This window comes from Ruegeria profundi (genome assembly GCF_049800715.1).
GTDB classification, from domain to species: Bacteria; Pseudomonadota; Alphaproteobacteria; order Rhodobacterales; family Rhodobacteraceae; genus Ruegeria; species Ruegeria profundi_A.
Map to the genome: position 1 here is coordinate 1 of NZ_JBNAFO010000012.1, position 57,671 is coordinate 57,671.

Here is a 57,671-nt window from a genome sequence, read left to right on the forward strand (position 1 = left end):
TTTGGCTCGATCACGTCCGAGCTGGGCCGTCAGCGCGACGAGATCGAGCTGATCGCGTCGGAAAACATTGTCTCTGCCGCCGTGATGGAGGCGCAGGGCTCGGTGATGACCAATAAATACGCCGAAGGCTATCCCGGCCGTCGCTACTATGGCGGCTGCCAGTTCGTCGACATTGCCGAAAACCTGGCCATCGACCGCGCGAAAGAGCTGTTTGGTTGCGGCTTTGCCAACGTGCAGCCGAACTCGGGCAGCCAGGCGAACCAGGGCGTGTTCCAGGCGCTGATCCAGCCCGGCGACACCATTCTGGGCATGAGCCTGGATGCCGGTGGTCACCTGACCCACGGTGCCCGCCCGAACCAGTCGGGCAAGTGGTTCAACGCCGTGCAATACGGTGTCCGCAAAGAAGACAACATGCTCGACTACGATCAGGTCGAGGCGCTGGCGAAAGAGCATAACCCCAAGCTGATCATCGCAGGTGGCTCGGCCATCCCGCGTCAGATCGACTTTGCCCGCATGCGCGAGATCGCCGACATGGTCGGCGCCTATTTGCACGTGGACATGGCGCATTTCGCCGGTCTGGTGGCCGCAGGCGAGCATCCAAGCCCCTTCCCGCACGCGCATGTGGCGACCACGACAACCCACAAGACCCTGCGTGGACCTCGTGGTGGTATGATCCTGACCAATGATGAAGATATCGCAAAGAAAGTGAATTCGGCGATCTTCCCCGGCATTCAGGGTGGTCCTCTGATGCATGTCATCGCAGGCAAGGCGGTTGCCTTCGGCGAGGCTCTGCGCCCCGAGTTCAAGACCTATATCCAGCAGGTCATTACCAACGCGCAGGCGCTGTCGGATCAGCTGATCAAGGGCGGTCTGGACACGGTGACCCACGGCACCGACACCCATGTTGTGCTGGTCGACCTGCGCCCCAAAGGTGTGAAGGGCAACGCGACCGAGAAGGCTTTGGGCCGGGCGCATATTACCTGCAACAAGAACGGCGTGCCGTTTGATCCGGAAAAGCCGACCATCACCTCGGGCATCCGTCTGGGTTCTCCAGCTGGCACCACGCGCGGCTTCGGCGAGGTCGAATTCCGCCAGATCGCGGACTGGATCATCGAAGTGGTCGACGGTCTGGCCGCCAATGGCGAAGACGGCAATGCCGAGGTCGAGGCCAAGGTCAAAGCAGAAGTCGCCGACCTCTGCGCCAGATTCCCTATCTATCCGAACCTTTAAAACCAAGGACCCTAAACCATGAGCTTTCACCCAATCGAACAGGCTCCGGCCCGTCTCAACCGCAGCGAGCTGGCTGTTCCGGGCAGCCAGCCTGGCATGTTTGAAAAAGCGGCCAAGTCGGATGTGGATGTGATCTTCCTGGATCTGGAAGACGCCGTCGCGCCCAACGAAAAGGAACAGGCCAGAGCGAACATCATCGAGGCCCTGAATGACATCGACTGGGGCAACAAGACCATGTCGGTTCGGATCAACGGGCTGGATACTCATTACATGTATCGTGACGTGGTGGATGTGGTCGAACAGGCCGGTCAGCGTCTGGACCTGATCATGATCCCCAAGGTCGGCACCGCCGCCGATGTCTATGCTGTCGACATGCTGGTCACCCAGATCGAGGACGCCAAGGGTTACAAAAAGCGGATCGGGTTCGAACATATCATCGAAACCGCGCTTGGCATGCAGAATGTTAGCGAGATTGCTGCCGCGTCGAAACGCAACGAAAGTCTGCATTTCGGGGTTGCCGACTATGCGGCCTCGACCCGTGCGCGGACAACCATCATTGGCGGTGTGAACCCGGATTACTCGGTGCTGACCGATGCCGACCCTGAGGGCGGCCGCATGACCCATTGGGGTGATATGTGGCACTACGCACTGGCGCGTATGGTTGTTGCGGCGCGCGCAAACGGCCTGCGCCCGATCGACGGCCCGTTCGGCGATTTTCAAGACCCCGCTGGCTATCGTGCGGCGGCAAAGCGCGCAGCGGTTCTGGGCTGTGAAGGCAAGTGGGCCATTCACCCCAGCCAGATCACGCTGGCCAATGAGGTCATGTCGCCTTCGGATGCCGAGGTGGACAAGGCCAAGCGGATTCTCGTCGCGATGGCCGATGCAGAGGCGGCAGGCAAGGGCGCTGTCTCGCTGGACGGTCGCCTGATCGACTATGCCTCGATCCGGCAGGCGGAGGTGCTGGTTGAAAAGGCAGGTCAGATCGCTGCCGCGTGATCTGCCAAGCGTTAGACGGAGCGGGCTGTCCCATCGGACGGCCCGTTTCGGTTTTGCGGACGAAAGGCGCTGATCGGGCGGCCGAATTCACGGGTGAACGACCGCCCCAAGGCCGACGCACAGGAAAACCCGCATCTTAGGGCAATCTGTTCGACACTCAGTCGCGTTTCCTGCGCCAGATAGCGCGCATGTTGCAGACGATAGAGCTTGTAGTATTTGCCAGTCGTCATCCCCAGCTCATCTGCAAATGCGCGGCTGAGGCTGCGCTCGGAGAGCGAGACGCGTTCGGCAAGTTCAAAGGTTGTCAGCGGAGTCTCGACGTTTTCGGCAATGACATTCAGCGCGTCCAGCAGTTTCGGCGACCCACGATCCTGCAATTGTTGAGAACCGCGCTTCAGCTCGGATTGGCGGGCAGGGTCGTAGATGAACATGTTCGATGCATCAAATGCGGCGGCGGGGCCGAACAGGTTCTGGATCAGGTCGAGGGTCAGTTCCAGCGCCGTGCTGGCCCCTCCGCAGGTCAGAAAGGGTCCGGAATGGACAAACCGGGCGCTGGACACGTTCACTTTGGGAAAGCTTTCGCGAAAGGCATCAAACTCTTGCCAGTGGATCGTGGCTTGGTGCCCGTCCAGAACCCCGGCTTCGGCTAAAATCCAAGCCGCGGTATCCAGGGCCAGAACGCGCTTGGCAGTCCGAACAGCCTGTCGGATCGCAACTAGAAGCTCTCTATTGATTTGCTGCCGGACGCGGTAACCGGCCACAATGACCAGCGTTCCGGTCGATTTTGCTGGGTCGAAGACCCGATTGGGAGAAACTTGTATTTCGCTGGAGCTTTCCACGGGTTCGCCGTTCAGGCTGGTGATCTCCCAACCCGGGCTGGCGTAGAGCGCGCGCATCTTGACGTCCCGCAACGGCTCCAGCGCGCTGGCCAGAACCATGTTGGAAAACCCGCCCAGCAACAGGAACTCGAAATGCTCATGAGGGGATGACGACAAAAGTATTCCTCCTGACGAGAAATGTATCGTTTGTTCTGGGATTTTGAAAGTAGCGTTGCCGCATTCAGTCGCCTTCCAAGGCGCGATTCCTGCTGATCGAAGGACAAAGATATGCCCCTTGCCATGAACCGTGAAGTTTTCATCACCTGTGCCATCACCGGATCGGGTGGGACGCAGGACAAGTCTCCGCATGTACCGCGCTCGCCAGAGCAGATTGCCAACTCGGCCATTGATGCGGCCAAAGCAGGGGCCGCTGTTGTGCATTGCCACGTGCGCGACCCGGAAACCGGCGTGCCCTCGCGCGATCTGGGCCTGTACCGCGAGGTGACAGACCGCATTCGCGATGCTGAGGTCGACGTGGTGCTGAACCTGACGGCCGGTATGGGCGGTGATATTGTGTTCGGCCCGACCGAGAGCCCGTTTCCGGTCAATGAAGAGGCCACTGACATGATCGGCGCGACGGAGCGGATGGCCCATATCGCCGAATGCTTGCCCGAGATCTGTACGCTCGATTGTGGCACCATGAACTTTGCCGAGGCGGACTATGTGATGACCAACACCCCCGGCATGCTGCGGGCGATGGGTCAGATGATGACCGATCTTGGCGTGAAACCAGAGATCGAGGCCTTCGACACTGGCCATCTATGGTTCGCCAAGCAATTGGTGAAAGAGGGTATTCTGGAGCCCAACGCTCTGGTCCAACTGTGTATGGGTGTCCCGTGGGGTGCCCCCAACGACATCAACACCTTCATGGCGATGGTCAATGCGGTGCCGTCTGATTGGACATGGTCGGCCTTCTCGCTGGGTCGCGATCAGATGCCCTACGTTGCGCAATCGGTGCTGGCTGGTGGCAATGTCCGCGTCGGGCTTGAGGACAACCTGTTTCTGGAAAAAGGCGTTCTGGCCACTAACGCACAACTGGTCGAACGTGCCGTTACAGTGATCGAGAACATGGGCGCCAAGATCATCGGCCCGGATGCCGTGCGTGAGAAACTGGGCCTGACCAAGCGCGCTCCCGTCGCGAAATGAGCAGGCGCGTTCTTGTAACTGCAGGTGCGGCTGGCATCGGCCGCGTCATTGCGGAGCAATTCCTTCAAGATGGATCGCGGGTCGCGGTTTGCGATGCGGATCCCGCAGCGGTTCAGAGCTTTGCCGACGCGCATCCTGGCAGTATCGCCGTGGTGGCCGATGTCACCTCGGAAGCCGCAATGGACGCCTTCCTAAGTTCGGTTGAGGCCGAATGGGGCGGCATTGATGTGGTTTGCGCCAATGCCGGTACCGGCGGCCCCGCCGGGCCGATCGAAGACCTTGCCTATGACGCGTGGCAGCAATGCCTCGCCACCAACGTGCATGGCGCCTATCTGACCTGCCGCTGGGCGGCGCGGGTTATGAAGGCACAAAAAAGCGGCCTGATCGTCATGACCTCATCCACTGCTGGGATCATGGGTTATCCCATGCGGTCGCCCTATGCGGCGGCGAAATGGGCCCTGATCGGTCTGACCAAAACCCTCGCGATGGAGCTTGGCCCCTTTGGCATCCGCGTCAACGCGATCTGCCCCGGTGCTGTTGAAGGCGACCGGATGGAGCGTGTGCTGGCCAACGAAGCCGCAGCCCATGGTCAGAGCATTGAGACCATGCGCGCAGCCTATGTGACTGGCGTGTCCATGAAAACATGGGTCACGGCGCAGGACGTGGCGAACAGCATACTTTTCCTTGCCTCGGAGGCGGGGACCAAAATCTCGGGGCAGGTTCTGTCCATCGATGGCCATACGGAGACACTTGCGCCATGACACAAAAAGCAACCATCGTCGGCGGCGGCGTGATCGGCGGGGGCTGGGTTGCCCGCTTTCTGCTGAACGGCTGGAACGTATCGGTCTTTGACCCGGACCCTGAAGCCGAGCGTAAAATCGGCGAAGTGCTGGCCAATGCCCGCCGCGCCTTGCCCGCCCTATATGACAAGGCGCTGCCGGCCGAGGGCACTCTGACCTTTCATGATGATATGGGCGAGGCCTTGGCTGATGCCACGTGGGTTCAGGAAAGCGTGCCCGAGCGTTTGGACCTCAAGCACAAAATCCACGCGCAGATCGACGAACTGTCGCCTGCCGATGCGGTGATCGGGTCTTCGACCTCGGGGTTCAAACCTTCAGAGCTGAACGAACACGGCGGTCGCGTTGTCGTCGCGCACCCGTTCAACCCCGTCTACCTGCTGCCGCTGGTCGAGCTGGTGGGGGACGCGGACACCTGTGCCAAGGTGTCGGATATCCTGCGGTCCATTGGGATGTATCCGCTGACTGTGCGCAAAGAGATTGATGCGCATATCGCCGACCGTTTCCTCGAGGCCGTCTGGCGCGAGGCGCTTTGGCTGGTCAAGGATGGCGTCGCCACGACTGAAGAAATCGACGAAGCGATCCGTATGGGGTTTGGTATCCGCTGGGCGCAGATGGGCCTGTTCGAAACCTACCGCGTCGCGGGTGGCGAGGCAGGGATGAAACACTTCATGGCGCAATTCGGCCCGGCCCTGCAATGGTCCTGGACCAAGTTGATGGATGTGCCGGAATTTACCGATGAACTGGTCGACCTGATCGCGGGTCAGTCGGATGCGCAATCCGGCCATATGTCGATCCGCGAATTGGAGCGTCTGCGCGATGACAACCTGATCGGGATGATGCGCGCGCTGAAGAAAACCGGCAGCGGTGCGGGCGGCGTTCTGAACGCGCACGAAGCGATGTTGCCTGACCCCGAAGGTGATGATCTGCCGATCACCGTGGATCGTGTCATCCCGCAAAGCTGGACAGACTATAACGGCCACATGAATGAGGCTCACTATATCGAGGTCTCGGCCCAGGCGACGGACAATTTTATGCTGATGATCGACGCGAATGCAGACTATATCGCGGCGGGCAACAGCTATTTCACGGTTGAGAACTTCGTGCAGTACCATGCGGAATTGCATGCAGGGGATCGGCTGACCGTCACCACGCAGGTTCTGCGCGGTGAAGGCAAGAAAATGCATCTGTTCCACCGTCTGCACGGACCGGATGGAGAGGTCGCGGCCACTGTCGAAACCCTGCTGCTGCATATGGATCTGAACGCGCGCAAGACCTCTCTGCCGACCGAGGGTGTGGCCGCGAAACTGACCGCTTTTGCCGAAGATCACGCCAAGCTGCCAGCCCCTCAGGGGGCGGGCCGCCATGTGGGGCAACGGGGCTGATACCAACGCGTGCCGCCTCTGGGTTCATGAATCCAGGGGCGGCATCTACTGGCGGGTCGATCTGCAAAGATCCTGATCCGCCTTTTTTCCGCATGCGCGGCGGCGTTGTGCTATAATTTCCTCCAATTGTTGTTGTGTTTTGGAGGTAAATTATGATTTTTCGTTTAGTGGCAGCACTTTGTTTAACCTTCGCTTTGTCGACCGCGAATCCCCAGATTGCCAGGGCAGACGCGGGTGACTTTATCGGCGGCGCGGTCGTCGGAGGCGTAGTTGGCTACGCGATCGGCAAAGATCAGCAAAAGAAGAAAGCGCAGCGCTCGACCACCCGGACATATCGGTCGGGCATCCCATCTACCTCGCAAGGGGCGCAGACGCAAACGGCGCTCAACTATTTTGGCTACAATGCAGGGCGGGTTGATGGTCAGGTGGGTGCCGGCACGCGAGCTGCAATCCAACGGTATCAGGCGTCCATGGGATACCCGGTCAACGGGTATGATTTCCAACCCTATCAGCGCGATTTCCTGATGCAGGCCTATTACTGGGGTACAAGTGGCGGGCAGGCCAGCACTCAGCTCTCCGGTCAGCCTTTGTTGATGGCCTATCGTCGGCAAGTCCAAACGGGCACGGCTGTGGCCGCTGCTCCGCAACCCGCGCCGCAACCTGTAGCGCCTGTGACTGCGACGGCGGCACCTGCTGAACCGGCGCCCGAGCCTGAAGTGACCGAAACGGTCACTGCAGCCCTGCCGAGCCTGTTTGCAGGCGGTACCGGTGGCCCGTCGCTGGCCAACCGTTGTAGCGCGGTGATGCTGCAAACCTCGACCAATGGCGGCTATACCACGCTGGCGAACATGTCGGACCCCGATTTCGCCCTCAGCGAGCAGTTCTGTCTTGCGCGGAGCTACGCCATGGCACGGGGTGAAGATTTGATGCAGGACATTCAAGGCCTGACACCGGATCAAGTGACCGCGCAATGCGAAGCCTATGGTGAGATGCTTGCACCTCAGGTCGTCTCCCTGTCGTTGACGTCTAAAACCGAGGCCGAAACGCAGATGCGCAAGCTGGCGTTGGATTCTGGCCTAAGCCCCGAGGACATTGCAGCGACAAGCAAGGTCTGTCTGGCGATGGGCTACCGTCAGGACAATATGGACAGCGCAGTAGGCTCGGCATTGATGCTGGTTGCCATGGGTGAACCTGCCTATGGAGAGTTGATCGGTCACCACCTGCGCGAAGGCTTCGGCGTGCAAGAGCGTCGCGATCTGGCAATGCAGTGGTATGATGCAAGCCTGTCCGCGCTGGATGCAGGATCTCAGGCCGTGTTCCTGCCGTCACAATCGGATCGCCCGGAATTGCTACGGGCAGCGATGACAGAAGCACAGTAGGTCTGGCTGACCCATTCCGCGGGCGCATGGATCGCCCGCGGTTTTTCCATCGCCTCAATAACAGGAACCCTGATCGGGTGCCGAGCAGACCGGTGGACTGCGTGACCTGTTCGAAGTCTTAGATTTCGTAGGGGCTAGTGGCAAACCCCTTTGGTGCGGGCAATTCCTACCGCCAAGGGTGTGTCAGTGATCCGCAATCAACCCCTTTTCCCGCGATGCTTGTCTATGGTTGGTCCACGTTCAAAATCCGGGGGGCATGTACATGAGTTCGGACGAGTAAGGCCGCAGCTACGCCTGCGATTGCGCCGAACAGATGCGCCTCCCACGAGATGCCGAGCTGGCCGGGCAGAACGCCCCAAAGGATTGATCCGTAAAGCAGCCCGACCACCATGGCCACGGCAAGGGTCACGGGCGACCGATCGACCACGCCGCGCGCGACCAGAAAGCCGAACCACCCAAATACCAGCCCAGATGCGCCGATATGGATGGCTGTGTTTCCGAACAGCCAGACCAGCGCTCCGCCCAAAGCGATGATGACGGCGTTCACGACCAATAGCGCCCGCGTTGCTGTAGCCGCCAGCAAGGCTCCCATCAGGATGAGAGGAGGCGTATTTGAAATGAGATGCGGAAAGCTGGCATGCAATAGTGGCATGCCAAAGATCCCGTCCAACCCGGTGATCTGCCTTGGGATCAGCCCGAACGCGAGGTTCAGGCGGTACCCAACTGCCCAGTTGAGAACCTGAATCGCCCAAAGTGCCGCAATGAACAGCGCCAGAACCTTGAACCGCGAAAAAACAACGCTTTTACCGTTTTTATCAATCATCTGAGATAGATAATCCCAGCAGGGAGAACGATCAATATGCCTTGCAGGATGGTCGGATCAGAGCGCGGTCGCTGACGCACTCAGGTAGAAAAGACCTCGAAATGGATATGGTTTTCCTCAACCTCTAACGCTTCAAGACCGGCCTTCAGGTCGGTCATGAAATCCAACGGACCGCAGAGCAAGTACTGAGCGTTGGGACCGGCGTTCAATGCGATCAACTCTTGCGCCGTGATCCGGCCTTTTATGTCAAAATCCTGGCCCGCCACGTCCTGCGCCTCGGGCGCACTGTAGTAGATAAGTTTCCGTGCGGACGAGCTGGCGGCGATCAAGCGGTCAGTTTCGCCGCGCAACGCGTGAAATCGTCCGTTGCGCGCGGCGTGTATGAACCAGACCGGACGATCAGGGTGCTGTGCCACAGTCTGATGCAGCATTGCGACCATCGGGGTCACGCCAACGCCGGCGCTGATGAGGATAAGGGTGCTGTCACCGGAGGGGACCAGGAAATCTCCGGCCGGCGGTTTGGCCTCGATCACGTCGCCCACTTGCACCTTGTCGTACAGAAAGCGGGACGCAGCACCATTCGGTTCGCGTTTCACAGTGATCCTGTAGTTGTCCTCGACCGGGTTGCCGGACAGGGTGTATGTCCTCCGCAGCTTGGTGTCATGCGTCGGAACGTTGAGCGTAATCGGCAGGTGCTGCCCCGCCTCAAAGGCGGCAAGTGGCCCCCCATTTGCAGGTCGCAAGTGAAATGAGGTGATCCCCTCGGCCTCGGCAATCTTGTCCGTAACCACCAGCTGCCTCGATGGGGTCGGCTCAGCCGACCATCGCAACGACAGCGCGTTTGGTCGGTCAATCACGGCGTCGACCTGTACGTCGATAATGCGCAGAATGTTGGGGTCACGAGCCTCGGCCGGAGCCCAGTCGATCTCGGCCCGCCCGGATAGATGTAGCAGCCCTCCGGTCGCGAAATCGACGAACAGCAGCCCGATGTGCGGGTTTTCCAACAGGTTACCAATCGTGTTGAAGAAGTTGTTGCCGGAATAGTCGGGAATACGCAGACGGTTTGGGCCGACCACGCGAACAAATCCGGGTGTCCCCCCGCGATGAGAGGCATCAAACCCGTTCGAAGCCGCGTGTTGCGGACCATGCCGACCAGACCCGACGAACAAGGTATCCGAGGCGCTGATACGGGCGATCTGTTCGGGGTTGAGGTGGTCCGACACCACCGCCTCTTCCGGTTTATTGCCGGCCACCCGCCGCCAGTCGCGTTCATTGATATACTGAGGGCAGTTGCCGAAGCTCTGGCGGATATTGATTGCAAAACCAGTGTCGGTTGGACGGGTCCGACCGCTGAACCGATTGCGTCTCCGCGTCGCCAGCTCGATGCCGACAACGCCGATATCAGCCCCTTTTCGCAGGCTTTCTGCCAGCGGATCACGCGGGTCGATCACGGTATCAACCGTCAGTCTGCGGGGATCAGGCGAATGAACGAACCTGTCTTCGCCTTCAATGATTGTCGCCCATATGCGGCCTTCTGCATCGCTGGACGCAGCCACCAGAAACGGCTGCGCCTGATAGAAGGCACGATGCTGGTCCGGCAAATGGTCGCGAATGTACGGAGCGGCTCTGCGGGCTATGTCGCCCGCACCGGCCCGCTCCTGCGCCGCCAGTTCGCCCGCGTGAAACGGAGTATCCGTGCCAGACATCGTCTTACCTCTTTGCTGTGTGTTTAAAGGCCCAGATCGCTCAGCCCCGGATGGTCGTCCGGGCGACGGCCCAGAGGCCAATGAAACTTGCGCTCATCCTCTGTGATCGGCAATTCGTTGATGCTGGCAAAGCGGTTGGCCATGTAGCCGTTTTCGTCGAATTCCCAGTTCTCGTTGCCGTAGGCCCGGAACCAGTGTCCGCTGTCATCACGGTATTCATAGGCGTATCGCACCGCGACGCGGTTGCCGTCATGGGCCCAAAGCTCCTTGATCAGGCGATAGTTCAGTTCCTTGTTCCATTTGCGGGTCAGAAACGCCTCGATCTCGGCGCGGCCAACTGGGAATTCGGCCCGATTGCGCCATTTGCTGTCAGGCGTGTAGGCCAGCGCAACCTTGGCCGGGTTGCGGCCATTCCAGCCGTCTTCGGCCAGACGGACCTTTTCAATCGCGGTTTCGCGGGTGAAGGGCGGCAGAGGGGGACGGGGGGCTTCTTGTGTCATTGCACGTCTCCGATGGGGTGTCTGGCGAAGACGTTCAGGCGACGAGGCCCACGGCGGTGGCTGGCATCGGCTCGAACCCGTCCAGCGCCTCGAACCGAGCGATCCATGCCCGCACATTCGGATAGGGGTCGAGCGAGACGTTCCCCTCAGGCGCGTGGGCCGTGTAGGAGTAGGCGGCGACATCTGCAATGGTCGGTCGGTCGCCAACCAGCCAGTCGCGGGTTTCCAATCCTTTTTCAAGCTTTTGCATCGCCTTGGCTGCGGTTGCGGCGGCGAAATCGACATCCAGAGGTGCACCGAACACCGTGATCAACCGCGCCGCCGCGGATCCGAATGCGATCTCACCCGCGGCGAGGGTCAACCAGCGCTGCACCGCCGCTTCGCCTGCCGGGTCGGTTGGCATCCAGTCGGGGGCGTATTGGCGGGCGAGGTATACGAGGATCGCGTTGGAATCCGAGACCACAACATCACCATCCTCAAGCACCGGGACTTGCCCGTTGGGGTTCATCTCCAGAAACTCAGGCGATTTATGTGCGCCTGCGGCCAGATCGACGAAAACGGTCTCATGGGCGATACCGGCCAGCTTGGCAAAGACCAGGGCGCGGTGCGCGTGGCCGGATTTCGGGAAGTGGTGGATACGTACTGCGTTCGACATTTGTCAGCTCCTGTCATGCGCGGAATTGCTTCTGCGGCTATAGATACAGCTTGCCATCAGGGGCGATAATGGGCACTTTCAGCGGATCATTAAGCCCTAGGAGGGCGTAATACACATGGACAAGATCGACCGAATGCGCGCTTTTGCGTTGGTGGCACAGAATGCCTCGTTCACTTTGGCAGCCCAACGGCTTGGGCGGTCGTCGCGTCTGGTCAGCAAATACGTGGCCGATTTGGAGGAGGCGCTGGGCGTTCAGCTTCTGAACCGAACCACCCGCAGCGTATCCCTGACGGATGCGGGGACGACCTACCTGGCGATGTGCGAACCGCTTCTGGACGGGTTCGACGAAATGGAGGAGGCGGTGCGCAATGCGCAGACCTCTTTGCGCGGTGTGATACGGATTTCTGCGCCGACAGGGTTCGGCTCACTCCGGCTGGCCTCGTCGCTGGCGGCTTTTGTCGAAAAACACACTGAGGTCGAGATTGACCTCAACCTTTCAGACCGCCGTGTGTCGATCATTGAAGAAGGTTTGGATTTGGCGATCCGGATCGGGCCCACACGGGACAGTTCGCTTAAGATGCGCCGGTTGGGGCCGATGCCGCTGATTGTATGCGCGTCTCCAGCCTATTTCGAACGTGCTGGTGTGCCTGCGCATCCAAGTGCCCTTGCCACGCATGAGTGCATCCTGGACGGCAACATGAGCGACCCTGCGCTCTGGCGTTTTGATGTCGACGGCAACGAGGTCACGGTGCACGTTAATGGTCGCCTGCAGGCCAATGCGCCTGCGGCTTCTGCAAGGTTGGCTGCTGCAGGAGTGGCTGTTGCCAGATGCCCGGCCTACACGGTGGCGGATGCGCTCAGGTCTGGGGAATTGGTCGAGCTGTTCGCCGAATACCGTGTCACACCTTACGTCGTGGCGGCACTTTTCCCGCAAAACCGCAGGCTGACCACGCGGGTCCGCGCGTTGATCGACCATCTGGCAAGCGACGACCTTATCTGCAACGCCGGAGCGTAGTGCCCAAGACCCATGACGCGTAGACCCTTGACCAATCCCTTGCCCCTTGTTTTCGTAGGGTCGAGCGCTGGGCGACCCTCACCTGCACTAAGGGGACGCCCGCAGCCTTGGAAGGGATGGTATGGCCGAAATCGAACGTTGGCTGAGCAAACACGGACTGGCCAAATACGCCAGCGCCTTCGCCGACAATGAGATTGAGCTGGGCGACCTGACAGAGCTGACCGACGAAGACCTCGTGACCATTGGTCTGCCTCTTGGGCCACGGCGGCGGTTCATGAAGGCGGTACGCGCAACCACTGACGGCAACGCCCGGCCGCATAACACGGCGCTGGGCGCGTCGATTGTGGCCGAACGCCGTCAGCTGACGGTTATGTTCATTGACCTTGTCGGCTCGACCGAGATTTCGCAGCGGGTCGATCCCGAAGATCTGGCCGAGGTTCTGCGGCTGTTCAAGGAGACCTGCGCGGCGTCCGTCGCGGATTTCGATGGTCAGATTGCAAGCTATTACGGCGACGGGATCATGGTGTTCTTCGGGTTCCCGCTGGCCCATGAAGAAGACCCCGAGCGCGCCATTCGCGCAGGCTTGCGTATCATCCGGGAAGTGCCCGAAATCCGCACTCACGCGAAACTTCAGGTGCGTATCGGGATCGCCACCGGTCTGGTCGTGGTTGGAGATTTGCGCGGTGAGAAGATGTTCGAAGACGGCACCGCGATGGGTGAGACACCCAATCTGGCCGCCCGTCTTCAGGCGATGGCGGAACCCGGCACCATGATCGTGTCGCCTCGGACCCATCAACTGGCGGGTGGCGCCTTCGATTATGTGCTGCAAGGGTCCTTCAAGTTGAAAGGGTTCACGAAAGAAGTTGAGGCGTGGCAGGTGACCGGCGCGCGCGACACGGACAGCCGTTTCAGACGTGTTGAGGGGGCCGCCCTCGGCCCTCTGATCGGCCGCATCACGGAATATGAGACGCTCAGCGACAAGTGGAAGCTGGCCCGTAAGGGCGAAGGTCAAATCGTTCTGGTCTCCGGTGAGCCGGGGATCGGGAAATCGCGCCTGATCGAGGAGTTGCGGCAGAAAGCCCCCCAAGGCGCGCATGAGCAAATTCGGCTGCAGTGTTCTCCGTACCATTTTGCCAGCTCGTTTTATCCGATCATTCGGCGGCTTCACCATGCTGCCGACCTGAGGTCTGAAGACTCGGATGAGGCAAAGCTGGAGAAGATATCATCGGTTTTGAAAAACCCTTCAGATCAGGTTCTGCGATTGGCGGCGTCGCTATTGTCGATCCCGTTTGAGGATCGTCTGGGGCCGCTGACCCTGACGCCGCAACAGATCATGGATCAGACGCACGAGATGTTGTTGGAGCATTTGCTGGCCGATGCGTCGGAAAAGCCGATTTTGCTGTTGTTTGAAGACGCGCATTGGCTCGACCCGACGACAAAGGCCCTGATGGATCGGCTTGTGGACCGTCTTAGGGATCTTCCGGTGATGGTGGTGATGACCTTCCGGCCCGAGTTTGATCCGGGCTGGGCGTTGCAATCGAACCTGACCAAAGTGGTCCTCAGGCAGCTTGATTTTCAGGACGTTAAACGCATCGCAAATGAGGTCGCGCAAGGGCAGGACATTCCCGACGCCATGTATGAACTGGTAGCGGCCCGATCCGATGGTGTGCCGCTCTACGTGGAAGAGGTGACGAAGGATCTACTGGAGTCCGGCGATATGCCCGATGCTCCAATTGCTCGCGCCAGCGGAGGGGCCTCTGCTGCAAGCTCAGTTCCCAGTGCCTTGCATGATGCGTTGATGGCGCGTTTGGATCGACTGAGCTCGGCCAAGGAAGTGGCGCAGATTGGGGCTGTGATCGGGCCGCAATTCTCGTACCCGCTGATCTCGAAAGTGTCGCGTTTTGGCGATACTGTGCTGCGGTCAGGCTTGGACCTGTTGGTTGAGGCTGGCATCGTCACGACCTCGGGCGATGACGCGCTCCAGATCTTCAGCTATCGCCACGCCCTGATCCGGGACACCGCCTATAACAGCCTTCTGAAAACCGAACGCCGGGTTCTGCACGCGCGGGTTGCCAAAACGCTGGACCAGAAAACCTCAGCGGTTGAGGATGCGGGCCCCGAAGTTCTGGCCCATCACTATACCCTTGCTGGGATGGCGGAAGAGGCGATTGATTGTCGTTATCTGGCCGGTCAGCGCGCTGTCAAACGCTCGGCCAATACCGAGGCGAATACGCAGCTGTCCTTGGCGCTTGATCTGCTGGGCGACCAAACGACCAGTGTTGAGCGTGACAAGCGAGAGATCGAGATACAGACGCTGCGCGCAGGGGTTCTGCGCTCGACGGCAGGTATCGCCGCGGATGAGACCGGTTCGACCTATGCCCGGATACGGGACTTGTGCGAACGCATGGATGAGACAGAGAACCTGTTCCCGGTCCTCAACGGCCTCTATTCCTTTCATCTGGTTCGGGGTGAGTATGATTTGGCGCGGGTTGTGGCGCGGCAACTTTTGGATTTGGCGGAAACATCAGGCGAAACGCAACATCAGATGGTGGCCCATCGGGCGATGGGCGCGGTGCTGTTTCATATCGGAGAGCTGGACCCGGCCCACGCGCATCTCGAACAGGCGCTGGCGCTGTACCGCCCCGACCGCGATGCGCATCTGGCCTATGTCTATGGATCCGACCACGCGGCCATAACCTCTTGCTTTCTGAGCCTTGCCACCTGGATGCGTGGTGAGCCGGACAAGGCGCTGGAAATACAGACTCAGGCGGTGGCCGCAGCCCGCGACCTAGATCATGCCCATAGCGTGGCGCAGGCTCTGACTTACCTGTGCATGCTGCATCTTTTGCGCCGCGATCCGGACTCTGTGACCCGAGAGATGGAGCAACTGGAAGAGCTGTCGAACAAGCACGCTTTCACCTTCATGACCTTGACGGCCAATGTCTGGAGAAGCTGGGTCAAGGCCTACGCATCCCCTGGTCCGCACACCATCAAGGACCTCAAAAGGGCGACGGATGCATGGTGGGCCAGCGGAGCGGGAAATCACAAACCGTTCTTCATGACACTGATTGCCGAAGTCACGCTTGCGATGGGCGATCACGAAGGTGCCCTGACCGCTTTGGCGGAAGCGCGTGAACATCAGCGATTGACTAACGAGGGATGGGCACAGGCAGAAACCGACCGTGTTTACGCGCTGGCGAAATCCTCGACCACGCCAGCAGAGGCGGATTTCCGGCAGGCTTTGTCCCGCGCACAGGACCAGAAGGCACGGATGTTTGCCCTGCATACGGCGATAGATTTCGCCCGAACCTGCGAGCGGTTTCACTGCGCGGCGAACGCAAACACAGCGCTTCAGGCGGCGGTTGAGGCGATCTCGGGCGGGGACCAAACGGTTGAGATGCGTCTGGCTCGTGAATTGTTGGCCGGGGAGGAAACGGCCTAGGCGCGCATCCGCGTGTGTTCAGGATCATAGGGTGAGGCAGGGATGACCTGCGCGTCGACCAAATCGCCGTACATGTCGATCAGCACACTGGTGCCTTCGCCCGCCAGCTCGGGATCAATGAACGCGTAGGCGAGGTTCTGCCCGACCCGATGACCCCAATCGCCTGAGGTGACAGTACCCACCACAGTGTCGTCCCGCATCAACGAAGCCCCGCCATGAGCGGGTGCATGGGTGGCGTCGATCTGCAGCGTCACGAGTTGCTTACGCTTGCCGCTAGCGAGGCGTTCCAACAGGGCCTCCTTGCCGATGAATTCGCCTTTGTTCAGGTTTACAAACCGATCCAAGCCAGTCTCATATGGGTCAAATTCCGTGAGAATGTCGGATTTCCAATGCAGAAATCCCTTCTCCATCCGCATGGATTCCACCGCGCGCGCGCCAAATAGCTTCATGCCATGGGCTTCACCCGCCGCGCGTAAGGCCAGGTATGCTGCGTAGAGTGAGGCGTTGGGCACGTGGATTTCATAGGCCAACTCGCCTGAGAAGCTGACACCCATGACCGTCGCCGGGGCAAACCCGACAAAGCATTCACGCACGGACAGCCAGGGGAAGGCCTCTTTCGACCAGTCGCCCCGGGCGCAGGCCGAAAGAACATCGCGCGCTTTGGGGCCAGCCAGAACCAGAATGGTCTGGTCATTGGTCAAGGAGCGGATCTGAACATCCTCATCCTCACGAATGTGCCGGGTCAGCCAGTCCATGTCGTGATATTCGCTTGCCGCAGCCGAGCCGTACCACACACGCTCTGGCCCCCGATCCGAGGCCGGTAGATTTGCCAAAGTGGCTTCGGCTTTGACCATGCCGTGGTGGTTCAGCAGGTAGCCCAGACCCACGCGGCCATCGCGCTTTGTGACCGTGCCACAGACCATACGATCGAGGAAGCTGTGGCGATTGGTGCCGGTAATTTCGAACCGGTTGAAGCCGTTGACTTCGCACAGGCCAACATTTTCCTGCACGTTCTTCACGTCTGCGGCGACGATATCGAACGCCTCATCAAAGTTGAAGGTGAGCGTCGGGTGAAAATCGGGCGAAGGCTTGATATAGTCCATCCGCTCCCACCCGTTCACGACGGTAAACTCGGCCCCTTCGGCTGCCAGAACGGGCGTCAGCGGGGTTGTCTTGGCCGGGCGTCCGGCGGGGCGATGTTCATGCGGGAAGTGGAACCGGAATTCGTTCTGATAGTCTTCGATAGCCTTCAGTGAGGTCAATTCCACATTCGTATGCCCGGTGAACCGGCGCGGATCGAGGCACCATGTGTCATAGCAGGCGTCACCATGCACGATCTGTTGCGCCAGCAGCCAGCCATGGCCGCCGCCTTCTCCCAACCCCGCGCGCAGGCCGATTATACAGAAGGCGTTGCGTTTCCCGGGGATCGGACCCACCAGCGGGGCTCCGTCGATGGTATAGGTGATCGGTCCGTTCACGATGGATCGAATGCCTGTTTCTTCCAATGCTGGCATCCGCTCAAACGCTCCGGCAAGAACGTCCATGACGCGTTCCAGATCATCGGGGCAGAGGGCATTCACAAAATTCGGGTCTATCCCGTCCATGCCCCAGGTTTTGCAGTCCTGCTCATAGAACCCGACCAGTAGCCCGCCCTTTTCCTGCCGGCAGTAATAATCACTGATTGGGCAGCGCAGCAGAGGCATCCGGTGACCGGCTTCGGCAATACCAGGGATATCCTCGGTCAGGAAATACTGATGCTCCATCGAGGCGACGGGGTGGTGAACCCCCATCATCGCGCCCACTTCGTTCACGCGGTAGCCACAAGCATTGACGACGATGTCACAATCAATGTCGCCATGTTCCGTATGCACGGTCCAAGTGTCATCCTTGTGCTGGGTCAGCGCGGTGACCGGGGTATTGCGGTACACCTCAGCCCCGGCCTTGCGGGCGTGATAGGCCAGCGCCTGACACAGCTGGGCCGGGTCGATGTCACCGTCCAGAGGGTCCCACAATCCGCCCAACAGGTTGGTGGTCGAGATCAGTGGGTGGCGGCGGGCGCATTCCTCGGCGTCGATCACCTCAAAATGCACCCCCATCCCACGCGCCATCGAGGCGAAGTGGCGGTAACCCTGCATCTGCGCCTCAATATTGGCAAGCCGGATGCCGCCATCGGCGTGGTGGTAGTTGATCGGATATTCGGGGTTTTCGGAGAGTTCTTTGTACAGTTTGATCGAATGCGTCTTCAGCCCGACCATGGTCTGGTTCATGCCGAAATTCGTCACCTGCGCTGCCGAATGCCATGTGGTACCGCTGGTCAGCTCGTTCCGCTCGACCAGAACCACGTCGCTCCAGCCTTCCTGTGTCAGGTGGTAGAGCGTAGAGCATCCGGCAATGCCGCCGCCGATGACAACAACTTTGGTACGGGATTTCATGACGGGTGAGCCTCCGGAGTTCGCTTGCCCTGCATACGAAGTCCGTTTGTCGCCATGTGCAATTGTAGAGTGGCATAATGAGACGTTATCAAAATTAGAAATCTATTTTTTCGAAGTAAAAGAGATGATCTTGCGCCACGGGCAACAATTCCTCTTGCTTGATGTCACAAACCCCCTGTTTCAAAGGACTGGGAATGGCTGGACAGCGTAGCAAGCGAGGTGGACGCAAAGGGCGTCTGGCACAACGGGCAGCCAAGCCCGCGTTTGATCCATGCCCGCCCGGTCAGATCGGCGGGATGTATAAGCCGCTCGGCGAAGCCGACCTGCGCCGCATCTATGATACTGCCCTCGATTTGCTTGAGAAACTGGGTATCGGTGAGGTGCCGGAGAGACTGCGCAACGATCTGTTGGCCGTGGGTGCCGTGGACAACGGCAGGGGGCGCGTTCTGTTCCCGCCCGAGCTTGTCGAAGAGGCGATTGATCAAGCCGCAAAGACCTTCACCTTACATGGCCGTGATCCCAAGAGGTCGATCGAGGTTGGTGGCAACAAAGTGTATTTCGGAACCGGTGGGGCCGCAGTGCAGACGCTTGATATGGAAAGCGCGCTGTATCGGCCTTCGACTCTGAAGGACCTGCATGACTTTACGCGGCTACAGGACACGCTGGCCAATATCAGCTGGTTCACACGGTGCTGCGTGGCGACCGATGTGCCGGACAATTTCGATCTGGATGTGAACACCGTTTTCGCGCTGCTCAAGAACACCACCAAACCGACGGCGACGTCGTTCACGCTGGCCGAATACGTCGCTCCGATAGTTGAGATGCTGGACATTGCCGCAGGAGGACCCGGAGAATTTGCCAAACGCCCGTTCATGAAAGCGCATATCAGCCCGATGATATCGCCCATGCGCTATGGCGAAGATGCGGTGGATGTCACTTACGCATGCATCAAACACAACATCCCGATCTCGTGCATCACGGCGGCGCAGGCCGGAGCAACGGCGCCTGCGACCTTGGCGGGTTTTCTGGCGCAATCTCTGGCGGAAACCTTGGCAGCCCTATTGATGGTTCACGCAATCCTGCCCGGTTTTCCAATGGTGTTCTCGAACTGGCCTCTGGTCATCGACCTGCGCACCGGGGCATTTTCCGGTGGCAGCGGAGAGACAGCGGTGTTGAATGCCGCGTCGGCGCAGCTGTCCAATTGGCTTGGTTTGCCGTCTGGCGTGGCCTGTTCGATGACCGATGCCAAGGCAATAGACGCGCAATATGGGATGGAGAAAGGCATAACCTCTATGGCTGCGGCCTTGGCGGGTGGGAACTTGCTCTACGAAAGCTCGGGCATGACTGCATCGTTGTTGGGGGCCAGTTTCGAGGCTTTCGTGCTGGACGATGAGATGCACTCTAATACCTATCGCGCCTTGCGCGGGGTCGAGGTGACGGATGAGAACCTCGGCTTCGATGCGATTTGTGATGCTGTTCTGGGTGATGGGCATTTCTTGGGGGGCCAGCATACTCATGCGGCGATGGAGCGGGATTACTTCTACCCCACTCTTGCTGATCGAGCCGAGCCGCGTACTTGGGCCGAAAATGGTGCGCAAGATGCATGGAGTAGGGCAAGGGCTCGCGCGGATGAGATTCTTCGCGACCACAACCCCTCATACCTGACGCCCGAGCAGGAGGAGGCCATCCGGTCTCGGTTCAATATTCTGATCTGATCATTCCACCAGTTTGAAGCTGTCCGCCAGCCACGGTGTTTTCTCGTATTGCGCAGTCAAAGCGTAATCTCGGATCAGCGCGCGCAGCTTGTCATCTATCAGGTCCAACACGGATCGCGAACAATCAGGTGTAGAGACAATCGCAAGCGTGCGAGCAAAGCTCTTGCCCGGAAACTTGTGCATGCTGAGATTTGGGTGAAACCTTTTGGCACGCGAGAACAGCAGAGGGGTGGTGATGGTCCAGCCTGCACCTGCGGCGACCACCGCCATCAAGGTCTGGTTGTTGCTGCATTCGAAATTTGACTGCTGTGAAAGGCCCAGCCTCCGCATTTGGGACTCGATCTGACGGGCGATAATCAAATTGCCGGAAAACCGCAAGAACGGTAGTTTTGTGCGCCCTTCGACAATGTCGGAAAGGGATTTCTCGCTAAACCGAGGGAGGACCACCACAAACGGGTCTCGCAACAACGGGCGATCCTGAAGGTCCCGCAGCCGATCCTCTGGGGTGGTCGTGATCCCCAGATCAAGATGTCGGTTGCGCAGCATCTCGACAATCGCGTGGCTGGAATCGGTGTGGTACATGAAATCGCAGCTCGGCATGTGGCCCGAAAGAAAGACGGCGAGTTCTGGGATGATATCGCTGTCGAAATCCTCGATCGTGCCGATCCTGAGGTAGCTCGCTTCGGCAATGTTCCCGGCGGATGCTTCGGCCTTGGCCTTGCGGATGGCATAGAGCGCGTCACTGATATTGCGCAGAAAGACCTGCCCTTTTGGCGTCAGAACCATCGGCCTTCGCGCGTGGTTGAACAGCTCGACCCCAAGGTGGTCTTCGAGATTGCGCAAATGATGCGAGACGGTGCTGATGGTCAGGCCGGTTTCCTCGGCTGCGGCCTGAAGTGATCCTTTCTGGGCGCAGATCTGAAACAACTCCAAGCCTTTGAGGTTCAGGTCCTTGTTGGCGTTAGGGCGGGGCATGTTTCCTCGGCACGAACTAGGTGTGAATTAGTTACAATGATTTGAAACTATTGTTGGTAAATAATCAAATCAACGAAAAGCCGCACCTACCGACCGGAACGCCACTATCTTCTCGTGTTGCAGATGACACAACAGCGTGAAGATGCGGTATTCCTTTTTTCTTTCACCGCTTCGTTCTTTAAGCGTACCCAAGTAAAACGGCACGATCCTGTGGATGTCGTGCAAACCGGTAGTGAGGCAACTCAGGTTGGAAAACGGCCTTCTCTTCTCAATTCTGCCCGATGCCACGGCATGTGAAAGCTGCGTCTTCGTGCCAATTGTCTGCAGCCCGGAGGCCAACCATGCTTGATGCCCGCATCCGCCCACTGATTGACCCACCGCTGAACGCGATTGGGAGGGGGTTGGCGGCGCGTGGAGTCTCGGCTGATCTTGTGACTCTGGTGGGTCTGGGCTTCGGCCTGATGGCGGCTGGCGCGATCGTTCTGGGTTTGCAGGTTCTGGCCGTCCTTTTCATCCTCTTGTCGCGTCTGGCGGATGGTCTGGATGGGGCAATCGCGCGCGCTGGGCGAAAGACCGACTTTGGCGGCTATCTCGATATCACTTGTGACTTTTTGTTCTACGGCGCGATTCCAATGGCGTTTGTCTGGGCGGACCCGACGGCAAATGCCCTGGCCGGAGCGTGGTTGCTGGTCAGCTTCTACTTCAACGGCGCGACCTTCCTGGGCTATGCGATCCTGGCCGAAAAACGCGGACTGGAGTCGCAGAAACACGGTGCAAAGTCGCTCTACTTCACTGGTGGTCTTCTGGAAGGCACTGAAACCATTGCCTTCTTCATCGCAATTTGCCTGCTGCCCAACTGGTTCGGCCCGATGGCATGGGCGTTTGGCGCGGTTTGCTTTGTCACCGCCATTTCGCGCATCCTGTTGGCGCGGCAGGTCTTCACTCACTCGGAATAAACGCAAGGAAAACCCATGAAATATATATTTGCTGCCCTCTGCGCGGCACTGGCCGGAACAGCATGGGCTGAACCTGATCCCTCAAACTGGCAGGACGTTCTGGATAAGGCCAACGGCCAGACCGTCTATTGGAACGCATGGGGCGGCTCGACCACGATCAACGATTTCATCGAATGGGTCGGAACCCGCGTCGAAGAGGAACATGGCGTCAAGCTTGAGCATGTGAAACTGACCGATACCGCTGACGCGGTCAGCCGGGTGATTGCCGAGAAGTCCGCCGGTCAGGACACGGACGGTGCGATTGATCTTATCTGGATCAACGGAGCCAATTTCAGTGCCATGAAAGAGGCCGATCTTTTGTTCGGCCCCTTTGCTGAGGCTCTGCCCAATTGGCGGTTCGTAGATGTGGACGGCAAGACCGTAACCACAGATTTCACCGTCCCGACCGAAGGATTCGAAAGCCCTTGGGCCATGGCGCAGGTCGTGTTCATCTATGATAGCGAGGTACTGCCTGAGCCTCCCATATCCGCCGAGGCAATTCGCGAATGGGCGGCGGCGAACCCGGGTCGGTTCACGTTCCCTCAGCCCCCTGACTTTCTGGGAACGACGTTCCTGAAACAGATGCTGATCGAATTGGTCGACGACCCGACCATCCTGCAGCAGCCTGCCGGTGACGACTATGCGCAGGTGACGGCGCCGCTGTGGGACTGGCTGCAGGATGTTACGCCCGACCTCTGGCGCGCAGGTCGGGCCTATCCGCAAACCGGGCCGAGCCAGCTGCAACTGATCAATGATGGAGAGGTCGACATGGCGATCAGCTTCTCTCCGGGTGAGGCGACAGCGGCCATTGCCAACCAACAGCTGCCGGAAAGCGCACGGACTTTCGTTCTGGAGGATGGAACGCTGGGCAATGCCAGTTTTGTGGCGATCCCTTACAATGCCTCGGCCAAGGCGGGTGCCATGGTCGTTGCTGATTTCCTGATGAGCCCTGAGGCGCAACTGCGCGGGCAAGACCCGGACGTATTGGGTTTTAGCACCGTGCTGGACATGGCCGCTCTGCCCGCTGACGATCGCGCCGGGTTCGAGGCGTTGGAGCTGGGCGTGGCAACCTTGTCGCCCGCCGAGCTTGGCCAAGCCTTGCCCGAGCCGCATCCAAGTTGGATGACCCGGATCGAAGCGGATTGGGCCGAGCGTTACGGCGTTGGCAACTGACCTCAGCCCCGGCAAACGATGGGGGCTGGCACCGACGCTGACCATGGCGTTGCTGCTGGGTCCCATCGCAGCCGGGCTTTTGGGAACGATCCTACCCGCATTCGGAGGTATGCGTCCGGACGGGCAAAACGGGTTCTCATTTGATCCATGGACGCACCTCTGGTCCGAGCCCGGCGTGGGTCAGGCCCTCTGGCTGTCGTTCAAAGCCGGTTTCCTTTCAACGTTTGGCGCGCTGATCGGGTGTTTTCTAATGATCGCAGGTTGGCAGGGTACACGCGCGTTTTCGCGGCTTGAGGCGCTGCTGTCGCCTCTTTTGTCTGTACCCCATGCGGCGGCCGCGCTAGGGCTGGCGTTCCTGATTGCGCCGTCTGGCTGGATTGCGCGCCTGATCTCGCCTGGTCTGACGGGATGGACCCGCCCGCCGGACGTGTTGATCCTGCAAGACCCCGGCGGGTGGTCTTTGATTGCTGGGCTGATGACTAAAGAACTGCCATTTCTGCTGCTGATGTCGCTGGCCGCGCTGCCTCAGATCAAATCGGCCGAGCGGATGCGCGTGACGCAAGTGCTGGGCTACGGCAGGGTCCGAGGGTGGTTTCTGGCCGTGATGCCCGCGCTTTATGTGCAGATCCGGCTGCCCATCTATGCGGTCCTGGCCTATGCGATGTCGAATGTGGATGTCGCGATGGTTCTGGGGCCGTCGCGCCCGCAGACGCTGTCCATGTTCATCCTGCGCTGGATGACGGATCCTGATCTTGCTTTGCGCGCGCCCGCTGCTGCGGCTGCCTTGGTTCAGTTGGGGCTGGTGGCCGCAGCCATCATGGTCTGGCGAGGTGGTGAAAGGGCCGTGGCCGCGCTGATCAACCGTGGTGTGGAAAGCGGAACGCGCGGCATGGGCTTGCGCGACACCGCCCTTAGAACCCTTGGCCTCGTGGTGTCACTCACGGCGGGGATCGCGGTGTTCGGCGGGCTGATCGGCCAGTTCATCTGGTCCTTCGCCGGACGTTGGAGGTTTCCCGACGCGCTACCGAGCAGCTTCAGTCTGATGTCCTGGGAGCGCCACGGCCCGGACGCGGTAGAGGTCACCGTGGTCACCTTGGCACTGGCGTTTGCCACCGCACTGATCGCTTTGGTTCTGGTGATCGGCTGCCTGAACGCAGAACTTCGCACCCGGCGCAAGATGAACAAGACAGGTATGGTGATCCTGTACCTACCGCTCATCCTGCCTCAGATCGCTTTTCTGCCGGGCCTGCAGATCCTGATGATCCAGATCGGAGCGGCGCAGGGCATCCTTCCCGTGATCCTGACCCACTTGGTCTTCGTTCTGCCCTATGTGTTTCTGGCCCTGGCAGGCCCCTACCGCGCGCTCGACCGCCGCTATGCGACAATCGGGGCCGCTATGGGGCTGGGACCGGTCGGAGTGCTTTGGCGCATCCGACTGCCAATGTTGCTAGCTCCGATCTTGACGGCGCTTGCGGTAGGGATGGCGGTGTCAGTCAGCCAATATCTGGCCACTCTTCTGGCCTCGGGCGGGCGGTTGAACACGTTGACGACCGAGGCTCTAGCCCTGTTTTCAGGCGGTGATCGCCGTGCGATAGGGGTCTGGACTATCGCGCTGGCCTTCACGGCATGGCTGCCGTTCCTGCTGGCCTTGATGATCCCCAGAATTGTCTATCGCAACAAAAGCGGACTGCGCCATGATTGAACAGGGCCTCTCATTGGATCAGCTTTCGATCTCTCATGCCGATGGCAGAGGACTGGTGCAGCTATCAGCTGACATTGCGCCCGGAGAGGTTCTGAGCCTGATGGGGCCGTCCGGGGTTGGGAAATCCACAATTCTTGCGGCAATCACCGGAACTTTGTCGCCTGCCTTTCGTCTTGAAGGGCGCATAGCGTTGAACGGGCGGGTTCTGAATGCCCTGCCGCCTCAGAAGCGGCGCGTTGGGATCCTGTTTCAGGACCATCTGTTGTTTCCACACCTGTCTGTTGGTCAGAATGTCGGCTTTGGCCTGCCGCCCCGTACCCCGGACCGGGCCGCGCGCATTCAAGTCGCCCTTTCCGAGATCGGGTTGGACGGGTTTGAAGCCCGCGATCCAGAGACCCTGTCCGGAGGTCAGCGCGCCCGAGTGGCTCTGATACGGATGCTTCTGGCGGAGCCCGATGCCTTGCTTTTGGATGAGCCTTTCTCGCGCCTCGATGTTGGTCTAAGGGACAGAATGCGGGACCTCGTCTTTACCCGAGCTCGCGCGGCGCGGCTGCCGGTTTTGTTGGTGACGCATGACATCGCCGATGCCGAGGCCGCAGGAGGCAGGGTTGTGACTCTGCCTGAATAGCGGTGTTGGTCGAGATGATCAGCTTTGCCTAGTTCGTCAACCCGGACAGGTACTTGATCGCCGTCAGGCTCGGCAGGAACGTGTACGCGCCACCGCGAGTATGGATCAGTCGGGGAAAGCCGTGCAGTCGGATCGTGCCCCCATCGGGCAGGCTGAGGTCGAACCAGCTGGTTTCCGGCGTGTTCGCCCCCAGCAGAGGATCATTGGCACCCGTGATCGTCGGGTCGTGCAGGCCGAGGTTGATCCAGTCGCACATCACCGCTTCGAACTGTGCGCCGATATTGGCGCCGATGAAGCTGCCCAGCAGGCCGCGCTCAGCCGTGTCGGGGTTTTGGGGGTCGAAATCCGGGCCGTAGGACATGCCGCGCCGCACCAAACGTCGCGTGTAGTTGGCGATGCGTTGCACGATCCGACCGCCACGCGGGTTGCCGCGTCGCAGATGCGACCCGGCAGGACAGCGGGAATGCGCGTTGTAGTTGAAATTGGTCAGCGAGACCTCATGCTCAGGCCATTGCGCGTCCGGTGACAGCTCGTATGGAACGCCGTTTCGCCAGCGCCCGCACATCTGGGCCGCGACAACCTCTCGCAGAGCGCCGTGGATGTCCAGGCCTTCGCCGATGCGTTCCAGATTGTTCGGATCGACCAATTTATCGCGATCCGGGTGACCCATCAGATCATCGGCGGCTTTGTCCAGATAAGCCTCGAAACCGGCCGCATCCTGCGCCAGAACTCGGAACGCATTGAACGACCCGTTGAAACCAAGCGCATTGGGCGAGGGGACGCGGAACACCACGCCCTCTTGGCGTGTGGGATAACCCAGCAGGGCGGTGCCCAGCGGGTCAATCGGTTCATCGACACCGGCTTGCTCGGGGTCATAGACCTGCTCGAACCGGGGCTGGGAAATGCCATCGACATAGCCGAAAAACACCTTGCTATCGGCCAGATTGCGGCCGTCGCGTTTACCCAGAATGGTGAAGGCCGCGCCAACCTGTTTCTCTACCAGGTCTAGGTGATCCTGAACGTCGGAATAGACCGACGCCATGATGTGAACCCGGTCAGGTTGATCAAACGGAGCCGGCCAGTGATCCGGTGCGCTGGTGCCGAAATCGCCCAGTTTCATCGCGCGTTTCGTCATGCCCTGCACGAATTCGCTGGGGAAGGTTTTCAGATCCTCGGACGCGGTGCCAAGGGCGCGCAGCCCGGCATAGGTCAGGCCGATGTTGAAACAGAAGGGCGGCTTGACCTCCCACAACACACCTCGGGTGATTTCGGGGACGGTTTCACTGCCGCCATCGACGGCGGTCGCCAGAAACTGACGGGCCGCGGTGCGGTCGGTGACTTCAAGAAACAGATGGCGCACCAGATCGCGGCGATAACCGCGCAGGATGTTGCCCTGAATGTCGGCGAGATCGAGTTTTGCAGTCACCAGCCTTGTCCAAATTTTTGGCGCACTTGCGCGGCGGAAACGCCCGGATAGGCGCGATAACCGCCCCCCAGCGACAGGTTAGGGTTCGCGTAGAGTTGCAGAACAAACGCACGCGGGAGGGTTTCCAGCCGATGCGGCGGCTGGTTCGGAGGCAGCCCTTTGGCCTCATCCTGAAGGCCGAACAGGTCGGTCGGGAAATCGGGGGCCTGAAACAGGTCGTGCTCATGGACCCAGTCGATGAACTCTTCGACGTTGTGCTCGGTCGGGATTAGGTGTTCCGCCCCGTCCACCAGCGAGATGACGTCGTTGAACACACTGCCGATGGTGGTGATGAAATCCCGAATGTAGTTGCTGAAATCGCCATCATAGACCGAAATCATGCATATCTTGTCGTCGATCAGCAGAAACCGGGCGAAATGCACCGTTCCGACATTGTCGAGCCCTGCAAATATCTCTTCGACATTTTGCGCGATGGCTAGTGCAGCATGGGCACGTCCAGCGGGCGAGGGGTCTTTCAGCGGCATGATCAGATTCATCATGCGCTGCACGTTCTCGCTGGGTTGCGGTGAGGGGCGCGGGCCACCGGGCAGTTTAGGCTTGGGGTCGCGCCAGTGCCAATAGGGCACAACGATGTAGCGTGACAGGAACTTGAACCATCCCCGATCCGGCAGGGTGTTGACGTAGCGATTGAACCAACTGTTCTGACGAGTCATGACCTTACCCCTTCGAGAACGGGCAAGGGGACCCGCCGCGCCAAGCGCTTGAGATTTTGTACGAGTCGATGCGCATTTTCAGCACCGGATCATCCGAGGCCTCAATCCCGGGGGTCAGCAAACCAGGATTGAAGCTGAGCTTCTCAGACTGTTCTATCTGGTCCTCAGGCACAGCGTTTAGCGTGAGAACGCCCATCATGATCCGTTTGCGATGGGGCGGCCAGGGGCGCGAGGAGTTGTTGAAATCGTCTCCGACCTCACCGATTGTCATCATCAGGGAAAACCGCGCAGGCTCCTTGGCGAGACGTTCCCTGAGTTCGGCCTGCAGATAGTCATCCACCGGTGTCTCATCCGGGTCGGTGTTCAGCACGCCTGCGATGGGTTGCCACGAAAACCGCACCCAGTGGCGTACGCCCTCCGCTCCGGTCACGATGAATGTATGGCAGGCGTGATAAGCCGCCCGCGCATAGCTTGTCGGCGCGCCGATCTGAGCGGCCTGCAATACACCAAGCTGAGAATAGGCGTTCCGGTCGGCAAAGCCAATGGCGCCTTCGTCCGGGCTGATCGTCTCGCCAGGATAGGGGTCGCGTTCAGGCAGCATCAGTTGAAGGTAGCTCCAGATTTTCTGCCAGGGGGTCTGACCGTTGTAGAGCTTGGGCTTGGCGGCCTCGGCGAAATCCAGAAACGTCTCGGGCGTCGGGGTGAAGAACTCGGGCAGGTTCATCGCGATCAGGTCGGTATCGGAGCCATCCGACAGGTGAAACCGCACCGCAAGACCCCGGACATCGGACCAGCCGTCATGCACCACAGCGCAGCCCGACCCGTTCGAGAATCGAACAATCACATTCGTCTTTTCCGTGGTGAAGTGATCCGCGGCGCAGAAATTCCGGGCGATGGGCGTGGGCTTGAAATAGCCGGTCGCACTGATCCCGATTGTGTGAACGGGGCGCAGGGCCAGATCGCCATCAGGACGATGCAGAACTTCTACCAGCTTCTCGGCAAGGCCGGGATCGCTCATGACTTGACCACCTGTTAACTGAAGTTACCCCCAAAACGTGGCGTTAACCATAAACACTGGTCGCGCAAAGGCAACAGGAAGAATACGTAAACCCCGGCGAAGCCACTGTTTGATCAAGCAAAACCGAGGTCGGCTACCATTTGTTCAGCATATCTTTGGCATGGGTCCAGTATTCACTTTGCCGGCAGGAGTAGAATGCCTTCTCCATCAGATCGTAGGATTCAGGTCGGTGTGTCGCCAGCCCCACGACCTTGGGTAGCGAAGGGTTCAGACGCACCATCCGCTCTTTTAACACAAGATGGGCCATCCAATGCTGGTTCTCAGCCGATGTGGTCAGCAGCAGTTCGATCAAAGCCCCCCGAGGCGCGCCCGACGTGATCCCGAACCACTTCAACAGGCCCCAATCGTCGGGGTTCTTGATCATCTCCTCCGAGATATCTGTGGGCTGTTGACCGGTGCCGATCGACAGAGCCTCGATATGCGCCAGCCCTTCGGCGCGACCGGCGGCGATGGCCACGTTGATGCCGTTCATCACCGGATTGTTGGCAAAGGCCCCGCCATCGGCGAAATAACCATAGTCCTCCCCGCCCGAGATGATCTGATGCGGCGGGAAATAGGATGGCGCGGCTGAGCTTGCCATGGCGACATCCAGCAGGCCGACATCGCTCATATCCAGCCATTTTTCGTAGCCCAGCACCTGGTTGGTGATGGTAAACGGGGACCATCCCACCTTGTCGCTGCGATGCAGGCACACGGTGTTGACCGCCAGAACGAGATCCGGGGACAGAGAGTTGACTTTGCGGTCTCCAACTAGACTGCGCCCGATCTCCTCGAGCCCGGTGGCATTGTATTGCGAGGCGGTGATGCCCGGACCTCCGCCGAGTTTGAACCGCCGCAGCACCTCATCCAGCGCCTTGTCCAGAAAGCTGTGTTCGTTTTCGCGGAAGATCTTGTCGGCATCTTCACGGTAATGCGCGGCAAGGTCGCCGATCAGCCGGCCCATATCCTTGCCCTGCGTCCGGCCATCCGCCAGCGCCACGGCGATCAGCCCACCGGTCGAGGTGCCGGCGAACCCGTCCGCCTTGTCCAGAACGCCGGTCTCCTCCTGCAAGCTTTGCAGGATCAAGCAGGTCAGGTAGCCCCTGATCCCCCCGCCATCGCAGGACACAAGTTTGAATACCATTCGATGCGCCTCATCGCTTTTTAGTTGTAAGGGGTTTTAGGATAACTGGGCTGGGAAAAGCCAGCCGTTTTGCGACCCGTTTAGGCTTATCCCGCATAGCAAATTGGAAAAAGCCTTGCGAAAACCTGTATTTGTCAGCACAGTTCGCCGCGAAAAGGACGGGCTTGGCCCGCAATGGCCGACCCCACCGGGGCCACGGCGCAATCAGGGAGTTGAGGCTATGGCGTTGGAACTACATGAGATGTGCAGCGGGCTGGGCTTTCCCGAAGGTCCGGTTGCGATGAATGATGGCTCGGTCCTGTTCGTGGATATCAAAGAGCAGACCCTTGCGCGCTTGTCCGTCGATGGCACCGTCAGTGTGGTGGCCGAAATCCCCGGTGGCCCCAATGGCGTGGCGATCGGCCCGGATGGCGCGGCTTATGTCTGCAACAACGGCGGTGTCTACAGTTTCGTGCCCTACGGCCCCGACGATATTACCGTCCCCGCCCCAATTCGTCCGCATTACAAGGGTGGGTCCGTGCATCGGGTCGATCTTGAGACCAGAGAGGTCTCGATGCTGTTCGATTCTTATGAGGGGAAACGGCTGATCGCGCCCGACGATCTGGTCTTCGACAAGGAGGGCGGGTTCTGGTTCACCGATACCGGGATCGAGGACGCGGAGTCCACGCGCTATGGCGGGCTGTACTATGCCACGATCGACGGCAAGACCCTGATCAAGGCCGCGACGATTCCGATGCCCAATGGGGTCGGGCTGTCGCCGGATGGCGGCACCGTCTATGTCTCGGACACGGTATTCGGGAGGCTTTGGGCGATGAAGATCACCGGCAAGGGTCAAGTCGAGCCCGGCCCGATTCCGGGGATGCCGGGGCAGGTGGTGCAGACCTTGCCGGGCTACCAATGGCTCGACAGTCTCAAGGTTGAGGCCGACGGACGGGTCTGCGTGGCGACGATTTTCAACGGCGGGATCACGGTGTTCAGCCCCGATGGATCAACGGAACATGTCGCCATCCCTGATCTTTTCACGACCAATATGTGTTTCGGCGGTGAGGACATGCAGGATATCTGGATCACCGCCTCCAGCACGGGCAAAATCTACAAGGCCAGATGGCCTCGTCCGGGGTTGAAGCTGGAGTTTACGGCTTGATGTAAGGACCGTCTGCCTTGCGCGGGCGAGATCAGCAGATATTTGAGCGATAGCCAGTAGCGGAGCGAGACATCGGTGTTTCGCAGGTGTAACCCGGCGACACGGAACAAGAAGCACAAGGCCTTGGCCGGCCTGCTGAGGCTCAGTCTGCAGGCGCTGGTGTGACAAGCCAAGTAATAACGCTGCCGCCCAGTTGTCGGTAGCCGATGTCGAAGACCGACCCTGCCGTGACCGTATTCTTCAACGATTTGGTCAACCGCAGCTTCAGTAGGGTTTCACTGGGCTCGCCGTAGAGTTCGGCATGGTCAAAACCAAAGAACTGTTGAACCGCAGGAAACAGGGCCTTGTAGAGAGTTTCTTTGGCCGAGAATACAAGCGTTGCCGTCAACGCTTGCGTGTCGATTTCCCGGATCAGCCGGGTTTCATCTGGCTGCAAAGCGACTTTGAAAATTGCATCCAGTGAGGATCTTTCTGCTATTTCCTCTATATCGACACCAACCAAAGTGCCTGGCTGATCGGTGACAATCGCCGCACAGCGCCCCTTTGAATGCGTGATCGAGCCTGCCACGCCTGCGGGCCAGATCGGCTCACGGTTGGGACCTGTGGCGATCTGCTTAGACGCATGCCCCGTTGACGCCAAAGCGGCCATGGCTACGGCACGGCCTGCAAGGTACTCGGCCTTTCTCTTTTCAACGGCCCTGTCCAAACGATCCGGTCGGTCGACGCACAACGTCGTGAAAAGGTCATCTTCAAAACGAGATTGATCAAACCTCGCGATCACAGCAGTCGCTGTCGCAGACCCGATGTCCATGGCCCCCACGTCCGTCAGGAACCCATCGGAGCGCGTTTCAAGGGAAGAGAGGTGTTGGGCGGGCAGTGTCATGGCCCCCTTGGCTTCCCTCAAGCGTCGCGCCACGTCAATCCGGATTTTCAAATTGTATGACGCCTGCACAGTGGGGCAGCTTGAAATGTAGGGAACCATTTGAGCATCCGACAAAACCTACCTCTCGCCTAAAGGGTTGGGGGACTCAGCGCCCCTCATGTCTTCAAATCTCGTAGACGCGTGTCAGACTACGATCGGAATTGGATTATGCGTCTGAAAGTGCGGAGATATCGGCCTTTGTCCAAACGCAGTCGTGGTCGGAAAGCGGTGTGCCAGTGGCCGAGATTGAACTCAGCACGCCCTTGTCTACGGGCGTGAATCCCCGCCCGGCCAGCCAATCCAGTTTCATCTTTCGGTCCGGGTGTGGCGTGATCAGACTGGGGCGGGTCGTGTCGCCCTCGGCTGTAAACTCCCACGAATACCCCTGATCTTCGGCCAGTGCGAACAAGGTTTCGCGGCGCCAGTCGAAATCGGGGGGAAGGTGGTTGCCTGTGTTCAGATCTCCGCCGATCAGAACGGGCATGTCTGGGGCGAAGGCGTCAATCTCCCGTAGCAGAAGTTCGAACTGAACTTGCCGGTGTTCAGCGGCGGAATTGCTTTCCAGATGAGTGGAGACCACGCAGATCGGCCCCCGTTCGGTTGGCACCACGGCGGCAATAGCCATGCGCCCCCCGACCCGGGGTTGCTCGGGATCGGCAGCGCCGCTTTCGGGGGTGAACCAGTGGCCGTGGTCGTCCAACCGGATCAACGCCGTGCGCTCAAACGGGACCGAGGACAACACGGCGTTGCCGTGCCAGCCGGTTGTGTTGAAATCATCGGTGCAAAAGGCGCGCTCGGTCGGGCCGCCCAGATCAAGCTCGTGAAATTCGACGCCAAAGGCGTAGGTCATGCCAAGGGCGCGAGCGACCTCTTCGGTGGTGTGGCGTTGCGCAGTGCGGGCCATGCCGCAATCGACCTCGGAGAGCAGAACGATATCTGGTGCAATCGGGTCCAGATGCGCGGCGGTTTCTTCGGGAAACAGGCAGCGTTCAACATTCCAGGCGGCGACGGTGATCTGCGCGGGCAGTTGAGCCGCTGTAGCCTCGCCGCCCAATTGCAGCGCGTTCATCGCCGGCAAGGATGCCATCAGCGACCGATGCGCCGTCGTTGTGCGTGGGGAAGCCAGGATTTCAGCCCGCTGGTCAGATGTGACAGCGGGCAAAGTCGCGACAGTCTGTGTGATCAAAGGACTTTTCCCGTTTCCACGTCGAACAGACGCAGGGCGTCGTGTTTCAGGGTGATGCGGGTCTCGCCCGTGTGCACGCTATGATCCTTACCGACCATGACCGTAAAGGGCTGGTCCGCAAGCGTTCCGTGCAGCAAACGATGCGCGCCAAGTTCTTCGAGGATGTCGACCTGGAACGAGACGGATCCGTTCTCATCCAGTTCGACATCCTCGGGACGTACACCCATGGTCACCGGGCCGCTGACGGTCTGTGGCGCGGGCATCAGCCCGTCATAGCCGTTGAGGCGGACCTGTCCGTCTGACGCTTCGGCCTCGATCAGGTTCATGGGTGGGGCACCCATGAACGAGGCGACGAAGGTAGAAGCCGGATTGTGGTAGATCTCGGAGGGGGTACCGATCTGCTCAATCCGGCCTGCGTTCAAAACGATGATCCTGTCAGCCATCGTCATCGCCTCGACCTGGTCATGGGTTACGTAAACTGCCGTCGTGCCAAGACGACGCTGCAGGGCTTTGATCTCGATCCGCATCTGGTTGCGCAGCTTCGCATCGAGGTTTGAAAGGGGTTCATCAAAGAGGAACAAGGCAGGGTCGCGCACCACGGCACGCCCCATGGCGACGCGCTGGCGTTGACCACCGGACAATTGCGCAGGTTTGCGGTCCAGATATTCAGTCAGGTTCAGCATTTTGGCGGCGTCTTCGACCTTGGCTGCGATCTCGGACGCGGGCGTGCCGCGGTTCTTCAGGCCATATCCGATGTTCTTGCGCACCGTCATATGCGGGTAGAGCGCGTAGTTCTGGAAAACCATCGCGATGTCCCGATCTGCCGGGTCCACATCATTGACCACCCGGTCGCCGATTTTCAGCGTGCCTTCGGTGATATCCTCGAGCCCCGCGATCATCCGCAACAGTGTGGATTTACCGCATCCCGAAGGGCCGACTAGAACAACGAACTCGCCGTCCTGAATGGTGAAGCTGGTGGTCTGAACGGCCTTGAAGCCGTTGGGATAGACCTTGCGGATGCCCTCTAATGATACCTGAGCCATGCGCGTATTCCTTATTTGTCGGATTCTGTGAGGCCCTTGACGAACCAATTCTGGAAGAAGATGACGATCGCCACCGGCGGGATCATCGCAACAATGGCCAGCGCCAACGCTTGTCCATGCTCGGGGATCTGACTGTCGGTGTAGGTCAGCACGATCTGTTTGATGCCACGGACCAGCGTGAAGAAACTTTCATCCGTCGTGATCAGCGTCGGCCACAGGTACTGGTTCCAGCCAAAGACGAACATGATGATGAAGATCGCGGCAATCATCGTGCGGCTGAGCGGGACGAGGATGTCGATAAAGAACTTCCACGGCCCTGCGCCGTCGATCCGGGCCGCCTCGGCCAGTTCTTCGGGGACGGACATAAAGAACTGCCGGAAGAAGAACGTGCCTGTGGCAGATGCGATTAGGGGAACGATCAGACCGGTATAAGTGTTGGTCAGGCCCAGTTTCTGGATCGCCTCGTAGGAGGGTAGGATGCGGACTTCAAGCGGCAGCAACAGGGTGGTGAAGATCACCCAGAAGGCCAGCGTTGCAAAGCGCAGGCGGAAATAGACGATGGCATAGGCCGCCATCATCGAGATGATGATCTTGCCCACGGCAAAGCCGATGCCCAGAATGAAGGAGTTCATTAGCATCAAGGTGCCGTCAACGGTCTGCGTGAACCCGCCTTTTTCAAACATGGCGGCGTTGAAGTTCTTGCCCAGGTCGTCGCCTAGGCCCAGTTGGATGCCCTCGCGGTGAATGGTGACCGCATCGTGGCTGGCCGTGGTCAGCGCCAGCAGAGGCGGCAGGATCATCAGCAAGGACCCAAGGATGAGGACAAAGTGATCTCCGATCGTTTCCCAGCGGATTCTGCGGGGTTTGCGGGTCACGGCGGGTGTGTCGAGTGTGGTGTCGGCCATGATATCCTCCCTCAGGTATAGTGAATCCGGCGTTCCACCAGCCGGAACTGGAAGACGGTCAGGATCAGAACAAGGGCCATCAATACTACGGACTGCGCGGATGATCCGCCAAGGTCGTTGCCGCGGAAGCCATCCAGATACACCTTGTAGACAAGGGTCATCGGGTTGTTGCCCGGCTCACCCTTCATCAGTGCGTCGATGATGCCGAACGTATCAAACAGGGCATAGGTGATGTTGATGATCAGCAGGAAAAACGCGGTCGGGGCCAGCAGAGGAAAGGTCACGTCCCAGAACCGCCGCGTGGACGAGCGGTTATCGATCATGGCCGCCTCGCGGACTGAACGAGGGATGGATTGCAGGCCCGACAGGAAGAAGATGAAATTCACCGGGATCTGTTTCCACACCGCGACGATGATCATTGCCGTTGCGGTGGCGTTGTAGTCAACGCCCAGCTTGAATTCCCAGCCGAACATTCCGAAAAACTTGGTCATGGGGCCGGTACTTTGATCAAAGAACAGAATGCCCAGAAAGCCTGCGACCGGGGGTGCGATCGCGTAGACCCACATCAGCAGGGTGCGATAGGATCTCGCCCCTCGGATCACCTTGTCGGCCTTGACCGCCAGCAACAGCGCGATGGCCAGCGAAAAGAAGGTGACGAGAATTGAGAAGACAACCGTAAACCACGCGATGCGTTTGTACTGATCATTGCCCAGCAATGAGGTGTAATTGTCCGCCCCTACAAAGGTCGAGCCGAACCCGAACGGGTCTTGCAGAAAGAACGACGATTGTAGCGCCCATCCAGCGGGCCAGTAGAAGAAAATGGCGATGATCATGAGCTGCGGTAGCAGCAGCGCCACAGGAAGCCAGATAGTGTCGAAGCCCGCGCGTTTCATTGTTAGTCCAGTTTCAAAATGGGGGATGGCCGCGCCCAAAGGCGCGACCATCTTGGGGGTGATCCCAGAACCTTAGCCCTGAGTCTTTGCGAAGCGCGCCAGCAATTCGTTGGCTTCGGCTTCGATGTTCTGGAAGGCGCTTTCCACGTCGGTCTCACCGGTCAGGATACGGCCATACTCGCGGTTCATGATGTCGCGGATCTGAACGTAGAAGCCCATGCGGTAGCCTTTGGTGTTGTCACCGGCCTTGGCTTGCAGCTGGTTTACGCCAACTTCGGCGGCAGGATAGCGCTCATAGTGGCCGTCTGCCTTGGCGGCTTCATAAGCGGCCTCGGTGATCGGGACATAACCAGTTTCCTGGTGCCAGAAATACTGGGTCTCAGGCGCGGTCAGGAAGCGGAAGAACTCGGCAGTTGCCTTGTTTTCCTCGTCCGACTTGCCCGACATCGCGAACAGAGCTGCGCCGCCGATGAAGGTTTGGGTCGGCTCAGCCGTGACAGCTTCCCAATAGGGCAGCTCAACCGCACTGAATTCAAAGCCCAGGTCTTTCTGCAGCAGGCCGCCGAAGGAACCGGACGAGCCCAGCCACATGGCAACTTTGCCTTCTTCGAACGGTTTTGCGTTGTCACCCCAACCGGTGCCATACCATTCGAACATGCCGTTGTCCTTCCACTCGGTCACGGCGGTGAAGTGCGCCTTGATCGCGTCGTTGTTGACCAGGATCTCGGTGTCCATGCCGTCATAGCCGTTGTTGTTGGTCGCAAACGGCAGGTTGTGACGCGACATGAAGTTCTCGGTGAAAATCCAGGGCAGGTGCGATTGGCTGAGCGGGATGTAGCCTGCCTCTTTCAGCGCCGGAGCGGTGGTCGACTGGAATTCTTCCCATGTCTTCGGCGGGGTCACGCCTGCAGCTTCCAGAGCGTCGACGTTGTAATACAGGATCGGGGTCGACGAGTTGAACGGCATCCCGATCATCTTGCCATCGCTGTCGGCATAGAAATAACGCACACCGGCGATGTAATCGTTGATGTCGAATTCGACGCCGTTTTCAGCCAGCAGGTCCTGAACCGGTACGGTCGCGCCCTTGGCTGCGATCACGGTCGCGGCACCTGCGTCAAACACCTGCATGATGTTGGGCTGCTCGCCCGCGCGGAAGGCAGCGATCCCTGCGGTCAGCGTTTCTTCGTAGCTGCCCTTGTAGATCGGAGTGATTGTGTATTCGTCCTGCGACTCGTTGAATTTCTCGGCAACCTTGTTGACGGTTTCCCCCAGCTGCCCGCCATGGGCATGCCACCAAGTGATTTCGGTTTCTGCAAAAGCTGCGGTCGCGGTGAACGCGAGCGCGGCAGCTGTTGCGCAAAACTTCAGATTGTTCATTTCGATCCTCCGGTTCGGTGTCGGCCCTTTGCAGCTAAAGGACCGTTGGCATTATGTGCCGGTTTTCATGCAGGTTCCCCCGCGGCGTTTTTCGCGCGCAGCCTCCGACCTGCATCCGTGGAACGCGGCTGAAATCTGCACACGTGACCACATACTGTTAACGTATGACAGTTCGATGAAAGATTTCTAGCAATATTGACAAATTCGATGAAAAAGATGGACAGCTAAGGCGTGGTTGATGACAGCAAAAAACAACTGGACAGACCGCGCCGCGTTACGGCGCAGGCGGTTGCCGATGCGGCGGGCGTGTCCCGCTCGGCCGTGTCCCGTGCGTTTACGCCCGGCGCTTACCTTGATGCTGAAAAACGTATAAAAATCATGCGTATGGCTGACAGTATGGGGTATCAACCCAACGCGTTGGCGGCAGGGTTGAAGGGAGGGCGCTCGCACCTCGTAGCAGTCTTTGTGGGCAACAAGCGGAGCACCTACGACTCGGAGTTTGTGAACCGGTTGGTCGGGCAGTTGAACGCTCTGAACAAGTGGCCGATTCTGATTGATGGCAGTGGCGAGAGCGCGGAATCAGCTATGGATCAGGTTTTGCGCTATCCGCTGGATGCTTTGATTCTGCGCGGAGGCAGCATGCCCGGCGCGCTTGTGGAGCAATGCAGCAAATTCGGGGTCCCCATGATCTCATCCGGGCGGATCGTTGATGCAGCAGGGATCGACAATGTGTGCTGCAAGAATGCCGAGGGGATGACCCTCGCGACCCGCGTTCTGTTGGACAAGGGCCGCACGCAGTTCGGGTTCATTGCAGGCGCTGCCGAGTTCGGATCTTCAGATGATCGTAGGGCCGGGGTGGTCAACACTTTGGCGGCGGCAGGATTGTCCCTAATCGCGGAAGAGGTCGGAGATTTCACGGTTGGGGCTGGATACGACGCAGCGCAGAAACTGCTGCGGGAAAACAGCCTTGATGCGCTGATCTGTGCCAACGATGCCAGCGCGATAGGAGCGTTGACCGCGGCACGGGAGTTGGACGTGGACGTGCCCGAAACACTCTCGATTGTGGGCTTTGATGATATTGAAATGGCCGGGTGGCCCGCGTTCAATCTCAGCACGATCAACAATCCGATCGACCTTTCGGTCGAACATGTGATCACCTTGCTGGAAAAACGTCTGGCTGAACCGGCAAAGGACAGTGAGACCCTTCTGATCGAGCCTTTCTTTGTCCCGCGCGGTACCCATTGACGCTGATACGGCCCGAGGTGCCTGAAACCGTGAAGGGTTCGTCGGCGCGTGTTGGATTTGATATTCTTCACACCGCCTCTCACCCGATTTTGCCGTCAAAGGGAGACAGGTTTCGACAAAGGTGCCTTTCTGCTGCCGCAAGTTGTTGTGAGTGTGGGTCGGGGCCTGTCTCAGACCTCTTTGATCGACGTCTCTGACAGTCTTTCTACCAAGCTCTGCTCAATCTCTTCCAGGACGCCGCGCAAGCGTTTTTGCAAGGCATGTTCGATAGAACAGGTTGGCGCCTCATCTTCACTGCCGCTTGCGACAAGGCGCTCGTCCAGCGCAAGGTAGACGTCGGCTAGCGTGATTTCGCTCGGCACGCGGGCCAGACGCCATCCGCCTGCATGGCCTTTCTCGGATGTCAGTAGACCGGCGGCGCGCAATTTTCCCAAAACGCGACGCACAACAACCGGGTTGGTTCCGGCATGATCCGCAATTTCGGTTGAGGTGCGCACACGGTCCGGCTCTCCGGCCATATGGCTGAGCGTATGCAGGGCAAGTGACAGGCGGCTATTGCGCTTCATATGACGGGGTTCTCCAAACCTGCTGGCAACGTAACTTTGGCTGTTGCATTAATCTAGTAACTATGAAAGTTACAAGAACCGCATCCAGAGCTATGGAGACTCATATGTCAGATACGCGCCTTCCCGTCACGGTGCTTTCCGGATTTCTTGGGGCTGGCAAGACCACTTTGCTTAACCGGGTTCTCAACAACCGCGAAGGTCGCCGTGTCGCGGTGATCGTGAACGATATGTCGGAGGTGAATATCGACGCCGACCTCGTTCGCGCCGATACCGAGCTGAGCCGCACGGACGAGACGCTGGTTGAAATGTCGAACGGCTGTATCTGCTGCACCCTGCGCGATGACCTGCTGGATGAGGTCCGCCGACTAGCGGCTGAGGGGCGCTTTGACTATCTTCTGATTGAATCGACGGGTATTTCAGAGCCTCTGCCGGTGGCTGCGACCTTTGATTTCCGCGATGAGTATGGTGAAAGCCTGTCCGACGTTGCACGGCTGGACACGATGGTGACAGTCGTCGATGCGGTGAACCTGCTTGGGGACTTCTCTTCGCATGACTTCCTGCTGGATCGCGGTGAGACCATGGGCGAGGAAGACGAACGTACCCTCGTCCATTTGCTGACCGATCAGATTGAGTTCGCCGATGTCGTGATCCTGAACAAGGTCAACGATGCCGGGCCGGAAAAGGTCGACGCGGCCCGCAAGATCATCCGCAGCCTTAATGCGGATGCCGAGATCGTCGAGGTCAATCACTCCGCTGTGGCGGCTGAGAAAATCCTCGATACCGGGCTGTTTGACTTCGAAAAAGCCCATGAGCATCCGATGTGGGCCAAAGAGCTGTATGGCTTTGCTGACCACGTGCCGGAGACTGAAGAATATGGTGTTGCGTCTTATGTCTACCGGGCGCGTTTGCCCTTCGTGCCCGAGCGTGTCCTTGAGGTTCTAAACGGCGATCTGCCGGGTGTGATCCGGGCCAAGGGGCATTTCTGGATTTCTACGCGTCCCGATTGGGTGGCTGAGTTTTCGCTGGCCGGAGCGCTCTCTAGCGTGCAGCCTTTGGGCACTTGGTGGGCTTCGGTTCAGGAAGAACACCGACCGACCCATGACAGTGCCCGTGCCTATATGCAGGCCCATTGGCAAGAACCATGGGGAGACCGCCGGCAAGAATTAGTGTTCATCGGGGCAGGGATTGACTGGCCGACCCTCAGGGCCCGATTGGATGCTTGCCTCGTACCTGCCGTTGCGGCTTTGGGTCCCGACAATTTGCCGGACCATCCCGACCCGTTCCCGATCTGGCGTCGGGCTGAGGCAGCAGCATGAGCGTTGTACGCCAAACCGTGATCGGTGCGGCCGTTGGGGTTGGCGTTGCGGATACGCCCGAGGCGCTGAGCGCCTTTCTCAACCCGGGTTGCGCCGCGGCACTTTGGCGGCGTCAAACTCCGCCCAGTGTTCAAAGCTGGCTAAATAGTCTTGACCCCGAGGACCTGCCGAACGGGCGGGTGATCCTTCCGTTGGGCAAGGTGGCCGAAACAATCGGCCATCTTTGCGACATGTCCGGTTTGCCAGCATGCCCTGAGCGGGATTGGCTGGAGGCGGATATCGCCTTACTGGCAGAGGTGTTCTCAGATCTCGTCTCGGCCCGTTATTTGCGGTTGCGGCTGGATGTTGTCACGACCAACGCTTGCCGCAAGTTCCATATCGACGCCATCACCGCGCGACTGGTCTGCACTTATCGCGGCACTGGTACGCAATACGGCATTTCGCGTGATGGCGCTGAGCCGAAACGTGTCTTTACGGTGCAAACCGGTTCTCCGATCCTATTGCGCGGGACACGCTGGCCGGAAACACCGCGGTCGGGCCTTTTGCACCGTTCCCCTCCGATCGAAGGCACCGGCGAGACCCGGCTCGTACTGGTATTGGATCCGATCACCGACCCGGAAGAGGCTGCATGACCGGAAATCTGGGGCAAAGCAGCTTGCGTCGCAGGAAGCGCGCGGGTGATCCCATGGCCGTCTTTGACAGCCTGCCCGCCCCGTTGCGGCAGTGGTTGTCCGAAGCGGCCCTGCCATGGTCGCCCGTCTCGGCGCGCCGGATTTGGGTCAAAGCGCTGGCCAAGGGTCTTACGCCGGAAGAAACGTTGCTATCGCTGAATCGGGCCGAGGCGAGTACACTGGCACGTGACAAGGTGATGGCCCTGCCGCGCGGTTAAGGCACCCACGCTCTGGGGTCGCTTTGACTTGAAACTGTTACGCTCAGCCGTCACCATCCGATCATTGTTGATTGATGAATTACGGAGGGCGCAATGGCCTATAAGCTGATTAAGGGCGAGTTTCATATTTTTTACCCAGACATTCCAAAGCAGGGCCCGGAACCTGACGGAGATACTCTGAAATTCAAGCCAGATGACCCGTCGCTTGTTCAGGACCTTTGGCGTTCGGGCCAGCCCCGGCCCGGCTTCAATGGGCGTGGGATGATCAATCTGCGCTTTGAAGGGCTGGATGCGCTCGAAACCCATTTCCGCAGCGCGCATCAGAACAAACACCTTGCGGAGGCGTCGCGCGATTTTCTATTGGATTGGGCCGGGTTCGGAGACGTGGTGTTCTGGGAGGACAAGCCCAACAAGGTGAAGCAGGTCGAAAACAACCCGGTTCGCGGCTACATCCTGACCAATGGTCTGGACGGCCACGGCCGGATTGTGGCCTTTGTCTACTCGGGTGATGCGCCCGAACCGGACGGTGAGGTATTCAAACTGATGCCGGACCGCGTGGATCAGAGCTTCAACGCGCGCAGCCTGGAGGCTGGTCAGTCCTATCCACTGTTCTACCTGACGCTGCCGATCTCACTTGCGCAGCATCTCGGAGGGATTGCGGATCAGGCCCGTGCGACTGGAAATGGCCTGTATCCCGATGATGCGTCGGCCCCCGGTCAAGACTTCGAAGTAACCCCTGCGAATTATCAGAATCTGGCAATCTGGCCCAAGCTCTTCCGGCGCCTGCATGACTATTTCGCAGATGAATTCGACGATTTGACCGGGTTCGATACCTGGCTGCGCGCGGACCCGAGGGACCGGGACGATCGCATGCTTCTGCCTGATGACTATGACGCCCATTTCCACAATGTGGTCGAGGTGACCTCGCCCACGTCCATGAGGCTGACAGTCGACCCCAAGGATATCGTGATCCTGCCGGACGATTTCACCATGCCCGACACCGGCCTGCCGTCACAGTAGCGCCAGGTCTAAAGCTTCGCCGAAGGTGCCGGGCCGCGCCAGTCCAGGCTGAGATCATGGCGCAGACTATGTGGGAAGGGGATCATCCGATTGGTATCCTCGTCCCACAGCCTCCATTTCAGGCAACTGAGCGCGCCTCTGATGTCGATCGCCGCGTTGTTCCAGTCCTGCGCGATTGAGGCGTTGCAGGTCTTGAGGTGATAACAGGGGATCTTGGCGTTCAGGTGATGCAGGTCATGGAAACCGAAATTCAGCAGAACAAAATCCACAACCGGTCCTAGTCGGAGCGAACTCGCACCGTGCAGAGCGGCTGCATGGGCAGTTTTGTCTCCCGACTGCCGCCAATAGGTTTCTTCGAAGTTGTGTCCGACATAGACGACAAATATTCCGAAACTGCCTGCAAGAAGGCTTCCAAGGATCAGGGCGTAAAAACTCCACCAGCCAAGAAATGTAATGATCAGGCCCCAGAAGGTGAACATCGCGATATTCTGCAGCAGTACATCCCGGATGCTGACTTTCAGCGTGTTTCGGGGCCAGCGGTATTGGACGAAGTAGATCAGGACCGGGCCGATGAGGAACAATGTGATGGGGTGCCGATAGGCGCGGTAGAACAGTTTCTTGGACAGGGGCGCGGCTTCGTACTCGTGCCGGGTCATAACATAGACCTCGTGGGCGTCCCGGTGATCCAGATTGCCTAGATGCTGGTGATGCAGGTTGTGATTATACCTCAAAACGCTATGGGCGATCCCGGAAAAGAGGCACAGGAGGTTCCCAAGGAGATCATTCCACGTGCGGTTTGTGAAAAAGCTGTAGTGCCCACAATCATGCTGAATGGAGTAGAGCCTAAGTATACCGGCTCCAAACAGAAACGAACTTAAGGTCAGGGAAAGCCATGCTCCGGGAAAAAGGGCAGGGATAGCAAGCCCTGCAGCGACGACGCCCGCGCTGATCGCCAGCGCTTTGAAGGCCATCCTATCTTCTGGTTTTGTGAATTCCCTCGGAACCTTGATCGAACTCATTACCGTCACTGAAAATGATTGAGACTATGAAAACGCTTAGCGTCCCCAACCGTTAGCACGGCTTTGGATTTCCGCCAAATGCGTTGCGGTTCCCGGCTCAGGCGTCGGTTTGGGACAACTCCAGAAACATATAGGGCTGTATGTTCTCGAATGGCCAAACGCGGACGATCTGCGTAAGGCCCAGTTTCTTTGCGCCACGCCCAATCGCGTTGAACACTCCGATATGTTCCTGAAACACAGGATCGTCGCTGAATCTGTCGATCATGCGGTCGGTGATCTCAGACCGCACGCGTAGGCGCAGGCCGGACCCCTTCAGGTGACGTTTGATCTGGGCAAAGCGGACAAAGTTGAGGCTGTTCCACAACCCATGAACTTCGTAGGTGTCCTCAACCCATGTGATCCGCTTTCGAAACAGCCGCCCTGTCAGGGTCTTTGAGCGAAGCGCGGGGATGTTGAAATGCGGCTCATACGGGAAGCCGTAGTTGGGGCAGAGGATCAGGCAGCGGCCCTGTGGGGCCAGAAAACGCGGCAAAGTATCAAGGAAATGCCGCCAATCCGGCAAGTGCTCCAGAACGTTGACCATGTAGATCAGGTCATAGGGTTGTGACGGAGTGAACGCCTCATAGGTGCTGCGTTCAATGCCTCCACCCAGCTTGGCGGCGTGATCCAGAACATGCTCCATCGGTGCGAAGCCATCGGCGAAAGGCTCGATGGCGTCCAGCGTAATGTTAGGGTTCCGCTGGCGCAGCATGGTTAGCAGGATACCTGCCCCGCAGCCGATCTCCAGCGCCCGCGCGCCGGGGGGCAGGGCGCAGATTTCAGGGTCGAGATTCTGGAAATGAAACCGAGCTGCGCTAAGCCAGATGTCTTTCAGGGGAAAGTCGAACCGCGCGAAATCCTCAAGAATGTCGTCGACCGAAAAAAGGCTTTCTTGAGGGCTGACCGAATGCATACTGATCCCAAGACGAGTGGTTTGAAGGATTGATATAACAATGTGTTGGAGCGGGCCAGCGTCCTATACCATTGCCGCCGTCGGGGTGATCGCCACCGTCAAGGCCATACGCCAAGGCGAGAGCCCGCTGCTTTGGTCTCCGCTGGTGTATTTCACCGCGATTGAGGTGCTGCAGGGCTATTCCTATTCTGTCGAGGGGCAATGCGCATTGCCCCAAAATCAGGTCGCCGCGTTGCTGGCCTATATACATATCGCCTTTCAGCCGCTGTTTACCGGCATTCTCGCGTTGTATTTCATCCCAAAGGATGTGCGCGGTATGATAGCGCCCGTGGTCTTAGGTCTTGGCGCAGTGACTGGAGCGTATCTGTTGCTGCAAATTTATCCGTTCGAGTGGGCAGGCCCGTGCCGACCGGGTCGTCTTTTGTGCAGCGATCATCTGTGTGTGAAGGCGGAAAGCTGGCACATAGGGTGGCATTTGCCACTGAATGATCTGGGTGAAAGCCTGCCTGCAAGGATTCTTGGGCAGCAATATGATCTGAACTTCCCGGTCTATTTTACGGTGATGTTTCTGCTGCCCGCCGCTCTGGGCGCATGGAAAGTCGCGGGGTTTCAACTGCTTATCGGGCCCACGCTGGCCTTGGCCTCAACCGATAGCCCTACGGAAATGCCTGCGATCTGGTGTCTGTTCTCGCTGGGCATTGTCATGATGATCGTGTTCACGCCGCTCAAATCGGCGCTGCAAGCAAGATCATGGCCTTTGTGGACTGTGCTGCGCTGGGTGAACGGGACCAATAAAAAATCACTCTAATACCCTAACAAACCGTTCACCCGCGCATCACTTTCTTTACCTCGTGCCTAACCTGCGAACCGCAGTTCCGATCTGGTCGGAGACCCGGTTCCCCCTCAAGCCGGTGGGAGGCAAGAAACTCTATGGAGGCACGACTACGTCTCGGCGTCATCCTCCAGTTGATACAGAACCCAATCGTCACGCAGGCCTTTCAGCTGTTTGGGGCCAATTTCCTGAAACTCCAGTCCCAGACCCAAAACCAGATCGCGCACGGTGCTGGAAACCCATGTCTGCCCTCCCGGTGTCAGGCTAAGAACACGGGCCGCGATTGCGATCGCGATGCCGGTCACATCGTTGGTGGTGCGCAGACACTCTCCACAATGAATACCGGCCCGAAGCTTTAGGCCGAGCGCGTCTGCCGTGGCCCGAAAGGCCTTGGCGCAAGCGATGGCGGCACTGGGGCGAGGAAAGATCGCCAGCATGCCGTCACCCATCAGTTTCACAAGTGTGCCTTCGTGTTCTGCGACAGTCTCAAGCGCTGCCGTATCCAGAGTGTCCATGATATCGCGCCACTCGGCATCGCCTAGACGCGCGACGATCTCGGTCGAGTTTACCACATCGGTCATCATGATTGTGACCAACAGGCTTTTGTTTTCACCATCAGCCTCGTATTCGGCGATATTGTCCTCGAACGTTTGGTCGATCAATGCGCTCGGCTGAGGGTGGATGATCGTCGGGCGAACCGGAAAGGTCTTCACGACCGCCGGTTCGTTGCTCTCCATATCAACGACTGCCAGAGTGCTATGCTTGCTGCATGGCGCCGGAAGTTCAGACAGTTCGGGATCGTCGATGGGTTCAATAATTTCAAAAGATGTATTCAACATAACTGCACCAACAAATCGGGACGTTGAGACAGAGATTAAAATCAAATTGTCACCAAACCGCGATGCAGATGTTAACCAGATGTTAACAGGCCCGGTTCTTACGCACGCTAGGCTTGTGTCCGTGGCTGAACATATTCCAAAAAGAGTGTGGGGATGGTTTGGACGAAAACACTCACACGTGCCAAGCTGTGTTTAGAAACAGACAGGTAGGACCGCAGAGTTGAAGAAGCTGAACGTATTGTTGGTAGAGGACGATCCGTCATTGCTTGCTCTGACGTCCGCGCTCCTTCGACCGCATTACAATGTTCTTCAAGCGTCCAATGTTGCGGATGCGCGTGCGACGCTGGCGTCTCAATCGGTGGATATCGCCCTGCTGGACCTCGGGTTGCCGGATGAGGACGGTCTGGTACTGGCGCGATCGATGCGGGCGAAATCAGCGCATCCACCGATCATCTTCGTGTCGTCCCGCAATAGCGCGAGTGATAAGATCAGCGGGTTGGACATCGGGGGTGACGACTATCTGACCAAGCCCTTTGACCCGGATGAGCTTTTGTCCCGGATCAACGCAGTGCTCAGACGCACAAACCCCCAGGCTCAGATGCCCCGGCAGGATAGCAAAGTCCGGCTGGGAGAGATCGAGATTGATCTGGACAGTCGACAGGTCTGGAACGCCCAGCACGAGGTCATACCCGTCACACGGGCCGAGTTCGACGTGATGATGGCCATCGTCAACGCGAACGGTCGGGTGCTGTCCCGGTCGGTGCTGCTGGATGCAGTTGCCCTATCGCCCGACCATGACGCCGGAGAGCGCACGATTGATGCTCTGGTTGCCAAGATCCGCAGGAAGCTGTCGGATGGCGGCGATGGTCCCAAGATCATAGTGACGGTCCACGGGGTCGGCTATCGACTGGGGGTAACGCGACAGTGAAACCCCGCGCCTTCATATATGATGAGCCGATCAACGCGGTCACCCAGAACTTTCTGGACAAGAAGTTTGAGGCCCAATACCGCGATTGGTACTTCGAATCCACACGCGGGCAATTCCGCACTGCGCTGCTGTTTGGAGCGTCTTTCTACGTCGTCTTTGCTTTTCTTGAAGTTTTTGTTCTCCATTCCCGCAGCTTCTCGGGTCAGGATCTGGCCGTTTGGGGTGCGCGGCTGTTCATCATCTCGTTTATCTTTGGGCTGTTCTTTTTCTCTCACAAACTTCCCGCGCGTACTTTGCCCGTGATCATCTCGACCGGCTGGTCGATGATGTATCTGGCCATCTGGGCCGCCTTCGCCTTTTCCGGGGACCATGAATCCAAGGATTTTCTGTATCGCTTTGCGCTGATCAGCCTTGCGGGCACCGTGTTTCTGCCCTTTGTCTTTTCCCACTCGGCAGCGTTGCAACTTTTGCTGTTCGTGCCGGTCTCATACTATCTGGTGTTCGACAAAACGAGCCTGAGCAGCGGGATGGACACCTGGATCGGCCCCTCCTTCGTTCTGGCTTCCACTGTTTTGATTGGTCTTTATGCCAAGTTTTTTTCCGAACGCACGCTGCGGGCCAATTTCGTGCAGAGCGTCTATCTGGAAAAGGCGCGCAACGATGCGGAAAAGGCGAATGAGGCGAAATCCCAGTTTCTGGCAACCGCAAGTCATGAGCTGCGCACGCCGCTGAATGGCATCGTCGGCAATATCCGCCTGATCAAATTGACCCCGCAGGACCCTGAGTCTCTGGACCAGAGACTGGATGAGATTGAACGCTCCAGCCTTGCGATGCGCAATCTCATCGACGATGTCCTCAACATCGCGCGTCTTGAGGAAAAGCCCGAAGATCGCGAGTTCCGCACCTTCAACCTGTCCGAGGTTCTGCAAGACCTCGAGGCCGTCTTGCGCCCACTGGCACGGTCGAAGAACGTACAGTTGATCATCCCGCAGTTTGACGATGGCGTTTATCTCAGTGGCAACAGTGGCCACCTGAGGCACATCCTGCTGAACCTTCTGGGCAATGCGGTGAAGTTCACCAATGAAGGCTCGGTCACGTTGTCATTTGAGCAATCAAAGCAGTCGGTGGCCTTTACAGTCAGCGATACCGGGATCGGTGTGCCCGAGGACCAAGTCAAGGATATCTTTGAACCCTTCACGCAGGCCTCGAACATCGACTCGCGCAAAACAGGCGGAACCGGGTTGGGACTTTCGATTGTGCGCGGGCTTGTCTCAACGCTGAATGGGCAGGTGTCAGTCAAAAGCAATCTGGGCGAGGGGACAGTGTTCCGGGTCGAAGTGCCTTTCCACGCGGCCCCGGCCCCGAGCCCGCAATCCGAAATGGCGGGTTTTGCAGCCACGGTCGGGACGAAGCAAAACGTTCTGATCATCGAGGATGACCCTACCAGCATGGAGATCCTCAAAAGCCTGCTGGAGAGGGATGGTCATACGGTCACCGCAGCGGCCAAGGGCAAAGAGGCGATTGCGCGCTTCCGTCCAGATGACACCGATTGCATTCTGACCGATATCCGACTGCCCGACACGACCGGCGTTCAATTGGCCCGTGACCTGAAGCAGATTGCCAAGGAAGCGGGATTGGACAAGTCGATCACGACCATCGCCGTGACCGCCAACGTGATGCCCGAAGATCTGGACGAATACACGAACGCTGGCTTTGATGCGGTTGTGTCCAAACCTTTGGATGAGCGGGTACTGTATGGTGCCATGCGGGCCTCACTCGGGCAGCCATCGTCTGAGATATCGTACATTCCAAACACCGATGACACCAAAGAACGCCTGAGGAAATTCCTGAGTAATGAAGAGTTAGAACAGGTTTTCCTGACATTCAGAGAGTCGCTCGAAGATTGTTATGTCGAGCTTAAGAAAGCGCAGGGGCAGGGTGACAGGGACCGGATCGAGTTCCTCGTTCACCGGGTCTATGGCAGTGTGTCCAGTTTTGGTGAAACAGAATTGGCCGCCAAGGCACAATCGGTCGAGGGACTTTTGCGCAGCGGTGCCGAGAATTACGGCGCTGAGTTGGACAAGCTTATTCAATCCTGCGGAGTTGTCATTCAGGGTCTGAAGCGACAGGCCTCGTGATGCGGTTTCTCAAAGTGCGGCCTGCGCCCGTTCGATCATCACCAGTGATGCCGGGTCGCCACCGCGTAGAGTGTCGGCAGATTTGAACGCATCGATGGCCTGGGCAAAACGCCCGGCCCGGAAATGCGCTAGGCCAGATTCGTAGGCCGCGATCCAAGCTGGCGGTTCAGGCGTGTCATCAGTCATCGCGATCAGTTCAAAGACGACCAATTCCTCGGACCGGCCCGCGATCTCCATCTTGTCCAGTTCGCGGGCGATGATCGCGTTGCCCGCTTCGCGCCGGGTTTCGGGGCCGATCAGGATTGCGGTACCATAGGTTTTGTTCACACCCTCCAACCGGCTGGCGACGTTCACCACGTCGCCAATGGCGGTGTAGTTCAAGCGATGCTCGGACCCGATATTGCCAACCAGCGCTTCGCCGCTGTTCAAGCCGATCCGCACATGAAGGGCCTCGTCCGACTGGCTTTGCAGGGCCGAGTTTTCGACGACATCCACCAACTCCAAAGCCGCGCGGCAGGCGTGTTCTGCATGGTTCGGATTCTGCCTCGGTGCGCCCCAGAAGGCCATCACCGCGTCGCCGATGAACTTGTCGAGGGTCCCGTCATGGCGTTCGATCGTTGAAGAGGCCGCATTGAAGAACGGCTCCATCAGTTCTACGACCTTTGGGCCGTGTTTCTCGGCCAGACCGGTGAAGCCAGACACATCGCAGAACAGGACTGAGATTTGTTTGGTCTCGCCTCCGGGTTGCGATTTCACGCCTGCGGCGACCAGCATTTTCACCAGATCGGTCGGCACATATTTTCGAAACGCCGAAAGCCCTGCCGCCATGCTCGCCGTCGCGGCCGATAGATTTTCAAGTTCTACCAAACGCGAAGGACGACGTGAGACTTGCTCGACATCGAACCGCTCAATCCGGCTGAGGTCTTCGGCGACGCGTGACAGCGGGTTGGCGACGACCCGGCGCACCAGCCAGATCGCGGCGATGGTCGCCAAGGCTACGACACCCAGCAGGATGTAGACCAGATTGACCAGCGTCCGGTCGATCCCGGACAGAAAGGCCGATTCCGGGATTACGGTCGCCACACGCCAGCCGTAGAATCCCAGCGGCGTCAAAGCGACCGCATAGGCCACGTCGTCGTAGACGATCCGTTTCGTCAGGGTGCCCGCAACGACCCCGTCTGCCTCGGTCAGCAGTTTCTGGCCCGAGAGTTTCGCCACTTCGTACAGCTCTCCCTCGCCCATGCGGGCGGGGGTGATTTCATCGGCATTAGGGTCGGGTACGGCGATGACTTTACCATCGGCGCTGAGTATAAAGGCCGCGCCGAACTCGCCGGGGCGCAGGGATCCCAGAAAGCGGGACAGGCGGTCGGTATCAATGGCAACCGACAGCACGCCTTGCCGCTGGCGGCGCACGTCGATTGGGCCGGAATAGGCAAACACCGTCTTGTCGCTGTTTGGCAGATCGCGCACTTCGATCCAATCTGGCGTGTCGCGGTCGATGAAGTTGTCATACCAAGGATGATCGCGCGGGTCGTAGTCTGTCTCGGCAAAGCTGCGTTCTTCGAACTGAATGTCGCCGGGGATAAAGATATAGCGGTCTCTACGCAGCTTCCTGTCGTGAATGTTCTCGTCGATCTCGATCATCTCAAGCCCGCTATCCCCCAGTCGGTGGGCGGCAAAGAAATTACCGTCGGGCCAGCCGAAGGTGATCCACGAGATATTTGGCTGAGATTGCAGCTGAGACAGGAACACAAATTCCCGCTTGTCGGCCTGACGTGTCTCGATCACGTTTTGAATGAAGATCGTTCGGACAGCGGCCCAAGCAGCCTCGGCGGATCTGAGGGTCAGGCCAACCTCAATCCGGACCGTGTTCGAGATCTGGCTGTTGATCTCGGCGGCCAGCATCTGACTGTTGTCCCGCGCCGTGGTCCACCACAGGGAATGCACAATGAAGGTCGACACGCCGATGGACAAAGCGACGAGCATTGACACGGCGATCCCAACGGTGACACGCATTGAAGCTCCACGGCGGCCTATAGTGACTGGCGCTGCGATGCGGACAGTCAGGTTCTAGGTCAAGTCTAGGGGCTGCAACCGTCAGTTGCCAGTTGGTTTCAATCTGCGCGCTAACTTGTGTAGTTGGCGAGAGGAACAGTTGGAAAAGAAAACCGGCAGATCGACGAGCGGGTCAATCTGCCGGTGTTTTTGGTATCCTAGGTCAGCTACGACCCTTCCATGGAACCAACACGTTCTCGGCTTTGCGCATCAGGATATCGATGCCGTAGCCAATGATGCCGATCAGGACGATGCCCATGATCACGATGTCGGTTAGCTGGAATTTCGAGGCTGCGATGATCATCATACCAGCCCCTTTCTGCGCCGCGACCAGTTCAGCCGCAACAACCGTGCCCCAGCAGACGCCCATCGCAACCCGCGCACCCGTGAAAATCTCGGGCAGAGAGTTCGGGACGATCACATGACGCATGATCTGCCATTTGGATGCACCCAGCGAATAGGCCGCGTGGATCTTGGAGATATTCACACCCGAAACTCCCGCACGGGCGGCAATGGTCATGATCCAAAGGGCGGCAAGGAACAGCAGAACGATCTTGCCAGTCTCCCAGATCCCGAACCAGATGATGACCAGCGGGATCAGCGCCAGCGGAGGGACAGGTCGCATGAACTCGACAATCGGGTCGAACCAACCGCGGAACCAGCCCGACAAGCCCATCGCATAGCCTAGCGGAATGCCCACGATAGCCCCGGCGATGAAACCTGCGATGACGCGCAGCAATGACCAACCCAAGTGCTGCCAGAGCGAGAAGTTCTGATAGCCTTCATTGGCGATCTCGAAGAAACGCGCAACGACCGTTTCCGGCGCAGGTAGCCAGATCGGGTTCATTTGCAAACCCTGCGCTGGCGTAAAGCTGATGGCGCCCTTCCCGGTCAGCGATACAGTGCCGTCGCCAACATTGACTTTTGCGTCAGGACCGATCGGATTGCCATTGATCGCAATGATCTTTGCGCCATCTGCGCGTTTGGCGTCGTCGTTCTTGTCAAACAAGATGGTCGAGGACCGCCCGGTTGGGGCAGCAAATGCATCGTCTTTGGCGAAGCCCGTACCGGGATCAACCTCGAAATCTTCGGCGTCTTCTCCGAAGGGTGGGACGCGGATGAAGACGGTGGCGTCATCAGTCGTGCCGTCTGCATTCTCGACCGTGTAGGTGAATTGGGTTTCCCCCACAAACGGCCCCGGAACATGTAGCGGGATAAGTTTCGATCCTGTGAATGCCGCCCAGATTACGAAGATAACCAGAATCGAGATGATCGAGGCTGCGCGATCCGCGCGCACAGCGCTTTCGTCGCCAAAGGTCACGGTTTTCAGGCTGGTAAAGTCCTGACGGCTTTGCAGGCCTTTGCGCAGCAGGTGAACGATCAAAAACGCGCCGCCGAACAGGCCGATATAAAACAGAAGTACGATCATGATGCTTGCTCCGTCCGGCCCATGATTTCTTCTTCCATTTCCCAGATCATCGACAGGATTTCATCTCGGGTTTCGGCGAAACCTTCGGACTTTTTGACATCGCGAAGGTCGGCGTTCACGCCGCGTTCCGCGAAAGGCAGGTTGTATTCCTTGTGAATGCGCCCCGGACGCGGGGCCATCACGATCAGGCGTTCACCCAGCAACAGGGCTTCTTCGACAGAGTGGGTGATCAGGATGATGGTCTTGCCCGTCTCTTTCCAGAGTTTCAGGACCAGGCCCTGCATCTTTTCCCGGGTCAGCGCGTCCAGCGCACCCAAAGGTTCATCCATCAGGATCACGTCAGGCTCATTCGCCAGACACCGGGCCAGGGCCACGCGCTGCTGCATACCGCCCGACAGCTCATAGACGGCCTTTTCCTTGAAGTCCTGAAGGCCGACGACCTCAAGAAGATGGTCCGAGATCTTATCGCGCTCTTCCTTGGGCATGCCCTTCATGCGCGGGCCGAATTCCACATTTTCGCGCACGTTCATCCATTCGAACAAGGCGCCTTTCTGAAACACCATGCCGCGTTCCGCGTCCGGCCCTTCGACCACGTGGCCATTTAGCTCGACCCGGCCCGAGGTGGGCGCTAGGAAGCCCGCGACGATGTTCAGCAACGTTGTCTTGCCGCATCCCGAGGGCCCGAGGACCGAGACCAACTCACCTTCTTTAAGGCTGAGCGTGACGTCCTGAAGGGCTTGCACAGAGGTACCGTTGGGCAAGTCAAAGCGCATGGACAAATCAATGATGTCCAGTTCAGGCATTCCGTTTCCTTCCTGCTGTTGTTTCCGAAGGCCAGCCTGATGACCGGCCCCCGGAATATGTATGTTGTATTAGTTGGACGCGGCCGCCAGCGGCGCGCTGTTTACAGCGCCCTCATAGGAGTCCAGCGCCGAGTCGATGCTGCCCGCATCCACAAAGACGTTGGCAACGCCGCCCATGAACTCATGCGCGCCACCACCCAGCCATTTGTCAGACAGCTGCTCTTCGGCGGAGGGGAAGGTGAAGGTCGCGATGGTTGCCTCGGCATCGGCCAGGTCCATACCTGCATCCTTTGCGATCGCGGCCAGCATCTCGTCCTTGGAGTCACCCGCGTTCCACTGCGCGTTTGCGTCAGCAGTCACTTTGAGGAACTTGGACAGCAGTTCAGGCTCTTCCTGAATGAACGAGGTCGGTGCGCTTGTGACGTCGAACACCAGAATACCAAGCTCTTCCTTTTCGGCGCCGGTCAACAGGATGTTGCCGTGGTCGAGCATACGACGCAGCGCGCCACCCCAGCCGCAGACCATGTCCAAGTTACCCTGAGCAAAGGCTGCCGCACCATCGGCGGGTGCCATGTCAACGATCTCGAGCGAGCTGGTATCCACACCGAAATGGGCCATCTGAGACAGGAACCCATAATGCGCGGCTGTGCCAATCGGAACACCGACTTTCTTGCCGTTCAACTCTCCGGCGTTGGTTTTGTCGATTTCCAGCGCTTCGGCGACGACGCAGTTGTCATTGTCCGAATAGCTAACCGCAACATCGACGGCCTGCAGGTCCTGACCAGCTGATGTGGCCACAACGAAGGGCGGAACGCCTTGGCTTACAGCGATCTGAACGTCGCCGGATGCCATGGCGGCCGACATCGCAGTCCCGGTGTCGAAGGACACCCAGTTGATCTTGACGCCCATCTCTTCTTCATAGGTGCCATTGGCCTTGGCGTATTGGAACGGCATCGGCCATTCGAGGAAATAGGCGACGGTGATTTCATCCGCAGCCGCTGCTTGTGATGCCGAAAACGCGGCAAGACCGGCGCAGGCCGTTGAGAGCAGATACTTTTTGATCATTGGTTTATGTTCTCCCTGTTGTGATGATCATTTTTTTATATGGCCCGACTTTTTGTCTGACCGATACCTGAGACAATAGACCCAAGATGGTGAAACAGCGAAACAAATTGTGCTGTGGCGCTGTAAAAACCGGGGGCAGAGCTGCCAAATTGGGCGCGAAGGCGCGCAAAATCTATTTGGTGACCCTGCCGGGAATTACTGTTTGTTTTCAACATAGTCTCATACTGAAACGTCCTCACGCGAGGTTGTGCCAAAGACGTCTGGTCGAGCGGGATTGCTCTGGTGCCTGTTGCGGGCATCGACACCTCTGATCGCTGTTCCAAAGCGGGCGTCATAGTAGATCCCGTTCCTCCAGCACCTTGCGCGCCACACGGAAACACTCCAGCGATTGAGGAACACCGCAATAGATACCGACCACGTGAATGATCGACTGGATTTCCTCTTTGGTGACGCCGTTGTTCAGGGCGCCGTTACAGTGGATTTCCCATTCATGCATCTTGCCCAACGCACCCAGCATGGCGAGGTTCATCATCGAGCGCGTCTTGGCGTCAATCGTGTCGTCGCCCCAGCCAAAGCCCCAGCACCAGGCGGTCATGGCCTCCTGAAACGGGCGGGTAAAGTCATCCGCCGCCGCAAGGTTCTTTTCCACATATTCTGCGCCCAGGGTCGATTTGCGTTGCTTCAGCCCGGTTTCAAACAGGGTGTCATCCATAGGTCTTCCTCGTGATTATGCGACCCGTTGACTATTGGTCAGCCAATCCGACAGACGGGTCTCCTGCCAGATGGGACTTGCCTTTATATCCAAATTCAAAAGCAATGAGTCGCACGTAAACCTGTACAGTGGCAGGTTCTACCGTACGGAATCCAAAAGAGTTTAAGGTCAGGCGGGTTTGTCTACGCCGTCCCGCATCCATTGTTGCAGCCGGGCGATGGAATGTTCGCTCATCACGCCGCATTTGGGGTCCAGAACCAGTGGGCCGGGCACATAACCCTTGGACTTGAGGCCGCGATACACGGATTCGACCAAGCGAATATCCTCGGCCACGGTGGTCTCGCGATCCTGTACAGCAAGTCCCCGTATCACATCGCTTTCATGGCCGCCTTCCGTGTACCAGCCCCGCCAGACGGTGCACGTGTCCACGGTTTCCGCGCGCCAGTGATAGGTATTTAGCACATTCCCCGGATAGCACTGGAATGAGAACATGGGCCACAGGAACCACGACTGATAGTCTCCGGCATGTGGCACCGACAGGTCGATCGGATAGGTCATCTTGTCCAGCGCCTGACACTCGGTCGTGTGGCGCAGCACGTAGCCGCCTTGTTCGTCGGGTCGGATGTCATAGGTTTCCGGCTTCACCACGCCCTCGGCAAAGGTCGGGTGGTTCGATGGACAGTGATAGCATTCCGAGTAATTTTCGACCGAGACCTTCCAATTACAATTCTCTGGAATCTCGACCCATTCCAACGGCGCGAGGTCATCAATTTGCGGAACGAATTCCGCAATTTCTTTGCGCACGCCGGGATACCAGTCGTCCATCGGGGCGGCATCTTTGTCGAGATTGACGAAGATGAAGCCGAGAAAAATCTCGGTCCGAACTTCGGTCAGACAGATTTTTTCCCGTTCAAAGCCCGGGACCGACTTGATGTTGGGCCCTGCGCGCAGCCCGCCCGTCAGCTCATACGTCCATTGGTGATAGGGGCAGACCACGACCCGAGTGTTGCCGGTTCCGGTCACCATCTCATGCGCGCGGTGCTGACACACGTTGTAGAAAGTGCGCACCACCTCATCCCTGCCGCGAATGGCAAACAAGTTCTGACCAGCAATCTGAAAGGCAAAATAGTCGCCCACATTCGGGATATCGGCCGCATGTCCTGCGAATTGCCATGTCCGCGCCAGCAGCCCGTTCATCTCATCTTCGAAGACGGCGGGATCGGTGTAGTAGCGGGCCTCGAGCGAGTGGGTGAGCGGCTTGGTCATGATGGATCCTCAACTTGGAAACCGAGGGGCTTGCCTTGGGTAGCGTTCATTTGTGTCGTTATGTGTTGACCGTGGTACATTTGTTTGATTATCAAATCCACAGAAATCTGCGACTCTGGAACAGGAATCCTGCGATGTCCAAGAAAGAACTGCCCGAACGCGCAAAGGTCGTCATTGTTGGCGGCGGGGTCATGGGCTGTGGCCTGGCCTACCACCTTGGCCACGAAGGATGGGGAGAGGAGACCATCCTGCTGGAAAAGGCCGAGCTGACCAGCGGCTCGACCTGGCACGCGGCGGGCCAGATCACTCATTCGACCAGCTCCTATGGGCTGGGCAAGATGGTCGACTACAATATCGGCCTCTATTCGAAAACGCTGGAAGAAGAGACCGGTCAGGCCGTCACATGGCACGGTTGCGGCTCGTTCCGGCTGGCCTATACCGAGGATGAGATGGACTGGCTGCGCCATACGCTGTCCGTCGGTCGCGCCCTTGGCTTCAATATCGAGCTGGTGGGACCCGAGTTCATTGCCGAAAAGCACCCGTTCTACAATCTCGATGGTGTCTTGGGCGCGCTCTATACGCCGGATGATGGCCATGTTGACCCTTCGAATGTGACTATGGCGATGGCGGCGGGTGCGCGGCAGAAAGGTGTGAAGATCTTCCGCCATTGCCGCGCGACCAACATCGCGCAGAACGATGCAGGCGAATGGGTGGTCGAGACCGAACAGGGCACGATCACCTGCGAACATGTGGTCAACGCAGGCGGCACCTATGCGCGGCAGATGGGCGAATGGTCCGATCTGCAACTGCCCATGACCTCGATGACACACCATTATTTCGTCACCGAAAACGTGCCGGAGTTTAAGGATCTGGACACGGAACTGCCAGTGATCCGTGATGACAAGATGGTCTCGGGCTATATCCGGATGGAGCAGAAGAAGGGCCTGATCGGGATCTATGAGAAAGAAAACTCGAACTCGGTCTGGCATGATGAATGCCCTTGGGAGTACGAGAACTGGCTGTTTGAGGCCGACTATGACCGCGTGATGCCGTGGCTGGAAAACTCGCTGGAGCGGATGCCTATCTTTGCCGAACTGGGTATCACTCGTGAGGTGCATGGCGCGATCAGCCACCCGCCCGATGGCAACCCGATGGTTGGTCCGGCGCCGGGCGTCAAGAACTACTGGTGCTGCTGCGGTACGCAGATCGGCATCG

50 protein-coding genes (1 of these 50 running past the window's edge) are annotated in these 57,671 nt (G+C 58.7%); 23 read left to right on the top strand and 27 right to left on the bottom strand.

From position 1 onward, the window contains the following. Positions 1 to 1,230: serine hydroxymethyltransferase (gene glyA / locus ACP15L_RS17760; RefSeq protein WP_425083769.1), on the top strand; the 1,230-nt coding region annotated here is incomplete at its 5' end. Positions 1,231 to 1,248: 18 nt separating this feature from the next. Beyond that, the gene (locus ACP15L_RS17765; protein ID WP_425085190.1) at positions 1,249 to 2,226 is read left to right on the top strand and encodes an HpcH/HpaI aldolase/citrate lyase family protein; all 978 of its coding nucleotides are present in this window, start codon (positions 1,249 to 1,251) and stop codon (positions 2,224 to 2,226) included. Positions 2,227 to 2,237: 11 nt separating this feature from the next. Here the strand turns inward: ACP15L_RS17765 and ACP15L_RS17770 are convergent, their stop codons facing one another. Continuing rightward, on the bottom strand, positions 2,238 to 3,221 hold the full coding sequence (locus ACP15L_RS17770; RefSeq protein WP_425085191.1) for a GlxA family transcriptional regulator: 984 nt from the start codon (positions 3,219 to 3,221) through the stop codon (positions 2,238 to 2,240). Between the two features lie 111 nt (positions 3,222 to 3,332). On the opposite strand from ACP15L_RS17770, the gene ACP15L_RS17775 reads away from it, so the two are divergent. The 4 genes from ACP15L_RS17775 (at position 3,333) to ACP15L_RS17790 (ending at position 7,811) form a co-directional block, all read left to right on the top strand. Further along, a complete protein-coding gene (locus ACP15L_RS17775; RefSeq protein ID WP_425085192.1) occupies positions 3,333 to 4,250 on the top strand; it encodes a 3-keto-5-aminohexanoate cleavage protein in 918 nt (305 codons plus the stop codon). After that, entirely contained in the window at positions 4,247 to 5,011 is a 765-nt protein-coding gene (locus ACP15L_RS17780; protein WP_170376886.1) for an SDR family oxidoreductase, read from the top strand. Before ACP15L_RS17775 ends, ACP15L_RS17780 begins: the two co-directional genes overlap by 4 nt. Then, positions 5,008 to 6,432, top strand: coding sequence for a carnitine 3-dehydrogenase (locus ACP15L_RS17785; RefSeq protein ID WP_425085193.1), 1,425 nt, complete (start codon positions 5,008 to 5,010; stop codon positions 6,430 to 6,432). The genes ACP15L_RS17780 and ACP15L_RS17785 overlap by 4 nt, the downstream gene beginning before the upstream one ends. A gap of 152 nt (positions 6,433 to 6,584) precedes the next feature. Further along, the gene (locus ACP15L_RS17790; RefSeq protein WP_425085194.1) at positions 6,585 to 7,811 is read left to right on the top strand and encodes a peptidoglycan-binding domain-containing protein; all 1,227 of its coding nucleotides are present in this window, start codon (positions 6,585 to 6,587) and stop codon (positions 7,809 to 7,811) included. A 223-nt stretch (positions 7,812 to 8,034) separates the two neighbouring features. On the opposite strand, the gene ACP15L_RS17795 is transcribed toward ACP15L_RS17790, so the two are convergent. From ACP15L_RS17795 to ACP15L_RS17810, 4 genes are all read right to left on the bottom strand, one after another. Next, positions 8,035 to 8,634, bottom strand: a complete 600-nt coding sequence (locus tag ACP15L_RS17795) for a rhomboid family intramembrane serine protease (RefSeq protein ID WP_425085195.1) — start codon at positions 8,632 to 8,634, stop codon at positions 8,035 to 8,037. Between the two features lie 80 nt (positions 8,635 to 8,714). Beyond that, a complete protein-coding gene (locus tag ACP15L_RS17800) occupies positions 8,715 to 10,340 on the bottom strand; it encodes a pyridoxamine 5'-phosphate oxidase family protein (protein WP_425085196.1) in 1,626 nt (541 codons plus the stop codon). A 23-nt stretch (positions 10,341 to 10,363) separates the two neighbouring features. Further along, positions 10,364 to 10,840, bottom strand: coding sequence for a nuclear transport factor 2 family protein (locus ACP15L_RS17805; protein WP_170554828.1), 477 nt, complete (start codon positions 10,838 to 10,840; stop codon positions 10,364 to 10,366). Positions 10,841 to 10,874: 34 nt separating this feature from the next. Next, complete coding sequence (locus ACP15L_RS17810; protein ID WP_425085197.1) at positions 10,875 to 11,495, bottom strand: glutathione S-transferase family protein; 621 nt, start codon at positions 11,493 to 11,495, stop codon at positions 10,875 to 10,877. A gap of 115 nt (positions 11,496 to 11,610) precedes the next feature. Here ACP15L_RS17810 and ACP15L_RS17815 point away from each other — a divergent pair, with 115 nt between their 5' ends. After that, positions 11,611 to 12,510, top strand: coding sequence for a LysR family transcriptional regulator (locus ACP15L_RS17815; protein WP_425085198.1), 900 nt, complete (start codon positions 11,611 to 11,613; stop codon positions 12,508 to 12,510). Positions 12,511 to 12,631: 121 nt separating this feature from the next. Next, a complete protein-coding gene (locus ACP15L_RS17820; protein ID WP_425085199.1) occupies positions 12,632 to 15,952 on the top strand; it encodes an AAA family ATPase in 3,321 nt (1,106 codons plus the stop codon). On the opposite strand, the gene ACP15L_RS17825 is transcribed toward ACP15L_RS17820, so the two are convergent. Then, positions 15,949 to 18,384, bottom strand: a complete 2,436-nt coding sequence (locus tag ACP15L_RS17825; RefSeq protein WP_425085200.1) for a GcvT family protein — start codon at positions 18,382 to 18,384, stop codon at positions 15,949 to 15,951. The two genes, ACP15L_RS17820 and ACP15L_RS17825, sit on opposite strands and share 4 nt — an antisense overlap. 194 nt (positions 18,385 to 18,578) lie before the next feature. Here ACP15L_RS17825 and ACP15L_RS17830 point away from each other — a divergent pair, with 194 nt between their 5' ends. Next, entirely contained in the window at positions 18,579 to 20,099 is a 1,521-nt protein-coding gene (locus ACP15L_RS17830; protein ID WP_425085201.1) for a trimethylamine methyltransferase family protein, read from the top strand. Here the strand turns inward: ACP15L_RS17830 and ACP15L_RS17835 are convergent, their stop codons facing one another. Then, positions 20,100 to 21,074 carry a LysR family transcriptional regulator gene (locus ACP15L_RS17835; protein WP_425085202.1) on the bottom strand — a complete coding sequence of 325 codons (975 nt, stop codon included), beginning with the start codon at positions 21,072 to 21,074 and terminating at the stop codon, positions 20,100 to 20,102. A gap of 341 nt (positions 21,075 to 21,415) precedes the next feature. Between ACP15L_RS17835 and ACP15L_RS17840 the strand changes: the two genes are divergently transcribed. From ACP15L_RS17840 to ACP15L_RS17855, 4 genes are read left to right on the top strand one after another with little or no spacing between them, the layout of a single operon-like run. Continuing rightward, a complete protein-coding gene (locus ACP15L_RS17840) occupies positions 21,416 to 22,030 on the top strand; it encodes a CDP-alcohol phosphatidyltransferase family protein (protein ID WP_425085203.1) in 615 nt (204 codons plus the stop codon). Positions 22,031 to 22,045: 15 nt separating this feature from the next. Next, the gene (locus ACP15L_RS17845; protein WP_425085204.1) at positions 22,046 to 23,242 is read left to right on the top strand and encodes an ABC transporter substrate-binding protein; all 1,197 of its coding nucleotides are present in this window, start codon (positions 22,046 to 22,048) and stop codon (positions 23,240 to 23,242) included. Next, positions 23,232 to 24,944, top strand: coding sequence for an ABC transporter permease (locus tag ACP15L_RS17850; RefSeq protein ID WP_425085205.1), 1,713 nt, complete (start codon positions 23,232 to 23,234; stop codon positions 24,942 to 24,944). The genes ACP15L_RS17845 and ACP15L_RS17850 overlap by 11 nt, the downstream gene beginning before the upstream one ends. Continuing rightward, the gene (locus ACP15L_RS17855; protein ID WP_425085306.1) at positions 24,940 to 25,572 is read left to right on the top strand and encodes an ATP-binding cassette domain-containing protein; all 633 of its coding nucleotides are present in this window, start codon (positions 24,940 to 24,942) and stop codon (positions 25,570 to 25,572) included. The genes ACP15L_RS17850 and ACP15L_RS17855 overlap by 5 nt, the downstream gene beginning before the upstream one ends. Positions 25,573 to 25,600: 28 nt before the next feature. Here the strand turns inward: ACP15L_RS17855 and ACP15L_RS17860 are convergent, their stop codons facing one another. The 4 genes from ACP15L_RS17860 to ACP15L_RS17875 all read right to left on the bottom strand — a co-directional run bounded on the left by ACP15L_RS17860 (position 25,601) and on the right by ACP15L_RS17875 (position 29,912). Then, positions 25,601 to 26,998, bottom strand: a complete 1,398-nt coding sequence (locus ACP15L_RS17860; protein ID WP_425085206.1) for a Dyp-type peroxidase — start codon at positions 26,996 to 26,998, stop codon at positions 25,601 to 25,603. Next, positions 26,995 to 27,711, bottom strand: coding sequence for a hypothetical protein (locus ACP15L_RS17865; protein ID WP_170376913.1), 717 nt, complete (start codon positions 27,709 to 27,711; stop codon positions 26,995 to 26,997). The genes ACP15L_RS17860 and ACP15L_RS17865 overlap by 4 nt, the downstream gene beginning before the upstream one ends. 4 nt (positions 27,712 to 27,715) lie before the next feature. Then, the gene (locus ACP15L_RS17870; protein ID WP_425085207.1) at positions 27,716 to 28,729 is read right to left on the bottom strand and encodes a catalase; all 1,014 of its coding nucleotides are present in this window, start codon (positions 28,727 to 28,729) and stop codon (positions 27,716 to 27,718) included. 133 nt (positions 28,730 to 28,862) lie between these two features. Then, entirely contained in the window at positions 28,863 to 29,912 is a 1,050-nt protein-coding gene (locus ACP15L_RS17875; RefSeq protein WP_425085208.1) for a patatin-like phospholipase family protein, read from the bottom strand. A gap of 115 nt (positions 29,913 to 30,027) precedes the next feature. Here ACP15L_RS17875 and ACP15L_RS17880 point away from each other — a divergent pair, with 115 nt between their 5' ends. After that, entirely contained in the window at positions 30,028 to 31,056 is a 1,029-nt protein-coding gene (locus ACP15L_RS17880) for an SMP-30/gluconolactonase/LRE family protein (protein WP_425085209.1), read from the top strand. Between the two features lie 142 nt (positions 31,057 to 31,198). Here ACP15L_RS17880 and ACP15L_RS17885 read toward each other — a convergent pair whose 3' ends face one another. The 6 genes from ACP15L_RS17885 to ACP15L_RS17910 all read right to left on the bottom strand — a co-directional run bounded on the left by ACP15L_RS17885 (position 31,199) and on the right by ACP15L_RS17910 (position 37,382). Continuing rightward, positions 31,199 to 31,939: a 4'-phosphopantetheinyl transferase family protein gene (locus ACP15L_RS17885; RefSeq protein WP_425085210.1), complete on the bottom strand. Its 741-nt coding sequence runs from the start codon at positions 31,937 to 31,939 to the stop codon at positions 31,199 to 31,201. Between the two features lie 205 nt (positions 31,940 to 32,144). Further along, positions 32,145 to 33,161: an endonuclease/exonuclease/phosphatase family protein gene (locus ACP15L_RS17890; protein WP_425085307.1), complete on the bottom strand. Its 1,017-nt coding sequence runs from the start codon at positions 33,159 to 33,161 to the stop codon at positions 32,145 to 32,147. Continuing rightward, positions 33,161 to 34,207 (bottom strand): sn-glycerol-3-phosphate ABC transporter ATP-binding protein UgpC, encoded by a 1,047-nt coding sequence (locus ACP15L_RS17895; RefSeq protein ID WP_170666947.1) that lies wholly within the window; start codon positions 34,205 to 34,207, stop codon positions 33,161 to 33,163. Before ACP15L_RS17895 ends, ACP15L_RS17890 begins: the two co-directional genes overlap by 1 nt. Before the next feature lie 11 nt (positions 34,208 to 34,218). After that, a complete protein-coding gene (locus tag ACP15L_RS17900) occupies positions 34,219 to 35,112 on the bottom strand; it encodes an ABC transporter permease subunit (protein WP_170376923.1) in 894 nt (297 codons plus the stop codon). A gap of 11 nt (positions 35,113 to 35,123) precedes the next feature. Then, positions 35,124 to 36,005: an ABC transporter permease subunit gene (locus ACP15L_RS17905; protein WP_425085211.1), complete on the bottom strand. Its 882-nt coding sequence runs from the start codon at positions 36,003 to 36,005 to the stop codon at positions 35,124 to 35,126. A 72-nt stretch (positions 36,006 to 36,077) separates the two neighbouring features. Continuing rightward, on the bottom strand, positions 36,078 to 37,382 hold the full coding sequence (locus ACP15L_RS17910) for an extracellular solute-binding protein (RefSeq protein WP_170481536.1): 1,305 nt from the start codon (positions 37,380 to 37,382) through the stop codon (positions 36,078 to 36,080). 231 nt (positions 37,383 to 37,613) lie between these two features. On the opposite strand from ACP15L_RS17910, the gene ACP15L_RS17915 reads away from it, so the two are divergent. Continuing rightward, complete coding sequence (locus ACP15L_RS17915; RefSeq protein WP_425085212.1) at positions 37,614 to 38,627, top strand: LacI family DNA-binding transcriptional regulator; 1,014 nt, start codon at positions 37,614 to 37,616, stop codon at positions 38,625 to 38,627. 170 nt (positions 38,628 to 38,797) lie between these two features. On the opposite strand, the gene ACP15L_RS17920 is transcribed toward ACP15L_RS17915, so the two are convergent. Further along, entirely contained in the window at positions 38,798 to 39,193 is a 396-nt protein-coding gene (locus ACP15L_RS17920) for an RrF2 family transcriptional regulator (RefSeq protein ID WP_425085213.1), read from the bottom strand. Between the two features lie 104 nt (positions 39,194 to 39,297). On the opposite strand from ACP15L_RS17920, the gene ACP15L_RS17925 reads away from it, so the two are divergent. The 4 genes from ACP15L_RS17925 (at position 39,298) to ACP15L_RS17940 (ending at position 42,418) form a co-directional block, all read left to right on the top strand. Then, complete coding sequence (locus ACP15L_RS17925; protein WP_425085214.1) at positions 39,298 to 40,509, top strand: GTP-binding protein; 1,212 nt, start codon at positions 39,298 to 39,300, stop codon at positions 40,507 to 40,509. Continuing rightward, positions 40,506 to 41,141 (top strand): DUF1826 domain-containing protein, encoded by a 636-nt coding sequence (locus tag ACP15L_RS17930; protein ID WP_425085215.1) that lies wholly within the window; start codon positions 40,506 to 40,508, stop codon positions 41,139 to 41,141. The genes ACP15L_RS17925 and ACP15L_RS17930 overlap by 4 nt, the downstream gene beginning before the upstream one ends. After that, complete coding sequence (locus tag ACP15L_RS17935) at positions 41,138 to 41,398, top strand: DUF6525 family protein (RefSeq protein WP_419739338.1); 261 nt, start codon at positions 41,138 to 41,140, stop codon at positions 41,396 to 41,398. The genes ACP15L_RS17930 and ACP15L_RS17935 overlap by 4 nt, the downstream gene beginning before the upstream one ends. A gap of 93 nt (positions 41,399 to 41,491) precedes the next feature. After that, positions 41,492 to 42,418 carry a hypothetical protein gene (locus ACP15L_RS17940; RefSeq protein ID WP_425085216.1) on the top strand — a complete coding sequence of 309 codons (927 nt, stop codon included), beginning with the start codon at positions 41,492 to 41,494 and terminating at the stop codon, positions 42,416 to 42,418. A gap of 8 nt (positions 42,419 to 42,426) precedes the next feature. Here the strand turns inward: ACP15L_RS17940 and ACP15L_RS17945 are convergent, their stop codons facing one another. Together ACP15L_RS17945 and ACP15L_RS17950 are read right to left on the bottom strand one after the other, a co-directional pair. After that, complete coding sequence (locus ACP15L_RS17945; RefSeq protein WP_425085217.1) at positions 42,427 to 43,389, bottom strand: fatty acid desaturase; 963 nt, start codon at positions 43,387 to 43,389, stop codon at positions 42,427 to 42,429. Between the two features lie 145 nt (positions 43,390 to 43,534). Further along, positions 43,535 to 44,389: a class I SAM-dependent methyltransferase gene (locus ACP15L_RS17950; RefSeq protein WP_425085218.1), complete on the bottom strand. Its 855-nt coding sequence runs from the start codon at positions 44,387 to 44,389 to the stop codon at positions 43,535 to 43,537. 40 nt (positions 44,390 to 44,429) lie between these two features. Between ACP15L_RS17950 and ACP15L_RS17955 the strand changes: the two genes are divergently transcribed. Beyond that, on the top strand, positions 44,430 to 45,197 hold the full coding sequence (locus ACP15L_RS17955) for a DUF5765 domain-containing protein (RefSeq protein ID WP_425085219.1): 768 nt from the start codon (positions 44,430 to 44,432) through the stop codon (positions 45,195 to 45,197). A 134-nt stretch (positions 45,198 to 45,331) separates the two neighbouring features. Here the strand turns inward: ACP15L_RS17955 and ACP15L_RS17960 are convergent, their stop codons facing one another. Beyond that, on the bottom strand, positions 45,332 to 46,060 hold the full coding sequence (locus tag ACP15L_RS17960; protein WP_425085220.1) for an adenylate/guanylate cyclase domain-containing protein: 729 nt from the start codon (positions 46,058 to 46,060) through the stop codon (positions 45,332 to 45,334). A 220-nt stretch (positions 46,061 to 46,280) separates the two neighbouring features. Here ACP15L_RS17960 and ACP15L_RS17965 point away from each other — a divergent pair, with 220 nt between their 5' ends. Both ACP15L_RS17965 and ACP15L_RS17970 read left to right on the top strand, forming a co-directional pair. Further along, positions 46,281 to 46,988 carry a response regulator transcription factor gene (locus ACP15L_RS17965; RefSeq protein WP_425085221.1) on the top strand — a complete coding sequence of 236 codons (708 nt, stop codon included), beginning with the start codon at positions 46,281 to 46,283 and terminating at the stop codon, positions 46,986 to 46,988. Continuing rightward, positions 46,985 to 49,126 (top strand): ATP-binding protein, encoded by a 2,142-nt coding sequence (locus tag ACP15L_RS17970; protein ID WP_425085222.1) that lies wholly within the window; start codon positions 46,985 to 46,987, stop codon positions 49,124 to 49,126. The genes ACP15L_RS17965 and ACP15L_RS17970 overlap by 4 nt, the downstream gene beginning before the upstream one ends. Before the next feature lie 9 nt (positions 49,127 to 49,135). On the opposite strand, the gene ACP15L_RS17975 is transcribed toward ACP15L_RS17970, so the two are convergent. From ACP15L_RS17975 to ACP15L_RS18000, 6 genes are all read right to left on the bottom strand, one after another. Further along, complete coding sequence (locus tag ACP15L_RS17975) at positions 49,136 to 51,142, bottom strand: adenylate/guanylate cyclase domain-containing protein (protein WP_425085223.1); 2,007 nt, start codon at positions 51,140 to 51,142, stop codon at positions 49,136 to 49,138. A gap of 202 nt (positions 51,143 to 51,344) precedes the next feature. Then, the gene (locus ACP15L_RS17980) at positions 51,345 to 52,610 is read right to left on the bottom strand and encodes an ABC transporter permease subunit (RefSeq protein WP_170376954.1); all 1,266 of its coding nucleotides are present in this window, start codon (positions 52,608 to 52,610) and stop codon (positions 51,345 to 51,347) included. Beyond that, positions 52,607 to 53,413: a taurine ABC transporter ATP-binding protein gene (locus ACP15L_RS17985; protein ID WP_170376956.1), complete on the bottom strand. Its 807-nt coding sequence runs from the start codon at positions 53,411 to 53,413 to the stop codon at positions 52,607 to 52,609. Before ACP15L_RS17985 ends, ACP15L_RS17980 begins: the two co-directional genes overlap by 4 nt. A 69-nt stretch (positions 53,414 to 53,482) precedes the next feature. Continuing rightward, positions 53,483 to 54,478, bottom strand: coding sequence for an ABC transporter substrate-binding protein (locus ACP15L_RS17990; RefSeq protein ID WP_170641131.1), 996 nt, complete (start codon positions 54,476 to 54,478; stop codon positions 53,483 to 53,485). 331 nt (positions 54,479 to 54,809) lie between these two features. Further along, entirely contained in the window at positions 54,810 to 55,190 is a 381-nt protein-coding gene (locus ACP15L_RS17995) for a carboxymuconolactone decarboxylase family protein (protein WP_170376962.1), read from the bottom strand. A 168-nt stretch (positions 55,191 to 55,358) separates the two neighbouring features. Continuing rightward, positions 55,359 to 56,456, bottom strand: coding sequence for an aromatic ring-hydroxylating oxygenase subunit alpha (locus ACP15L_RS18000; protein WP_425085224.1), 1,098 nt, complete (start codon positions 56,454 to 56,456; stop codon positions 55,359 to 55,361). 134 nt (positions 56,457 to 56,590) lie between these two features. On the opposite strand from ACP15L_RS18000, the gene ACP15L_RS18005 reads away from it, so the two are divergent. Beyond that, on the top strand, positions 56,591 to 57,671 hold the 5' end (the start) of the coding sequence (locus tag ACP15L_RS18005; protein ID WP_425085225.1) for an FAD-dependent oxidoreductase. 1,397 nt of this gene lie beyond the right edge of the window; only the first 1,081 of its 2,478 coding nucleotides appear in the window; its start codon is at positions 56,591 to 56,593; its stop codon lies beyond the right edge, outside the window.

Coding starts and splice junctions, on each gene's coding strand:
- ACP15L_RS17925 (WP_425085214.1), top strand. CDS start 39,298: ATGTCAGATACGCGCCTTCCCGTCACGGTGCTTTCCGGATTTCTTGGG.
- ACP15L_RS17930 (WP_425085215.1), top strand. CDS start 40,506: ATGAGCGTTGTACGCCAAACCGTGATCGGTGCGGCCGTTGGGGTTGGC.
- ACP15L_RS17920 (WP_425085213.1), bottom strand. CDS start 39,193: ATGAAGCGCAATAGCCGCCTGTCACTTGCCCTGCATACGCTCAGCCAT.
- ACP15L_RS17830 (WP_425085201.1), top strand. CDS start 18,579: ATGGCTGGACAGCGTAGCAAGCGAGGTGGACGCAAAGGGCGTCTGGCA.
- ACP15L_RS17940 (WP_425085216.1), top strand. CDS start 41,492: ATGGCCTATAAGCTGATTAAGGGCGAGTTTCATATTTTTTACCCAGAC.
- ACP15L_RS17825 (WP_425085200.1), bottom strand. CDS start 18,384: ATGAAATCCCGTACCAAAGTTGTTGTCATCGGCGGCGGCATTGCCGGA.
- ACP15L_RS17990 (WP_170641131.1), bottom strand. CDS start 54,478: ATGATCAAAAAGTATCTGCTCTCAACGGCCTGCGCCGGTCTTGCCGCG.
- ACP15L_RS17785 (WP_425085193.1), top strand. CDS start 5,008: ATGACACAAAAAGCAACCATCGTCGGCGGCGGCGTGATCGGCGGGGGC.
- ACP15L_RS17870 (WP_425085207.1), bottom strand. CDS start 28,729: ATGAGCGATCCCGGCCTTGCCGAGAAGCTGGTAGAAGTTCTGCATCGT.
- ACP15L_RS17800 (WP_425085196.1), bottom strand. CDS start 10,340: ATGTCTGGCACGGATACTCCGTTTCACGCGGGCGAACTGGCGGCGCAG.
- ACP15L_RS17865 (WP_170376913.1), bottom strand. CDS start 27,711: ATGACTCGTCAGAACAGTTGGTTCAATCGCTACGTCAACACCCTGCCG.
- ACP15L_RS17790 (WP_425085194.1), top strand. CDS start 6,585: ATGATTTTTCGTTTAGTGGCAGCACTTTGTTTAACCTTCGCTTTGTCG.
- ACP15L_RS17950 (WP_425085218.1), bottom strand. CDS start 44,389: ATGCATTCGGTCAGCCCTCAAGAAAGCCTTTTTTCGGTCGACGACATT.
- ACP15L_RS17995 (WP_170376962.1), bottom strand. CDS start 55,190: ATGGATGACACCCTGTTTGAAACCGGGCTGAAGCAACGCAAATCGACC.
- ACP15L_RS17805 (WP_170554828.1), bottom strand. CDS start 10,840: ATGACACAAGAAGCCCCCCGTCCCCCTCTGCCGCCCTTCACCCGCGAA.
- ACP15L_RS17845 (WP_425085204.1), top strand. CDS start 22,046: ATGAAATATATATTTGCTGCCCTCTGCGCGGCACTGGCCGGAACAGCA.
- ACP15L_RS17960 (WP_425085220.1), bottom strand. CDS start 46,060: ATGTTGAATACATCTTTTGAAATTATTGAACCCATCGACGATCCCGAA.
- ACP15L_RS17955 (WP_425085219.1), top strand. CDS start 44,430: ATGTGTTGGAGCGGGCCAGCGTCCTATACCATTGCCGCCGTCGGGGTG.
- ACP15L_RS17780 (WP_170376886.1), top strand. CDS start 4,247: ATGAGCAGGCGCGTTCTTGTAACTGCAGGTGCGGCTGGCATCGGCCGC.
- ACP15L_RS17840 (WP_425085203.1), top strand. CDS start 21,416: ATGCTTGATGCCCGCATCCGCCCACTGATTGACCCACCGCTGAACGCG.
- ACP15L_RS17775 (WP_425085192.1), top strand. CDS start 3,333: ATGCCCCTTGCCATGAACCGTGAAGTTTTCATCACCTGTGCCATCACC.
- ACP15L_RS18000 (WP_425085224.1), bottom strand. CDS start 56,456: ATGACCAAGCCGCTCACCCACTCGCTCGAGGCCCGCTACTACACCGAT.
- ACP15L_RS17765 (WP_425085190.1), top strand. CDS start 1,249: ATGAGCTTTCACCCAATCGAACAGGCTCCGGCCCGTCTCAACCGCAGC.
- ACP15L_RS17815 (WP_425085198.1), top strand. CDS start 11,611: ATGGACAAGATCGACCGAATGCGCGCTTTTGCGTTGGTGGCACAGAAT.
- ACP15L_RS17795 (WP_425085195.1), bottom strand. CDS start 8,634: ATGATTGATAAAAACGGTAAAAGCGTTGTTTTTTCGCGGTTCAAGGTT.
- ACP15L_RS17835 (WP_425085202.1), bottom strand. CDS start 21,074: ATGCCCCGCCCTAACGCCAACAAGGACCTGAACCTCAAAGGCTTGGAG.
- ACP15L_RS17810 (WP_425085197.1), bottom strand. CDS start 11,495: ATGTCGAACGCAGTACGTATCCACCACTTCCCGAAATCCGGCCACGCG.
- ACP15L_RS17980 (WP_170376954.1), bottom strand. CDS start 52,610: ATGATCGTACTTCTGTTTTATATCGGCCTGTTCGGCGGCGCGTTTTTG.
- ACP15L_RS17975 (WP_425085223.1), bottom strand. CDS start 51,142: ATGCGTGTCACCGTTGGGATCGCCGTGTCAATGCTCGTCGCTTTGTCC.
- ACP15L_RS17820 (WP_425085199.1), top strand. CDS start 12,632: ATGGCCGAAATCGAACGTTGGCTGAGCAAACACGGACTGGCCAAATAC.
- ACP15L_RS17875 (WP_425085208.1), bottom strand. CDS start 29,912: ATGGTATTCAAACTTGTGTCCTGCGATGGCGGGGGGATCAGGGGCTAC.
- ACP15L_RS17905 (WP_425085211.1), bottom strand. CDS start 36,005: ATGAAACGCGCGGGCTTCGACACTATCTGGCTTCCTGTGGCGCTGCTG.
- ACP15L_RS17895 (WP_170666947.1), bottom strand. CDS start 34,207: ATGGCTCAGGTATCATTAGAGGGCATCCGCAAGGTCTATCCCAACGGC.
- ACP15L_RS17910 (WP_170481536.1), bottom strand. CDS start 37,382: ATGAACAATCTGAAGTTTTGCGCAACAGCTGCCGCGCTCGCGTTCACC.
- ACP15L_RS17885 (WP_425085210.1), bottom strand. CDS start 31,939: ATGACACTGCCCGCCCAACACCTCTCTTCCCTTGAAACGCGCTCCGAT.
- ACP15L_RS17900 (WP_170376923.1), bottom strand. CDS start 35,112: ATGGCCGACACCACACTCGACACACCCGCCGTGACCCGCAAACCCCGC.
- ACP15L_RS17945 (WP_425085217.1), bottom strand. CDS start 43,389: ATGGCCTTCAAAGCGCTGGCGATCAGCGCGGGCGTCGTCGCTGCAGGG.
- ACP15L_RS17985 (WP_170376956.1), bottom strand. CDS start 53,413: ATGCCTGAACTGGACATCATTGATTTGTCCATGCGCTTTGACTTGCCC.
- ACP15L_RS17935 (WP_419739338.1), top strand. CDS start 41,138: ATGACCGGAAATCTGGGGCAAAGCAGCTTGCGTCGCAGGAAGCGCGCG.